This window comes from Micromonospora chokoriensis, from assembly GCF_000718555.1.
In the GTDB taxonomy this organism is placed as follows: Bacteria; Actinomycetota; Actinomycetes; order Mycobacteriales; family Micromonosporaceae; genus Micromonospora; species Micromonospora chokoriensis_B.
Window position 1 is genome coordinate 113,807 of record NZ_JOAN01000010.1, and the last position, 57,671, is coordinate 171,477.

Genomic DNA, 57,671 nt, shown 5'->3' on the forward strand with positions numbered 1-57,671 from the left:
TCGGGCCTCGGTGTCGAGGTCGACGGCGGTCAGTGCGGCCAGGGCGGCGTCGGTGAGTGTGACGATCCGCTGCTCGGTGCGGGCCAGCGCCCCGCTCCCCGAGATCACCTCGCGGAGCCGGGCCACCCCCTGCTCGTCCAGCTCGGGGTCGCCGAGCCGGCTGAGCAGCAGTTCGCGGCCTACGTCATCGGTGGCCTCCACGGCCGCCGCCACCAGATAGGTGCGCTTGCCCTCGCGCAGGTCGTCCCCGGCCGGCTTGCCGGTCAGCGCCGGGTCACCGAAGACCCCCAGCACGTCGTCGCGGAGCTGGAACGCCTCGCCCAGCGGCAGCCCATACGCCGAGTAGGCCGTCCGCACGTCCTCCGTCGCGTCGGCCAGCGCGGCGCCGAGCAGCATCGGACGCTCGACGGTGTACTTCGCGGACTTGTACCGGGCGACCTTGCTGGCCCGTTCCACCGAGGTGTCCCCGGTGGCCTGCGTCAGCACGTCGAGATACTGCCCGACGGTGACCTCGGTGCGCATCTCGTCGAAGACCGGCCGGGCCCGGGCCAACGACCACAGGTCCAGGCCCGAGGAGTGCAGCAACTCGTCGGACCAGACCAGGCAAAGATCGCCGAGCAGGATGGCCGCGGCGTCGCCGAAACTGTCCGGGTCGCCGCCCCAGCCGGCCTCCCGGTGCCGGGTGGCGAATCGCCGGTGCACCGCCGGCTCGCCACGACGGGTGTCGGAACGGTCCATCAGATCGTCGTGGATCAGGGCGCTGGCTTGCACGAACTCCAGCGAGGCCAGGGCGGTGAGCACCTGGTCGCCATCCACCCCGCCGGCGCCCCGGAACCCCCAGTACGCGAATGCTGGACGCAGCCGCTTGCCGCCGCCGAGCACGAACGCCTCGATCGCCTCGGCCACCGGACCCAGTGCGTCGTCCACGGCGGCGAGCCGGACCCGTTGGCCGGCCAGGAACTCGGTGAGAGCCTTGTCGACCCGCTGTCGCAGGCCGGCGCGGTCGACGGGGGACACGGGAGCAGCGTGGGTCACGCCCCGACGCTAGCGGGTCGCCCTGGTTCGTGCTCCACCGCCACGCGTAGTCCCGCCGGTGCGGCCGGGGCCCGTTCGCCCAGACGCTCGCGCGCCGGCCAGCGCGGCGCGGCCCGGCCCGGTGGCCCGTGTCGAGCCGGCCCGACGGGTGGCCGCGGCGGCCTCGGCGAGCGCCACCAGCGGCACGTCCAGGACGACGGCGAGCCAGCCGAGCCAGAACCCACCTGGCACGCGACGCTGTCGTTCCCACCGGGAAATCTCGTGCCGACTCAGCGTCGGCACCCCGGAGGCGGCACACAACTCGGCGGCGGCTCGCTGCTGGCTCCAGCCGTGGGCCAGCCGGCACCGGACCAACAGCGGCCCGAGCTGCGCAGGGCGCGGCGATGCGGACGAGATCATGGGTCCTCCTGGCGGGCGTCGGTGCGGTGACGACCCAGCCGCCCTACCGGACGGGACCGGCTCGTCATCGCTCGGTTGCTGACCCCCGCACGGGAACCGGGCCACCCCCGCCGCCCTCCCGCACTGCCCCTTTCTACCGTGGAGGTACGACGCCCGCCCGGTCGGAGCGCGCGGGGGCGGCATCGGCCGCTGGGTGGGAAGGGCCTGGGTCCTGGTGGCGTCGACCGCTAGAGTCGGGTCGTGGCGCTCGGTCTTCCCTCGATACTCCCCAATCCGCAGCCGGCGATCGGGGAGCTCATCCGTGAGCACCAGCCAACCTTCTCGTTCGAGTTCTTCCCGCCCAAGACCGAGACGGGAGAGCAGCTGCTCTGGCAGGCCATCCGCGAGTTGGAGTCGCTGCGTCCGTCGTTCGTGTCGATCACGTACGGAGCGGGCGGCTCGACCCGGGACACCACCGTCGCGGTGACCGAGCGGATCGCCACCGACACCACCTTGCTGCCGATGGCCCACCTGACCGCGGTCAACCACTCCGTCGCCGAGCTGCGGCACGTGGTCGGCCGGCTCGCCGGGGTGGGAGTGCGCAACGTGCTGGCCGTTCGTGGTGACCCCCCGGGCAACCCGGGCGGCGAGTGGGTCCGCCACCCCGAGGGCGTGGACTACGCCGAGGACCTGGTCCGCCTCGTGCGCGACGCCGGCGACTTCAGCGTCGGTGTGGCGGCCTTCCCGTACAAGCACCCCCGCTCGCCCGACGTGGCCAGCGACACCGCGCAGTTCGTCCGCAAGTGCCGTGCCGGCGCGGAGTTCGCGATCACGCAGATGTTCTTCGAGGCCGACGACTACCTGCGGCTTCGTGATCGGGTCGCCGCTGCCGGCTGTGACACCCCGATCCTGGCCGGCGTGATGCCGGTGACCCAGTTCGGCACCATCGAGCGGTCCGTGCAGCTGTCCGGTGCGCCGTTCCCACCGGCGCTGGCGGCCCGCTTCGAACGCGTCGCCGACGACCCGGAGGCGGTCCGCCGGCTCGGCATCGAGCAGGCCAGCGAGATGTGCCGCCGACTGCTGGACGAGGGCGTACCGGGAATTCACTTCATCACCCTCAACCGGTCCACCGCGACCCGCGAGGTCTGGCAGAACCTGAAGGCCGGCGCGCGGGTGTGAACGCGCCTGCGACACCTGATGCCCGATATGACGGTTGATCCGTGGTGGGCACACAGCTGAACTGGGATCAGTACGCCACGGCGTGGGCGCGGTTGCACGGCGGGTTCGACCCTCGGGTCGCGGCGCCGGTGGTACGCGCCTGGCTGCGGTTCGCCTACCACGTCGGGTATGTGCTGGGTCGGCTCCGGGTCAGCCCCACCGCGGTCACCGCGGCCGGGGTGCTGCTCTGCTTCTGCGTACCGTTGCTGGTGACCCGGCCGGGAGACGGGCCGTTCCTCGGCGCGCTGTTCGTGCTGCTCGCCGCCGTGGCGGACAGCGTGGACGGTGCGGTGGCGGTCGCCACCGGCCGCACCACCCGGCTCGGCTACGTCTACGACTCGGTCGCCGACCGGCTCGGTGAGGTGGCCTGGCTGCTGGCGTTCTGGCTGCTGGGCGCGCCGGGTGGGCTGGTCGTCGCGGGCGGCGCGCTGTCCTGGTTACACGAGTACGTTCGAGCGCGGGCGGTCGCCGCCGGTATGCGGGAGATCGGCGCGGTGACCGTGGGCGAACGTCCCACCCGGGTCTCGGTGGCGCTCGCCGGTTTGCTGGTCGCCGGGTTGGCCGGGCTGATCGAGCCGGATCTGGCCGCCGGCACCATCACCATGGCGACCGCGGTCTGGGTGCTGCTGGCCGGGTTCGGCCTGGGGCAGCTGCTCTCCAGCATCCGCCGTGCCCTACTCGACGCCGGCTGAGCAGGCGCCGCGGAAACAGGCTAGAGGCCCATCGGGTCTACCAGGCGGGGCCGATCTCGTCGGCGACGATCTGCGCGGAGAGGGTCACCATCGGCAACCCGCCGCCCGGGTGAGTAGAGCCGCCCACCAGCCACAGCCCGTTCGCCGGGCCCCGGTTGGCCGGGCGGAGCAGCCCGCCGGCGGTGCCGTAGATCGAGCCACCCGGCGCTCCGGTCGTCACGTCCAGGTCGGCGGGGGTGCGGATCTCGCGGAACAGCAGCCGGTCGCGCACGTCCACGCCGCGCCGCGCCAGCACGTCCAGGATCCGATCGGCGTACGCGTCGGCCAGCCCCGGGCGTCGCCAGTCGACCGCGCCTGCCGCGGTGCCGTGGCGAGGTGCGTTGACCAGCACGAACCACGCCTCGTGTCCGGCGGGGCGGACCATCGGGTCGTCGGCCACGGTGACGAACACGGCCGGGTCGGCTGCCGGCCGGGCCCGTACGCCGCGCCCGGGGTCGCCGAAGACCGCGTCGAACTCGGCGTCGTAGTCGTCCGGGAAGAAGACGTTGTGGTGGGCCAGCCCGGTGCTGCCGGAGACGCCGAGCAGCAGCACGAAGCCGGCGAGGCTGCGGTCGGTCAGCCCGGCCAGCCGACCCGGGTGTGGCAGCAGGTCACGGTAGACGGTCAGCGCGTCGGTGTTGGCCACCACCACGTCGGCGGGGACCGGCGCGGTGACACCGGCGAGGCGTACCCCGTGCACCCGGCCGCCGGTGGCGTCGATCCGGGTGACCGTGGTGTCGGTCTGCACGACCACGCCGAGGTCCAGGCAGCGGGTCAGCAGCGCGTCGGCGAGCGTGCCCAGCCCGCCCCGCAGGTACCAGCCGCCGAAGGCCAGTTCGGCGTAGGGGACCGCGACCAGCGCCGCCGGTGCCCGACGCGGGTCGGCGCCGGTGTAGGTGGCGTACCGGTCCAGCATCATCCGCAGCCGCGGGTCGGACAGGTGCCGGCGGCCCAGGCCGCGCAGACTGCGGCCCGGGGCGATGGCGGCCAGGTCGCCGACGCGCCAGGCCAGCGACGCGAGATCGCGGGGAGAATCGACGGTACGGCGCAGGATGTCCCGCGAGGAGGCCTGCCACACCCGCGCCGCCCGGCGCCACAGCCGCTGCCAGTCGGCTGCCGCCCGGTCACCGAAGGCGGCCCCGATCCGGGCGGCGAACTCCACCGGGTCGGCGCACGAGTCCAGGGTCGGGCCACCGTCTGGAAAGACGTGCCGGACGATCGGGTCCAGGGGCACCAGGTCCAGGTATTCGTCGAGCTTCGCCCCGGTCGCCTCGAACAGGTCGTGGAAGGCCTCGGGCAGGGTGAGCAGGCTCGGCCCGGTGTCGAAGTGGAACGACCCGGCCGGGGTGTCGTGCGCGTACCGGCCGAGCTTGCCGCCGACCATGTCGGCCCGCTCGAAGACGGTTACCTGGTGCCCGGTGGCGGCCAGCCGAGCGGCGGTGGCGAGACCACCCACCCCGGCGCCGACGACCACGATCCGCGCCATGCCGCGCCTCCCTAGCTGACCGGGCGACCCCGCCAGGTCAGACGGCGTCGCTTTCGCAGATGGTACGACCGCAGGGTCAGCCAACCGAGGACCACGACCGACACGGGGTGTGCGAGCGCGTCGGGCCACCACCGGCCTCCGGTCGCGCGGGCGGTGAGCACCCGCCCGGCCACCCCGAGCAGATAGCCGGCCAGCCCCACGGCGGCCACCTCCGGCGCACCGGTCGCCGCACCTGCCAGCGCGATCAGCGGTGGGGCGGTGTAGAGCAACAGCAGCGCCACCACCACGGCCGCCGCCGCGCCTGGGTGCCCGAAGGACGCCCAGAGCGACTTCGAGTACCCGTCGCGTAGTTGCGGCCAGTCGTCGTACATCCGGCAGGTGGCCAGCCGGGAGCCGTCGGCCAGGGCGATCCGCCCACCGGCCCGCTTGACCGCCCGGGCCAGCTCGACGTCCTCCAGGATCTTCTCGGCGACCGTGGCGTGCCCGCCGACGGCGGTGTAGCCGGCCCGGTCCACCACCAGGAACTGTCCGCCCGCCGCGGCCAGCGACGGCCGCGGCGAGCGTTCCATCGCGCGCAGCGGCAGGAAGGTCAGCCAGAGCCACTGCAGCAGCGGCTGCACCAACCGGTCGGCCGCCGTCGTCACCACGATCCGGGGGTACGGCGACAGCAGCGTCACACCGGCGGCGCGCAACTCGGTGACGGCAGCGGCCACGGCGTGCGGGGCGAGCACCACGTCGGCGTCGACGAAGACCAGCGCGGTGGCGCCCGGGTCAGCCTGGCTGGCTAGCTGCCAGCAGGCGTGCGGCTTGCCCAGCCAGCCCGGCGGTGGAGCGACCCCGGTGAGTAGCGTGACCCGGGGGTCGTCGCCGGCCACCGCGCGGACCACGTCGGCGGTGCCGTCGGTGGACCCGTCGTCGAGGACCACGATGCGCAGCCCGGGTACGCCGCGCTGGGCGAGCAGGGCGCGCAGGCAGGGCGTGACGCGGGTGGCCTCGTCGCGCAGCGGCAGCAGCACGGCGATCGGCTCATCGACGTCGTCGGGCCGGTCGGTGGGCCGACGCAGCCGGCGGGTGGCGTTGAGCCAGGTGTGCCCGGTCAACGCGGCGACAGCGACCAGCAGGGCGAGCAGGACGGTCATCGGGTCGCGTCGACGCCGGGGCGGTGTGGCTGATGGGCCTCCGGCCGGAGGTGGCGGCTGCGCTGGGCACGCAGCAGGGTCACCGCCAGGGGTACGGCGGTCACCGACATGCCGGCGGCGCCCCAGAGCGCCGAGGCGGGCAGGTCGAGGAAGACGGCGTGGGCCAGGATGCTGGAGAAGTACGTCCACAGGTAGAGCGCGATCATCGGGTGGTCCCGCCGGTCGGTGTGCTCGGCGGCAGGCCCGGCCAGCGGACGTAGCGCGCTCATCAGCAGCACCGCGAAGAGCAGCCAGCCCAGATAGTTGCTGACCGGGATGCCGGGCAGGCCGGGCAACGCGGGTGTGGCGTCGCGCCAGACCCAGTAGCCCTCGGCCACCATCTGCGGGTCGAGGAAGAGGTCCCAGGCGGCCAGCCCCACCGTGGCCAGCGCGATCCGCCCCACCCATCGGCCCACCGTCGGCCCGGTGCCGCCGGCTGTCGACCCGCTGCCGCCGGCCGTCGCGGTGCTGCCGCCGGTCAGTCGGACCGCGGCCAGCCAGGCCGGCCAGGCCATCCAGGTCCAGGCCAGCGGAATGATCAGCGGCACGCCGGCCAGCTTGGGGCCCAGCTCGCCGGAGTAGTCGTAGCTGCCGAACGGCACACCGGTGGCCACCCCGATCGCCTCGATCGCGAACCCGCCGCCGGTGGCCACCACGACCAGCGCCGCCGCCACCCGTAGGCCCCGGCTGAGCAGCGCGTGGCCGACTGAGAGCAGCCAACCGAGGACGACGGTGGCCACGGTGAGCCCGGCCCGGGTGGCGCCGGTGGTGAGCGGGTAGCAGATCTGGGCGAGCACCAGGACGGCGAGCAGCGTCCAGGAGATCCGCCGGGTCATGACGCCGGTGGCTCGAGTGGCAGATCCCGACCGAGTACGCCGAACGGTCGCTCGTCGCCGGGGAAGTGGAAGTCGCGCAGCACGTCGACGAAGCCGAACCGCCGGTACAACCGCCAGGCCCGCGAGGTCTGCTCGTCGGCCTCCGGGGTGGACAGCAGCACGGTGTCGCCCTCCGCCATGCCGAGCAGCGCGCGCAGCAGGCCGGCGCCCAGGCCGTGCCCCTGCGCCGGTGGCCGGACATGCAGCTCGACCACCTCGAAGCAGTGGGTGAGCCAGTGCTTGCTGGTCGGCGCGTCCAGCGCTCGGTGCACCTGGTCGTGCCACCACTGGCCGGAGGCGCCCAGGTAGCCGTAGCCGAAGCCGGCGAGGTGCCCCTCGCTGGTCAGGCTGGCGACGGCTCGGAAACCCGGCCGGCGGACGTGGGTGGCGATGTAGCCGCGCCGGGCCTCCAACAGGTCGGTGCGGTATCCCATCGCCTCGCCGTAGACGGCCACCACGTCGTCCAGCCGCCGGACGAGATCGTCCGGCGTCCAGCGCACCAACCTCATGCCCGTCCACCCTTCACCGTTTCCGGGCCGCCGTCGGCGACCCACCCGAGCACCGACCGGTCGCCGACCACGTCGCGCACCTCGAACCGGGCGAACAACTCCTCGGCGTACCAACCCGCAGTGGGGGTTCGCATGATCGCCGCCCGGTGCTCCGGGTGACGGTACGCGAACGCCACCAGGTCCGTCGGGTCGCGCCACACGCTCACCGTGCCCTGCCAGCCCAGCGGCGCCTCCCCGACCCCGAACCGGGCCAGCAGCCCGGGCGCGTCGCGCAGGGCGGCGGCCACCGGCGGGATCGCCCGCCAGAAGGTGGCAGCCCGGCGGGCCCGCAGCCGGGCTCGGGTCAGGGCCAGGACCGGGCCGGTGACCCGGCCGCCCGACGGGTCGCCGAACGGCCGCTGGCCGGACCACTCGCCCCGGCTGGTCAGCGGGCGCAGGTCGATCCGGGCCTGGGCGTGGGCGATGCGGGCCCAGGCGCGCCCAACCGACGAGTCGTCGAAGTCGGCCGCCGCGGCGGGGGAGTCCCAGACGGTCAGCGCCGCCCACCGGGTCAGGTCGGCGTCCCTCGGCCCGAAGTCGGTGCCGGTCCCGGTGCCCAGCAGCTTGCCGAACCGGGCGCCCGGGAGGGCCCGCAACCGGCGTGGGTCCACCGCCATCCGGGTCAGCGCCCGGGGCAGCGCGCCTCGGGAGGTCCGCCATACGTGCAGCGTGACCAGCTCCGGAGCCGTGCTGCTGTGCCCGCTGGGTTGCTTGCTCAGCTCGCTCACGCCACCTCGGCCGGGCTGCCGGCGGTGAGCGCGTCCGGCACCGCTCGTACGTTCGGGTGTGGCTGCATGTAGTCATTCTTCCCGGTTCGCCGGTGTGGGTTCACCCGGCCGGCACGCCCGGCGCGTCACACGTTGCATTTTCGTCGGAGGGGAGGTGTACTGTCAGCAGCAGTTAGAACGAGTGTTCGATTGCCTCGAACGCCCGTTCCAACCAGCCGGAGCGCGGCGTTTCGCGGCGCCACCTCCGGGCGGTGCGGCTCCGCGGGCCGCACCTGGGTTTCCGGGCAGTCGCGAGCCTGGTCCCAACAGGCAGGAGCGTTGCCCGCCGCCCACGACCCCCGGGCGGCGGGCGACGCACCCGCCGGTCCGCCGGCCGGGTGTGGTGTGGGGAAGCATCCACACCCGGCCGGCCACACCCGGTGCGTCTTCCTCCGCACCACCCGACCTCGGCGTCTCGTCGGCGGCATCAGCGCGCCGCAGCGACGCCTCGGCCACGTGGAGGAGAGACATCCATGCCGACCAACCCGGCTCAGGCACCGACGGTGCCGGCGCACGTGCTGCCGCACCGCACCCCCGCCCAACTCCTCACGTTGGCCCGCCGTGGGCTGGTCGAGGCCGCCCAGACCCGACCTGACGGCCTGCGCTACGCGGCTGCCCACCTGGCGGCCCTGCGCGCGGCGGCCGCCCTGCTCGCCGCCCGCGCCCGACCCGCGCCGAGTCGACGCAACCGGATCACCAGTGTCTGGGTCCTCCTCAGCGCCGTCGCTCCGGAGCTCGACGAATGGTCCCGGTTCTTCGCCGCCGGGGCCAGCAAGCGCGCCGCCGCCGAGGCCGGCATCCCCCGGGTGGTCAGCGCCCGGGAGGCCGACGATCTGCTCCGCGCTGCCGAACAGTTCGTCACGGTGGTGGAAACCGCGCTCGGCGTGGCTCACCAACCGGCCCTGGACGGCCTCGCCGCCTGATCCCGCCGTGCCACCGGCCGCCCCGTGGGGGGAGCCGGACGGCCGGCGGCACGGCGTGTCGGTCCTGATCTGATCCACAGCAACGACGGGGGAGTTGGTCCAATGGCGGGCCGCATGGTGGTCGGTTCCGCCGCGCTGGCCGATCTGGTGCGTCCGGCGAGCGCACCCGATCCGGTCGGTGGTCACCGGGTGTTGCCGGTGGTGCCCGAGCTGACCGGTCTGCTGCCCAACCGGGGCCTGCGCCGGGGCAGCACCATCGCGGTCGCCGCCGGCCAGCCCCGCCGCAGCGGTGGCACCTCGCTGATGCTGGCCCTGCTCGCCGAGGCGTCCCGGGCCGGCTCGTGGTGCGCCGTGGTCGGTGTGCCGACGTTCGGCGTGGGCGCGGCCGCTGAGCTGGGCATCGCCCTGGACCGGCTGGCCCTGGTGCCGAACCCCGGCCCCGAGTGGGCCACCGTGGTCGCCGCGCTGATCGACGGGGTGGACGTTGTGGTCACCACCGTGCCGGCGGCGGTCTCCGCCTCGGTCGCCACCCGGTTGGCCGCCCGTGCCCGGCAGCGCGGCAGCGTGCTCGTCCCGTACGGCCGGTGGGACGGCGCCGACGTGACACTGCAGGTGGTCCGTGGGGTCTGGGAGGGGCTTGGACGGGGTCGGGGGCGGCTGCGCCGTCGGGAGATCACCGTCTCGGCGCGTGGGCGCGGGGCGGCCGCCCGACCCAAGGAGATCAAGGTCTGGCTCCCGGGTGACGAGCTGACTCGGGTGATCCCCCGTACGCTGCCGTCGCCGGTGGGCCGACCGGCCACGCCGCTCGCCCTGGTCGGCCGGGGGTGACCGGCTCGCCGGCACGGACTCTGCTGCTGTGGTGCCCGGACTGGCCGGTGCTCGCCGCCGAGATCGTCGACGGGGTGCCGGCGACCGGCCCGGTTGCCGTGCTGCACGCCAACCGGGTGGTCGCCTGCTCTGAGCGGGCCCGCGCCGAGGGTGTGCGTCGAGGGCTGCGCAAGCGGGAGGCGCAGGGGCGCTGCCCGCAGCTCACCGTCGTGGAGTACGACCCAGGCCGGGACGCTCGGGCGTTCGAGCCGGTGGTCGCCGCAGTGGAGGAGTTGGTCGCCGGCGTCGAGGTGGTCCGTCCGGGCGCCTGCGCGGTGGCCGCCCGGGGGCCGGGCCGTTACCTCGGCGGCGAGGAGGCGGCCGCCGAGCGGATCATCGAGCAGGTGGCCCAGTCGTGCCTGGTGGAGAGCCAGGTCGGCATCGCCGACGGGGTGTTCGCGGCCGGGTTGGCCGCTCGTGCCGGCCGGGTGGTGGCACCCGGCGGGACACCGGAGTTCCTGGCCGGGTTGCCGGTCGAGGCGCTCGGCCGGTCGGCGCTGGCCGATCTGCTGCGCCGGCTGGGGGTGCGGACCCTCGGCGACTTCGCCGCGCTGCCGGCCGGCGACGTGCTGGCCCGGTTCGGGTTCGACGGTGCGCTGGCCCATCGGCTGGCCGCCGGGCGGGACCACCGCCCACTCGTGGTCCGGCAGCCGCCGGCCGACCTGACGGTGACCGCGGAGCACGACGAGCCGATCGACCGGGTCGACTCGGCGGCGTTCGTGGCCCGGGCGTTGGCTGAGCAGCTGCACGAGCGGCTCGCCGGGCACGGGCTGGCCTGCACCCGGCTCGGCATCGAGGCGGTCACCGAGCATGGGCAGGAGCTGCACCGGGTGTGGCGGCACGATGGCCTGCTCACCGCCGCGGCCATCGCCGACCGGGTGCGCTGGCAGCTCGACGGGTGGCTCTCCGGCAGCAACGGCCGCACCGGCGCCCGACCGGCCCGGCCGACGGCCGGCATCATCCGGTTGCGACTGATCCCGGACGGGGTGATCGCCCAGGCCGGTCTGCAGGCCGGCCTCTGGGGGGAGACCGGCGAGGAGCGGGAACGCGCGCACCGGGCGTTGAGCCGTGTGCAGGGCATCCTCGGCCCGGAGGCGGTGGTCACCGCGGTGCTCGGGGGTGGGCGCTCCCCGGCCGACCAGGTGCGACTGGTGCCGTGGGGCGACGAACGCCTTCCCGCCCGTCCCGATGCTCCGCCGTGGCCCGGTCGGCTGCCGGCGCCCGCGCCGGCGGTGGTGCTGCCCAGTCCGCTCGCGGCGACGGTGCACGACGCCGCCGGCGAGCCGGTGGTGATCAGCGCGCGATTGGCGGTCAGCGCCCCACCGGCCCGGCTGGTGGTCGGCACCGGCCAGCCGGCGGAGATCGTGGGCTGGGCCGGCCCGTGGCCGGTGGACGAGCGCTGGTGGGCACCGGCCGAGGCCCGCCGCCGGGCCCGGTTCCAGGTCAGCCTGGCCGACGGCGCCGCCCTGCTGCTGGCCGTCGAGGCCGGGCAGTGGTTGGTGGAGGCGATCTATGACTGAGTGCACGGCCCGTGGCCCGATCAGGTCAGGGGCCGGTCAGGGAGTGCGGGGATGAGCTTCCACAACCCGAAGATGCCCTGGTCGGAGCTTGAGCAGGTGCTCTCCGGTCGGGCCAACGGCGGCTCCGGTAGGTCGAGCGGTGGGCGGTCGCGCGAGAAGCGACACCTGCACGTGGTGGATCCGCTAGCCGTGGACGCCGACGGGGGCGACTCACCGGCCTGGAGCCGCCACCGCGAGCAGTACCAGCCGCCGGAGCTGACCCGTCCCGACGGCGTGGTGCCCTACGCGGAGCTGCACGCGCACACCAACTTCAGCTTCCTCGACGGTGCCAGCCACCCGGAGGAGCTGGCCGAGGAGGCGGCCCGGCTGGGGCTCACCGCGCTCGCCGTCACCGACCACGACGGCTTCTACGGGGTGGTCCGTTTCGCCGAGGCGGCTCGTACGCTGGGCCTGCCGACCATCTTCGGCGCGGAGCTGTCGCTGGGGCTGCCCGGCCCGCAGAACGGCGAGCCCGACCCGCACGGCGCGCACCTGCTGGTGCTCGCGCACGGCCACGAGGGGTACGCCCGGCTGGCCACCACCATCGCCCGCGCCCAGCTACGCGGCGGGGAGAAGGGCCGCCCGGTCTACGGGGAGTTGGAGGAGGTCGCCGCCGAGCTGCGTGACCACGTGCTGGTGCTGACCGGCTGCCGCAAGGGGCACGTGCCGGGGGCCTTGCTCACCGAGGGGGTGGACGCGGCGGCCCGTGAGTTGGACCGGCTGACCGCGCTCTTCGGCGCGGAGACGGTGGCGGTGGAGCTGACCGACCATGGCCATCCCGTCGACGCCGACCGCAACGACGCGCTCGCCGAGCTGGCCGCCGCGGCCGGGCTGCCGACGGTGGCCAGCAACAACGTGCACTACGCCAGCCCCGGTCGGCGTCGGCTGGCCACCACCGTCGCCGCGGTCCGGGCCCGCCGCAGCCTGGACGAGATCGACGGCTGGTTGCCGGCGGCGGCCACCGCCCACCTGCGCAGCGGCGCGGAGATGGCGGCCCGGTTCGCCGCGTACCCGGGTGCGGTGGCGCGGGCCGCCGAGTTCGGCGCCGAGTTGGCCTTCGACCTTCAGCTCGTCGCGCCGCAACTGCCGGCGTACCCGGTGCCGCCGGGGCACACCGAGATGAGCTGGCTGCGGAAGCTGACCGCTGACGGGGCGCACGAGCGCTATGGGCCACCGCAGGCGCACCCGACGGCGTACGCGCAACTCGACCACGAGTTGAACATGATCGAGGAGCTGGGGTTTCCCGGCTACTTCCTGGTGGTCTACGACATCGTCACGTTCTGCCGTGACCAGGACATCTACTGCCAGGGTCGGGGTTCGGCGGCGAACTCGGCGGTCTGCTACGCGTTGCGGATCACCAATGTGGACGCGGTCCGGCACCAACTGCTCTTCGAGCGGTTCCTCGCCCCGGAGCGGGACGGCCCACCGGACATCGACGTGGACATCGAGTCCGATCGCCGGGAGGAGGTGATCCAGCACGTCTACACCCGCTACGGCCGGGAGCACGCCGCCCAGGTCGCCAACGTCATCTCCTACCGGCCCCGGTCGGCGGTGCGGGACGTGGCCAAGGCGTTCGGCTACTCGCCGGGGCAGCAGGACGCCTGGAGCAAGCAGATCGACAGGTGGGGCTCGGTGGCCACGGTCGATGTCGAGAACATCCCCGAACAGGTGGTGGAGTACGCCAACGAGTTGCAGACGTTCCCTCGGCACCTGGGCATCCACTCCGGTGGCATGGTGATCTGCGACCGGCCGGTGATCGAGGTCTGCCCGGTGGAGTGGGGGCGGATGCCCGGGCGCAGCGTCCTGCAGTGGGACAAGGACGACTGCGCGGCGGTGGGCCTGGTCAAGTTCGACCTGCTCGGCCTGGGCATGCTCTCCGCCCTGCACTACGGCTACGACATGATCGGGTCCCGGCTCGACCTGGGCGACATGACCCTGGACGACCCGGAGGTCTACGACATGCTCTGCCGGGCCGACTCGGTCGGGGTGTTCCAGGTGGAGAGCCGTGCTCAGATGGCCACCCTGCCCCGGCTCAAGCCCCGCGAGTTCTACGACCTGGTGGTGGAGGTGGCGCTGATCCGACCCGGCCCGATCCAGGGCGGTTCGGTGCACCCGTTCATCCGGCGCAAGAACGGTCAGGAGCCGGTGACCTTCGCGCACCCGTTGATGCGCAATGCCCTGGAGAAGACCCTGGGTGTGCCGCTGTTCCAGGAGCAGCTGATGCAGCTCGCCATCGACCTGGCCGGCTTCGACGCGGCCGAGGCCGACCAGCTACGCCGGGCGATGGGCGCCAAACGGTCGGTCGAGCGGATGACCCGGATCGCCGACCGGCTCTACGCCGGCATGGCCGAGCGGGGCATCACCGGCGAACTGGCCGACGACGTCTACCGCAAACTCACCGCGTTTGCCAGCTACGGCTTCCCGGAGAGCCACGCGATGAGCTTCGCCTACCTGGTCTATGCCAGCTCCTGGCTCAAGCGCTACCACCCGGCGCCGTTTCTGGCCGCGCTGCTCAACGCCCAGCCGATGGGTTTCTACTCTCCACAGACCCTTGTCGACGACGCCCGCCGGCACGGGGTGGAGGTCCGTCGCCCGGACATCAACGCCAGCGGCGCGAAGGCGGTGTTGGAGTCCACCCCGGACACCCGGTGGGGTAGCGGGCCGGGGGAGCCGCCGCACGCCTGGGGGCTGGGCGGCCCCGGCGTCCGGCTCGGCCTGTCCAGCGTGCGGACCCTCGGCGTCGACGTGGCCGAACGGATCGAGGCCGAACGGGTCACCGGTGGGCCGTACCGGGACATGCCTGATCTGGCCCGGCGACTCGGTCTCACCGCCGCGCAGCTGGAGGCGTTGGCCACCGCGGACGCCTTCGCCTGTTTCGGGCTGACCCGGCGGCAGGCGCTGTGGGCCGCCGGCGCGGCAGCCCAGGACCGGCCGGGCCGGCTGCCCGGCACGGTGACCGGCGCGGCGGCGCCGACGTTGCCCGGGATGGAGGCGGTGGACCGGCTGGTCGCCGACGTGTGGGCCACCGGGCTGTCGCCGGAGAGCCACCCCGCCCGGTTCATCCGGGGCCAGCTCGACGTGCTCGGCGCGGTGCCGATCGCCCGACTCGGCCGGGTGGAGCCGGGGCAACGGATCCGGGTCGGCGGCATCGTCACCCACCGGCAACGTCCGGCGACCGCGGGCGGGGTCACCTTCCTCAATCTGGAGGACGAGACCGGGATGCTCAACGTCACCTGTTCGCCGGGGCTGTGGCAGCGCTACCGGCGGGTGGCGCGCAGCAGCGCCGCGCTTGTGGTCCGGGGGCGGTTGCAACGGCACGAGGGGGTGACCAACCTGGTCGCCGACCGGCTGGACGCCATCGAGCCACCGGTGAGTCCCGCCTCTCGTGACTTCCGGTGAAAGAGTGATCCACATTACGGTTTCCGGCACCGCCGAGCGGGAGACTCGTCCCGAGCGGGCAGAGCGGCCCGTGATCCATGAGGGGGAACGACAGTGACGGGTAATCACGCGTACACCGATGGAATCGCCAACGCCCGGCGGACCCGACTGGGCGCCGGTTGGGTGCCGTCGCACCTCGCCGACCCCCGCGAGTACGAGGTGACAAACGGTCCGGTGGCCAACGAGCGCCGGTCCCGGGCGGAGGACGAGGCCGAGGGCGCCGAGGCCTGACCGACCGTCGACCGCGCGCCGATCGGGCGTGTGGTGGGCGTGCCCGCCACACGCCCGCACCAAGACCGGGTCGGGTGACTAGGCTCGACCGGGTGGAGCAGACCCGAGGCCGGTTCGCTGGGCCGCCGCTGACACCCCGCACCGCCGTGATCTGGTCGGTGCTCCGCGCCGAGCTGGACCGGCGCGGCGACGCCGAGCTCACCGTGCTGGACGTGGGCGGTGGCACCGGCGGTTTCGCCGTTCCGCTGGCCCGCGCCGGGCATCGGGTCACCGTCGTCGACGCCAGCCCCGACGCGCTCGCCGCGCTCACCCGCCGCGCCGCCGAGGCCGGGGTGGCCGACCGGATCGCCGCCGTGCAGGGCGACGGTGACGCCCTCGCCGGGCTGGTCGAACCGGCCGGCGTCGACCTGGTGCTCTGCCACGCCGTACTGGAGGTGGTCGACGACCCGACGGCGGTGGTGGCCGCGCTGGCCACCGCGCTGCGTCCGGGCGGCGCGGCCAGTGTGCTGGTGGCCGGCCGGGCCGCCGCCGTGCTGGGCCGCGCGATGAACGGGCATCTGGACGTCGCGACCGCCCTGGCCGCCGATCCGGCCGGCACCGCCGGGCCGCGCGACACGCTGCGCCGACGCTACGACGCCCCCGGCGCCGCCGCGCTGCTCGGCACCGCCGGGCTGATGGTCGAGGAGATCCACGGGGTACGCGTGCTGGCCGACCTGCTGCCGGCCGCGGTCGCCGATGGACAGAGCGCCGCCCTCGTCGAGTTGGAACGGGCGCTGGCTGCCCAACCGCCGTACCGGGACTTGGCCGCCCAACTGCACCTGTTCGCCCGCCGGCCGGCATGAGCGACTCGCCACCGGTGGCACCGCTGGCGATCCTCGGGCCGAGCCACGGTGGCGGCCGACTCGCCGACGTGCTGCCCAGCGCGCTGGCCGTGCTGGGTGTGCCCGGCTCGGCCGACCCACTCGGGCTCGTCCCCGTGCTGACCGGGGTACGCCGGATCGCCGTGCTGTTGGTCGACGGGCTCGGCTGGTACCAACTGCCGACCGCGGCGCCGCACGCGCCGACCCTCGCCGGGCTCGCCGCGACGGTGGCCCGGCCACTCATCGCCGGTTTCCCGTCCACCACCCCGACCAGCCTGGTGTCGCTGGGCACCGGCGTCGCGCCGGGCGTGCACGGGGTGCTCGGCTTCACCGTGCGGGTGCCCGGCACCGACCGGGTGCTCACCCACACCGACTGGGCCGCCGATCCGTCGCCGCTGCGCTGGCAGCCGGTGCCCACCCAGTTGGAGCGGGCCCGCGCGGCCGGTGTGACGACGACAGTGGTGAGTCGGCCGGAGTTCGGCGGCAGTGGGTTGACCCTGGCCGCCAACCGGGGTGGCGACTTCCGGGGCGCTGCCGGCGGGGACGCGGTGGCCACCACCATGCTGGCCGCGCTGGGCGCCGGCACCGGGCCCACCCTGGTCTCCGGCTACCACGCCGACCTGGACCGGCACGGCCACGTCAGTGGCGTCGACTCGACGCCCTGGCGGGTCGCCGCCACCGAGGTGGACGCCCTGATCGCCCGGCTGGTCGACGGGCTGCCGTCGGACGCGGCGCTGCTGGTGACCGCCGACCACGGGCAGCTCGACATTCCCGCCGCGCACCGCTTCGACCTGGACACCGATCCGCGACTGCGGGCCGGTGTGCGGCTGGTGGCCGGGGAGGCCCGGGTGCGCTACCTGCACGTCGAGCCGGGCGCGGTCGACGACGTGCTGGCCGCCTGGTCGGAGGTGCTGGGCGCCACGGCCCGGGTACGCACCCGCGACCAGGTGGTGGCCTCGGGCTGGTTCGGGCCGGTGCCCGAGGAGCACCTGGGCCGGATCGGCGACGTGGTGGTGATCTGCAACGACACGTACGCGGTCATGGCCAGTCGCACCGAGCGGCCGATGGCGTCGAAGTTGGTGGCGTACCACGGGTCGGACACCGCCGCTGAGCTGACCGTGCCGCTGCTGGTCGTGCGCGGCTGAGCTGACCGTGCCGCTGCTGGTCGTGCGCGGCTGAGCGCCCGGCCCGGCCCGCCGGCGGGTGGTGGTGTCGTACCCCCGGGTTAACCTGCCGGGATGGGCCGCAGCCAATCGTTGCCCCGGGGCGACGATCCGCGCTTCGGGCCGGACGCCGACGACTCCGCCAGCCCGATCCTGCACGTCGACATGGACGCCTTCTTCGCCGCCGTTGAGGTGCGCCGCCGGCCCGAGCTGCGCGGCCGACCGGTGGTCGTCGGCGGCACCGGGCCGCGTGGGGTGGTCAGCTCGGCCAGCTACGAGGCCCGCCGGTACGGCGTACGCAGCGCGATGCCGACCAGTCAGGCTCGGGCCCGCTGCCCCCACGCGGTCTACCTGCCACCGGATTTCACCGCCTACACGCCCGCCTCCCGGGCCGTCATGCAGATCTTCCGGGACGTCACGCCGCTGGTCGAGCCGCTCTCCCTCGACGAGGCGTTCCTCGACGTGACCGGGGCCCGCCGGCTCTTCGGCTCCCCGGCCACCATCGCCCGGCTGATCCGTCGGCGGGTCGCCGACGAGCAGGCGTTGACCTGCTCGGTCGGGGTGGCGCCGAGCAAGTTCGTGGCCAAGCTGGGTTCCACCCGGGCCAAGCCGGACGGCCTGCTGGTCGTGCCCCCGGGGCAGGTGCTCGACTTTCTGCACCCGCTGCCGGTGGACGCGCTGTGGGGGGTTGGGGAGCGCGCCGCCGAGGCGCTGCGCCGGCTCGGCCTGTCCACCGTCGGCGACCTCGCCGAGGCACCGGTGGGCATGCTCCGCCGAGCGGTCGGTGCCGCCTCGGCGGCGCACCTGCACGAGTTGGCCTGGGGGCGTGACCCGCGCCGGGTCAGCCCCGAGCACGTCGACAAGTCGATCGGCGCCGAGGTGACCTTCGACGTCGACGTGGCCGACCCGCTGGAGATCCGCCGTGCGTTGCTCGCGCTCAGCGCGAAGGTCGGCGTCCGGTTGCGAGGCTCCGGGCAGGTCGGGCGCACCGTCTCACTCAAGGTCCGGCTGGCCGACTTCCGCACCGTCAGCCGATCTCGCACCCTCGACGTTCCCACCGACACCGCACGCGAGATGTTCGATACCGCCTGGGCGCTCTACACCGTGTTGGACCCGGGCGAGCGGATCCGACTCGTCGGCGTCCGGGTCGAGGGGCTCGCCCCGGCGCAGGGCGCCGCACGGCAACTCACCCTCGGCGCGCCCGAGCGCGGTTGGCGCGAGGCGGAAGCTGCCGCGGACGCCGCCGCTGCCCGTTTCGGGCGGTCCGTCATAGGTCCGGCCAGTCTGATGGGCGACCGTGATCCCCGTCGAAACGAAAATCCACCCCGCCCGTAGGTCGTCCCGCTTTCCGACGCGCGACCCCCCTCGTAGACTTGCGGGTAAGCAGCCGGTTGGCTGCCACGGTCTGTCGGCCCGAGTGGGCCCGACCAACGTGACCGGGGAGGAGTGCCGTGCCGCTCTCGGAGCACGAGCAGCGGCTGTTCGAGCAGATCGAGCGGTCGCTTGCCGAGGACCCCAAATTCGCCTCGGCCGTGCGCGCCAGCGATCCGCGCTTCCATGCGCGGCGTCGCCTGCTCGTCGCAGCCGGCGTCATCATCGCTGGCTTGGCTCTACTGGTCTATGGCGCGGTGATCAAGACTCCACCACTGGCGGTGGCGGGCTTCGTCGTCATGCTGGCGTCGGCCGCGTTCGCGGTGCAGTCGCACCGCCGGGCGCAGTCACCCGACCTGCACGTGGTGGGCGGCACGACGAGTCGTCGTCGTCCCCGCGGTGGCCGATCCGGTCGCCGGTCGTCAATCCTGGACCGCATGGAGGACAGGTGGCGGCAGCGCCCGGAGGGGCACCGCTGAGCCGGTCCCGCCGCTAAGGCGGGCCGTACGCCGCGACGAGCGGTCGCCGGGCAACAGCCCCCGGCGACCTCCGTCGATTCCGCGCGCCTTCTTTCCGCGCACCCTTCCCACATGATCGTGCTTGATCCTGGGGGGCAGCCCTGCGGGGTTGACGAACAGCCACTCCGTCTAGGGCAACGGTGTGAACTGCTGATCATCAAGTGGTCATGGGTGAGGTTTGGGGCGGGCCTGGAGCTGGTTGGTTAGCGGGCTGCTCGGTTGGCTAGCAGGCGTCGGGGGTTCCAGCGCAGCAGGTGGTGCCTTGCCTGCCCGGTGAGCGCCACCATTCGGCCGGAACTGTCCGCCAGGCCGGTGCGCCAGCGCAGCAGCACCGACGGCGGCAGCACGGCGGCGAGCAGGCGAGTCCGTCGGTCCGCCCGTGCGGCGAGCGCCCCACGGAGCGCGCGTAGTGCCGGCAGCAACTGCTCACCGGTCAGTGGATCCCGCGCGTAGCGGGCCCGCTCCTCCGCCCGGCCGAGCAACCGCGCCGAGCCGATCACGGCGGGGTCCTCGTCGAGGGCGTCCCGGACGAGCCGGTCCGCGGTCGCCCTGGGTGTCTCGGTCGGATCCACCGGGACCCGGAAGTCCACCAGAGTGTCGAGCAACTCCGCCCAGGCGGCGTGCGCGTCCGCGCGGGCCCGATTGGCGTCCACGCCGACCACCACCGGTCGCGTCCCCGGCTCGGTGCCGTCGTCGACGCTGGCGAGGGCCAGCGCCCCGCTCGCCGCCTGGCCACCACGTCGGCGGCGCAGCGCCGTGCGGCGCAGAGCGGGCACCGCGAGGAGCGCCAGCAGAGCCAACAGGCCCGCCGCCCACCAGGGCCACACCGGCGGCTGCTCAGTCGGCGTCGTCCCGCCGAGGGACAGCCCATCGTCGATGTCCTGGTCGGCGTTGTCCGGCCCGGACGGACCGGCTGACGCCTCGGGACCTGTCGGGGTGCCCGCGACGCCACCGCCCGGGGTCGTCGGCTCCGGCGCGTCATTGTCCGGTGCCCAGGTCGACCGGGTGGAGCCGGGCACCCCGTACGCCGGGGTGGCGTCGAACGGCACCCAACCGGCCCCGTCGAAGTAGACCTCGGTCCAGGCGTGCAGGTTGAGGTTGGTCAGCGTGAAGGTGTCACCGTCGCGATTGCTGCCGTTGGTGAACCCGAACGCCACCCGGGCCGGGATGCCGGCCGAGCGGACCAGCCAGGCCATCGCGGCGGCGTACTGCTGGCAGTAGCCGACCTTGTTGGTCAGGAAGTCGACGATGTCCTGACCACTGCTGCCGCTCTCGGTGCTCAACCGGTAGCTGAACCCGTTGTCCGCCGAGAAATGCTGGTAGATGGCCAGCACCCGGTCGTAGTCCGTGCGCTTGCCCTGGACCAGGGTCTTGACCAGCTCCTCCACCTCGGGCACCGCCCCCGGGGTGGCGGTCAGCTGTCGGCGTACGGGGTGGTCGGTCGGCAGTGCTGGCGCGGCCCGCAACGCGGCCGGCGTGAACGTCGAGCGGATGTAGTCGAAGGAGTACTTCCGGCCTCGGGAGTTCTCCCGGTTGGAGAAGATGACCTGCTGGCTGTCGTCGTAGAGCCAGTTGCCGTTGAGGTCCTCGGTGCGTACCGGCTCGGCATACACCGGCATCAGCGCCATGCTCAGGTTCTTGGTGACCTCGACGGTCGCCCGGTGGGAGGTCTGCTGCACGCCTCGGCCGGCTCGGTCGGCCGGGTTCGGCAGGTCCCGGTTGGCCGGTCGGCCACTCGGGTTGCGTGCCTGGAAGCCCGTGGAGCGCAGCTCGTCGGCGACCGCGTAGCGCAGGTAGAACGGGTTCGGCTCAGTGGTGGTCACCTTGACCAACTCGGTGACCTGGGACTGGTTGAGCTGGCCGGCGAGTGAGGCGAACAGGTCGATCCGGCCCGACGTGCCGCCCGAGCCCGACCCGTTGCCGGTGCCGTTGCCCGGCCCTCGGCTGAGGGAGTCGAGCAGCCCACCGGTCATGCCGGGCACCGCCAGCGGCAGCACCACCGCCAGGGCCACCCCGACGATCGCGAGCCGACGGCCGGCGGACGCCAACGGCGAGGCCTCCCACACGTCGACGTCGCGGCCGTCACCGGTGAACCGGCGTCCGAAGCGGCGTACCCGGTCGACGTTGTCGGTGACCAGCAGCCAGAGGTAACCGGCGGCGCCCACCACGAACGGCACCGCGGGGACGCTGTCCACGTAGACGGCGACCGGCACCGAGTAGATGGCGAGCATCGGCAGCCCCGCCAGTGCGGGCCGGCGCAGCCCCACGGCCAGGACGTCCACCAGTACGGCGACCCCGCCGACGCCGAGCACGGCGATGAACAGCAGCGGGTCAGTGTCCGGGACCTCGACCCCGTACGAGCGCATGTCCTGCATGGAGCCGGCGAGCAGATCGCCGAAGTAGGAGAAGGTGCCCGGCGTGGGCAGGATCGCGAACAGCTCCTTGCCGCTGGGGAACAGCCAGGTCAGCGCGAACATCAGGCCGGCCAGCATGCCCAGCACCTGACCCCACAGGGGTGCCCGGGCGAGTCGGGTCAATGCGGCCACCCCGGCCACCACGGCGACCGCGATGATGGACTCGATCAGCCACGTCCAGCCCTGGAAGATGGCCGACAGCGGCGCGGCGGCCAGCAGCGTGGCCAGGGCCGCCACCACGCCGATGTTCCGACTGCTGATCATGAGGGGAGCCTTCCGTTCATCGCACGCCGCCGGCGACGGTCTCGGCCAGCGCGGCGCGCAGGGCGAAACCCTGGGAGCCCCGGCCGGCCTGCGGCCACAGCGTCGGGAGTCGAGCGCCGTGGTCGACGCCGACCACGCGCCAGCCGCTCTGCAGCATGGCGAGGACAGCGGCGGCGTGCGCGTGCTCCGCCTCGGCCCGGGCCTTCTCCGGCAGGCTGAGCCAGGTGGAGCTGTTCAGCAGGAAACCGATGCAGGTGGCGCCGTTGCCCCGCAGCCCGGCCAGCAGCTCCGCCTCGGCCACGCTCACCGAGCCGAACAGGCCGATGATCAAACCGCCGTCGGCGCGCTGGCGGACCCGCTGCACGAGGCCGGTGACCTCGGCGCGCTGATCCAGTCGCACCTCCGCGAGGTGGTCGAGCAGCGCACCGTCGCCGCCGCCCTCGGAGGCGTCCACATCGGCCCCCGAGCCGGTGACCAGGCGCAACTTGTAGCCGGCCTGCCGCAGGTGGACGGCGATGCTCGCGGCGGCGGAGACGGACCACTCGAAACTGGCCGTCGGCCCCTCGCCGCGGTGGCCGTACGCCCGGGTGTCCAGGACGACGGTGGCCCGGCTCTCCCACGGTTGCTCCTCGCGGCGCACCATCAGCTCGCCGGTGCGGGCCGTGGACTTCCAGTGCACCCGGCGCAGGTCGTCGCCGCGCCGGTACTCCCGGGTCGCCGCGTCGTCCTCGCCGTGCACCGCCACCGAGCGGGCCCGGCTGTCGCCGCTGCCCGCGTACTCCCCGGGGAGCCGGACCGACGGCAGCGGGGTGACCTGCGGGATGACCGTCAGGTGGTCGGTGCTGGGGAAGGAGCGGGTCAGCTCACAGAGACCGAACGGGTCGGTCATCCGGACGACCAGCGGGCCCACGTCGTAGCGGCCCCGCACGTCGGCCCGCACGGTGTACGCCACGGAGCTGGCCTGGTGTGCGCCGAGCCGCTCCAACACCACCCGGGGGCGGCTGCCCAGCGCGTAGGGCAGCCGGTCCTCCAGCAGAAGGGTGCCGGTCGGCAGGCGGGAGAGGTTCTGCAGGCGCAGCACCACCCGGGAGTTGGCGCCGACCGGAACCCGGTGCGGGTCCAGTGAACGGTTGCAGGCCAGCTTGTAGCGGCTGCGCCCGACGTAGGCGGCGGCCAGCAACGGCAGGATGGCCAACAGCACAGCCACCCGGAGCAGGTCCTTCTCGCCGAGGATGCCGGCCGAGATCGCCGCCGCTGCCGCCGCGGCGAGGAAGGAGCGCCCGCGGGTGGTCAGCCCGCGTAGCCCGGCACGCACGTCATGGCCTCCGCGGCTCGTAGGGCGCGCGGCCGTTGCCGGTGGCGGGCCTGGTGTCGTACGGGTTGCGCTGCCGGTCGTGAGGCAGCGGCAGGCGGTGCACCAGCTCGGAGACGATCGCGTCGGTGGTGCGTCGGGCGAGCTGCGCGTCGGCGGTCGGGATGATCCGGTGGGCGAGCACCGGCACCGCCAGGGCCTGCAGGTCGTCGGGGAGGACGTAGTCGCGGCCCTCCAGAGCGGCGACCGCCCGGGCGGTGCGCAGCAGTTGCAGGGTCGCCCGGGGGGACGCGCCGAGCCGCAGGTCGGGGGTCTCGCGGGTGGCGGTGACCAGGTCGATCGCGTACTGCTTGACCGCGTCCGCGACGTGCACCTGCCGGACGGTGGCGATGAGCTGTCGGACGATGGCCGCGTCGGAGACCGCGCGCAGCTCGTTCAGCGGGTCGGTGGCGCCGTGCCCGTCGAGCATGGCCAGCTCGGCGTTGGCGTCCGGGTAACCCATCGCGATCCGGGCGGTGAACCGGTCGCGCTGCGCCTCCGGCAGCGGGTAGGTCCCCTCCATCTCGATCGGGTTCTGCGTGGCGATCACCATGAACGGGGTCTGGAGCTGGTACGTCACCCCGTCGACGGTGACCTGCCGCTCCTCCATGCACTCCAGCAACGCCGACTGGGTCTTCGGCGACGCCCGGTTGATCTCGTCGCCGACCACCAGGTTGGCGAAGACGGCGCCAGGACGGAATTCGAAGTCGTGCGTCTCCTGGTTGTAGACGCTGACCCCGGTGACGTCGCTGGGCAGCAGGTCGGGGGTGAACTGGATCCGGCGTACGGTGCAGTCGATGGACCGCGCGAGGGCCTTGGCAAGCTTGGTCTTGCCGACACCCGGGACGTCTTCGATCAGGAGGTGACCCTCGGCGAGCAGCACGGCCAGGGCGAGCCGCACGGTGGCGGTCTTACCCTCGATGACCTGCTCGATGTTGGCCACGATGGCCTCGCTGGCGGCGCGGAACTCGTCGTGCGGCAGTAGGCCGCCCACCTCGTCCCAGGTCTGTTGTGTCACGGGCCTCCTCCTCGTCGCCGTCACGGCAGCTCTGTCGAGAGCACCTGGACCCGCCGTTGGGTTCGCGACGTCGAGCCTCGTTTGCCGCAGGAATCTCACTGGTCTCTCAGGCTAACCATGTTTGTCGTTATCGCCGACCCCCGCAGGTAGTCCGTCGGTTACGCACCGATATTCGCCATCTCGGGGGAACGGGTGCGACAGGCCCGGGGGCGGGCGGGCCGAGCTGGAGGCGAGGTACACTGCGGGGCATGGCCGGAGTCTTCCTGCTTCTTACCGGGCCGTGCTGATGCGCTGAACGCAGCGACAGCACGGCGGCCCCTCCTGCGCGAGGGGCTTTTTTGTGCCCGCCGCCGGCCCGGCCCGGTGGTGCCGAGACGAAGCGAAGCGAAGCGAGGAGAGACGATGAGTGAGGCAGCCGCACCGGCGGGCGACATCCCCCCGTTCCGGTACACCGCGGCCCTGGCCGACGAGATCGAGATTCGTTGGCAGGACACCTGGGCGCGCGAGGGCACCTTCCACGCACCGAACCCGACCGGCCCGCTGGCCGATCCGACCCACCCCCGTGCCGGCGCGGAGAAGCTGTACGTGCTGGACATGTTTCCGTACCCCTCCGGCGCCGGCCTGCACGTCGGCCACCCGCTGGGCTACATCGGCACCGACTGCTACGCCCGCTACCAGCGGATGGCCGGCCGTAACGTGCTGCACGCGATGGGCTTCGACGCGTTCGGCCTGCCCGCCGAGCAGTACGCGGTGCAGACCGGCACCCACCCCCGGACCACCACCGTGGCGAACATCGAGCGGTACAAGGCGCAGCTGCGTCGGCTGGGGCTGGCGCACGACGAGCGGCGCTCGGTGGCCACCATCGACACCGACTTCTACCGCTGGACCCAGTGGATCTTCCTGCAGATCTTCAACTCCTGGTACGACCGCGACGCCCGCCGGGCCCGCCCGATCGCCGAGCTGATCGCCGAGTTCGAGGGCGGTAACCGGCCCACGCCGGACGGCCGCGCCTGGGCCGAGCTGAGCGTCGCCGAGCGCCGGCAGGTCGTCGACGACCACCGACTGGCGTACGTCTCGCAGGCGCCGGTGAACTGGTGCCCGGGGCTGGGCACCGTGCTGGCCAACGAGGAGGTCACCGCCGACGGGCGCTCCGAGCGGGGCAACTTCCCGGTCTTCAAGCGCAACCTGAAGCAGTGGATGATGCGCATCACCGCGTACGGTGACCGGCTGCTGGACGACCTGGACAGCCTGGACTGGCCCGAGCCGATCAAGCTGATGCAGCGCAACTGGATCGGTCGCTCCACCGGCGCCCACATCGACTTCCCGACCACGGCCGCGCCGGTGCGGGTGTTCACGACCCGACCGGACACCGTCTTCGGCGCCACCTACATGGTGCTGGCGCCCGAGCACGAGCTGGTCGACACGCTGGCGCCGGCTGCCTGGCCGGCCGGGGCGAGGGACGCCTGGACCGGCGGGCACGCCAACCCCCGGGAGGCTGTCGAGGCGTACCGCAAGGCGGCGGCCGCCAAGACCGACGTCGAGCGGCAGTCCGACAACAAGGAGAAGACCGGCGTCTTCATCGGCGCGTACGCCACCAACCCGGTCACCGGCGGGCAGATCCCGATCTTCATCGCCGACTACGTGCTGGCCGGCTACGGCACCGGCGCGATCATGGCGGTGCCGGCGCAGGACGAGCGGGACTGGGCGTTCGCCGAGGTCTTCGAGCTGCCCATCGTGCGTACCGTGCAGCCGGCGGAGGGCTTCGACGGCAAGGCGTACACCGGGGACGGCCCGGCGATCAACAGCGCCGCGCCCGAGCGCGGCCTGGAGCTGAACGGCCTGGGGGTCGTCGACGCCAAGGCGGCGATCATCGCCTGGCTGGAGGCGAACGGGCACGGCAGCGGCGCGGTGACCTACCGACTGCGCGACTGGCTGTTCTCCCGGCAGCGGTACTGGGGCGAGCCGTTCCCGATCGTCTACGACGAGACCGGCGCGGCCATCGCCCTGCCGGAGGAGATGCTGCCGGTCGAGCTGCCGGAGGTCGACGACTTCTCCCCGAAGACGTTCGAGGCCGACGACGCCAACAGCAACCCGGAGACCCCGCTGTCGCGCCGGCGGGACTGGGTCGAGGTCGAACTGGACCTGGGTGACGGGCCGAAGCGCTACACCCGGGAAACCAACGTGATGCCGCAGTGGGCCGGCTCCTGCTGGTACGAGCTGCGCTACCTGGACCCGACCAACAACGAGCGGTTCGTCGACGCGGAGAACGAGCGCTACTGGATGGGCCCGCGTGCCGACGGTGACTGCGGGGGCACCGACCTGTATGTCGGTGGCGCCGAGCACGCCGTGCTGCACCTGCTGTACGCGCGGTTCTGGCACAAGGTGCTGTTCGACCTGGGGCACGTGTCGTCGATCGAGCCGTTCCGCAAGCTGTTCAACCAGGGCATGATCCAGGCGTACGCGTACACCGACTCGCGCGGCAGCTACGTGCAGGCCGAGGAGGTCTTCGAGCGCGACGGCGCCTACTACCTGGGCGACCTGGCGGTCAACCGCGAGTACGGCAAGATGGGCAAGTCGCTGAAGAACGTGGTGACCCCCGACGACATGTGCGCCGCCTACGGCGCGGACACCTTCCGGGTGTACGAGATGTCGATGGGCCCGCTGGAGGTGTCCCGCCCCTGGGAGACCCGGGCGGTCGTCGGGTCGTACCGGTTCCTGCAGCGGGTCTGGCGGGCCGTCGTCGACGAGCAGACCGGCGCCCTGCGGATCACCGACGACCCGGCCGACGAGGCGACCCGCCGGCTGCTGCACAAGGTGATCGACGGGGTCCGTGGCGACATGGACGGAATCCGGTTCAACACCGCGATCGCCAAGCTGATCCAGCTGACCAACGGGCTGACCGGGCTGTCGGCCACGCCCCGCGAGGTGGCCGAGCCGCTGGTGCTGATGGTGGCGCCGTTCGCCCCGCACCTGGCCGAGGAGCTGTGGCGCAAGCTGGGCCACGACACATCGCTGACGTACGCGGACTTCCCAACTGCCGACGCGGCGCTGCTGGTGGCCGACACGGTGACCTACCCGGTGCAGGTGAACGGCAAGGTCCGTGGCCGCATCGAGGTCCCCGCCGACGCCTCCGAGGAGACCGTCCGCGCGGCGGCCCTGGACGCGGTGGCGGCCACCCTGGCCGGCAAGGAACCCCGCAAGGTCATCGTGGTCAAGGGCCGAATGGTCTCCGTGGTCGCCTGACGCTACGGAGTGTGACGACTCGTCGCGGCGAAGGCCGGGACGAGTGCGATGACTGTGAGGCATCATGATGCCTCACAGTCATCGCACTCTTTGGTGCGTTTCTCTCCAGGCGTGGCACGCGGGGTTTGCGCGGTCAGACCGGCATGGTGCGGCGGCGGCGTTCGGCGCGCCACCACTTGTGGACGAGCACCAGGCTGGCGATCAGCCCGAGGCTGGCCGGGGCGGCGGCGTACCAGTTGACGTGGCCGGGCGAGCTGACCGCCGCGCCGATCGCCGCGTAGCCGAAGGCGGTCGGCGCGGACGCGATCACGCTGCCGGCCAGGAACGGCAGCACCCGTGCGCCGGTCGTGCCGTAGCCGTAGCTGACCAGCCCGAAGCCGGCGATCGGCAGCAGTCGGACGGTGACCACCCCGAGCACGCTCTGTCGGGCGAACCAGCCGTCGAGGCGGGCCAGGCGACCACGGACCCGTTCAGCCACGAAGTCCCGCCCGAGCAACCGACCGACCGTGAACCCGATCGCCGCGGCCACCAGCGCGGCGCCCAGCGCGTACGCGGCACCCTCCAGGGGGCCGAAGATCGCGCCGGCGGCGAGCGTGATGAAGGTCCGGGGTACCAGTGCGACAAGCAGCAGCGCGCCCCCGAGGATCGCCGCCACCGGGGCGAGGTCACCCAGTCGGTCGGCCAGCAGCGGTAGCTGCGCTGGATTCGGCCGGGGCACCAGGAGCAGCAGTAACCCGCAACCGCCGATCAGCAGCACGAGCAGGGCGAACCGGGCGGCCGACGGCTGCCGGAGCAGCCGCCGGACGGCACGGATCATGCCCGGGCGGCGGCCACTGCGGAGCGGCGCTCGTTGCGGAGTCGGTCCGACCAGGTGTCGTCCAACGGCGGGAGCTGGTGTGCTCCGGTGGCCCAGCGCAGCAGCAGGTCGGCCAGGGCCGGGTTGCGGGCCAGCGCCGGCCCGTGCGAGTAGGTGCCGAGTAGCTTGCCGCGCCACGCGCCCTCGGTGGCGCCGTCGTTGCCGACCCCGGCGGTGACCCGGGCCAGCGGGGAGACCTCCGGACCGAGTTGGGTGCGGCCGCCGTGGTTCTCGAAGCCGGTCAGCGGGGGCAGGCCCAGCCGGGGGTCGATCTCACCGGCCAGCTCGCCGACGGCCCGGCTCTCGCCCCGGTCGGACTTCAGGTCGAGCAGCTCCAGGCCGCGGCACTGCACGCCCTTGGCGAAGAAGGAGGTGCCGAGCAGCTGGTAGCCGGCGCAGACACCGAACACCACCGAACCCTGGGCGACCGCCCGGTGCAGACCACCGTCGGCGAGCAGCCGCTGGGCGCCCAGCGCCTGGGGACCGTCCTCGCCGCCGCCGACCAGGTAGATGTCGGCGGTCGCGGGCAGTTGCTGGTCGGAGCGGACCTCCACCACCTCGACCGGCATACCGCGCTGGCGGGCGCGGCGGGCGAGGATCAGGGCGTTGCCCCGGTCTCCGTACGTGGAGAGCAGGTCGGGGTAGATCCAGACGATGCGCAGGCTCTCAGATGACACGGTCCAACTCCGCTCGGATGTCCTGGAACGCGGTGTAGTTCGCGATGACCTCCAACCGGCCGGGCGGGACCGACCGGATGGCGTCGTCGAACGTGCGGACGTGCTGGAACGGCACGTCGTTGACGTCCAGTCGAACCGCCAGGTCGTATGCCCGGTCCCCGGTGATCAACACCTGCCGGCCACGGAGCGGGGCGAAGTCGACGTCGAAGAGCCAGGAGGTGTCCAGGCCGTCGGGGTCGCGCGCGTTGATGGAGAGCAGGGTCGGCGCGTCGTCGGCCATGTCGAAGGCCTCCAGCCAGCTGGCCGGGTTCTTGGCCAGCAGCAGCCGGATGTTGCGCCCCTCCTTGTCGACCTGCGCGTAGCGGCCGGCCACCGAGGTGACGATGCCGAGGCGGGACACCGCGTCGACCGGGCGGACGCCGAACTCGGCGGCCACCGCCAGCGCGGTCGCGGCGTTGCCGAGATTGACCTTGCCGGGCAGTTGCAGGGAGACCTTGTGCCAGGCGCCGGTGGGGTCGAGCACCCCTTCGTCCTCGACGACCCACTGCGGCTCCGGTCGGCGCAGTGGGCAGCCGGTGCACCACCACTGCTCGCCGGAGCGCTGGATCGTGGAGCCGCACTCCGGGCAGACCCAGGAGTCGTCGTGCCAGCGCTGGCCGGCACTGAACCACGTCACGTGCGGCGGGTTGATGCCGCGGGCGGGGTCGCCCGGCGGGGTAGCGGCCCACACCACCATCGGGTCGTCGGCGTTGGCGACCACCCGTACGTCGGTGTGCCGGACCAGCGCCGCGCGCCAGAGCTGCGCCATCATGGCGACCTCCTTGGCGCGGTCGAGCTGGTCGCGGGAGAGGTTCAGCAGCGCGACCACGTGCGGCTCGGTCGCCTCCAGCACCTGGGCGAGGTAGTGCTCGTCGACCTCCAGCACCGCGTACGGGGTGCTGCCGGCCTTGGCCAGGGCCGAGGTGTGCCCGCTGGGCATGTTGGCACCGAAGGAGTTGGTGGCGACCCGGCCGAGCACGCCGACTGCGGCGGAGGTCAACCGGGTGGTGGTGGTCTTGCCGTTGGTGCCGGAGACGAGCGCGATCGCACGCCCGGCCGACAGGTGGGCCAGCAGGTCCGGGTCGATCTTCAGGCCGATCCACCCGCCGATCACCGAACCGTCGCCACGGCCGGCCGCTCGGGAGAGCGCCGCGGCGGTCCGTGACACGGAGCTGGCCACCTTGGCCCGTAGGGGCATTTTCGCGTCCGTCACGCGAGCGAGGTTACCGGACCGCCGGGCCCGCCAGATCGCCGCCGACGGTGAACCGTTCGGCCGTGGCGGCTGTGCGGGTGGCCGGGCCGGCGTCATCCGGACGGAATCGATCTATGTCGGAAAGCGGACCACGCCGAGGGGTGGCCCTGGCCCTCCACTCCGCTCCACCCCTCGTGACGTGCGGTTTTGCCCTCGGATAGGCCGCGCCACGCGGGCGAATCTGGTTGCGGGTGGAGGGAAGTGGAGTAGAGTGGGGACCAATGGTGAGGCCGGGAGGGCTCACCGGCCCGGGGGGTCAGCGGCGCCGCGAACGCCGCTCAAGGGCGAGGGGGTTGGGCCGGTGTTTCTCGGCACCCACACTCCACGCCTGGACGAAAAGGGCCGGTTGATCCTTCCGGCCAAGTTCCGAGATGAGCTGGCGGGGGGTGTCGTGGTTACCAAAGGGCAGGAGCGCTGCCTCTACGTCTTCCCGACCCCTGAGTTCCAGCGGATCGCGGAGCAGTTGCGCGCACAGCCGATGACACACAAGGCGGCCCGGGCCTACAGCCGGGTCTTCTTCGCCAGCGCGCACGACGAGGTTCCGGACAAGCAGGGTCGGGTGACCATTCCGGCTCACCTGCGGGCGTACGCCGCGCTGGACCGCGAGTTGGTGGTGATCGGCGCGAGCACGCGGGTGGAGATCTGGGACAAGGTCGCCTGGGAGACCTACCTCGCCGAGAGCGAAGACGACTTCGCCGACATCGAGGAGGGGGTGCTGCCCGGCGGTCTGTAGGGCGGTAACGGCGCCCGACGTACTGCGAGATCTCCAGCCGCTTTCGAGTTCCTGGCATCACTTCCCCGGTGCCAGGCGCACGATCCAGTCATCGGGCGACGGTTCGGTGTCAGGCGGGAGCGGATGGGGATCTGGCGGTACGACGGCAGCGCCGTCCGACGACAGGCGCACGAGAAGAACGGACGTTTCAACCAGTGGGGGTCATCATGGGGGAGTTGCGCGGCACGCACGTGCCGGTGCTGCTCGAGCGGTGTCTCGAGCTACTGGCCCCCGCGCTGGGTCGAGGCGGACGGACGGTCCACGTCGACGCGACGCTCGGCCTGGCCGGGCACGCGGAGGCGGTGCTGGAGGCGCATCCGGAGACGGTCCTGATCGGGCTCGACCGGGACACCGAGGCGCTCGCTCACGCGCGGGTCCGACTGGCCCGGTTCGCCGATCGGGTGCACCTGGAGCACGCCGTCTACGACGAGTTGCCGGACGTGCTGGACCGGCTGGGCTATCCGGGCATCGACGGGATCCTGTTCGATCTGGGCGTCTCGTCGTTGCAGTTGGACGCGCCCGACCGCGGGTTCGCGTACGCCCAGGACGCGCCGCTGGACATGCGGATGGACCAGACCCGGGGGGTGACCGCCGAAGAGGTGGTCAACACCTATGCGCATCCGGACCTGGCCCGGGTGCTGCGGGTCTACGGCGAGGAGAAGTTCGCCGGTCGGATCGCCTCGGCGATCATCCGGCAGCGGGAGCGGGCCCGGATCACCTCGTCCGCGCTCTTGGCGGAGTTGGTTCGGGATTCCATTCCTGCTCCAGCCCGACGAACGGGTGGGCACCCGGCAAAGAGAACGTTTCAGGCTTTACGGATCGAGGTAAACAGAGAGCTGGCAGCGCTGGAGTCGGCGCTGCCGTCCGCACTCGACGCACTGACCGTGGGCGGTCGCATGGTGGTTCTGTCCTACCACTCGCTGGAGGACAGGCTCACCAAGGTGGCCCTCGCGGACCGGGTCCGCAGTAAGGGCCCGATCGACCTCCCGGTCGAGCTTCCCGGGTCCGGTCCGACGTTCCGGCTGCTCAGCCGGGGCGCCGAACTGCCTGGGGAGGCGGAGGTCGCCGCGAACCCGCGCGCCGCTTCGGTGCGGTTGCGGGCAGCGGAACGACTCGACCCGAACGCGACAGAGCTTGGGCGGACCGACCGCGAACGGTCTCGCCGACGGGTGAAGGGGATGCACCAACCGGGCCCGGGGTCCGCCTGATCCGTGGGGGGTCAGGGGCACCGGGACGGCAGAGGGACGGATGTTGAGGGGGAGGGGACATGAGCATTGACAAGCGCGACCGCCGGGACGTCACCGGCGGCGGCCAGCGCGCACCGCGGTCGGGGGGCCGGATCGCGGCGGAGCGGGCTCCGCGCCTCGGAAACGGTACGCCACGCATCGATCGAGTGAAGCAGCAGGGGGAGACTCGCGCCCGGGGGGCGCGCGAGTTCCCCACTCAGGGCACCGCCGCGCTGCGGCCGGTCGAGAAGGCCGGCAACGCGGCCAGCGCCCGCCCGCCTCGGCTGCGGGTGGCACCGCCACCGCCGGTGTCGGTACCGCGTGCGCCGTTCGCGGCGCTGGTCGTGGTGCTGGTGGTCGGCGGGGTGCTGGGCATCCTGGCGGTCAACACCAAGATCAACGAGAACGCGTTCCGGTTGGAGCGGCTGCAGCAGCAGCAGGCTCGACTGGACCTGGAGAAGCAGCAGCTGGACAAGCAGATCGCCGATGCCGAGGCGCCGGGCAACCTGACCGCCAACGCGCGGCGGCTGGGGCTGGTGGACGCTGGCGAGCCGGGCTACATCCGGCTGCCGGACGGCAAGACCCTCGAGGTGCCGCAGCCGGCGACCGGCCAGCCGTCGGTGACCAGCCAGGGTGCGGGAGGCTGACCAGTGCCACCAAGGTCGGACGAGCCGCGCCGGGACCCCACGGGGTCCCGGCGCGGTTCTTCGCGTGACGGCGGCTCCACCGATGGGGAGCCGCGCACCGGCGATCCGGGTATCGGGGGCATCTCCGGCGCCCGGGCGTACACCCCGAGGGGTCGGACGGTCCGCGAGGAGCGCGGCACGCCGACGCGCGGCGGGGGTGCCGAGCAACGGCGTACGCCGCGCAGCAACCGGTCCGGTGACCCGTTCCGGCCGGCGTTGCAGGTGCTCGACGGCGGCCGGGCCGCCGCCCGGGCCGGCCGCCGCGACGCTCCGGCCGCCGGACGCGGTCAGGTGGTGCGCACCGTCGCGCCGCGTACCCCCCGTGGCCCGGGTGGGGACGAGCCGGCGCCGCGTCGCCGGACCACGCCCCGCCCGCCGCGTCGCGCCGATCGCCCGGCGGCGCGGCGGCCGTCCCGTAAGCCACGACGCCCGCCGAAGCTGGCCGACTCGCGGCTGCGCCTGAGGCTGGGCACCGTGCTCGCCCTGATGCTCTTCGCCGCCATCGGGATCCGGCTGATCTTCCTCCAGGCCGTCGACGCTCCGGCGTACGCCGGGGGTGGCATCGCCGACCGACTCCGCACGGTCGAGCTACCGGCGCCGCGTGGCGCGATCTACGACAGCACCGGCGCGCCGCTGGCCCGCAGCGTCGAGGCACGGTACGTGTACGCCGACCCGACCGAGGTGAAGGACCCGCCCGGCGTCGCCAAGGCGCTCTCCCCGCTGCTCGGCGTCCCGGTGTCGAAGCTCCTCGAGCTGATGAAGCCCCGCAAGCTGGAGAACGGCAAGGAGTCCACGTTCGCCTACCTGGCGCGGGGGGTGGAGATCCCGACCGCCAAGCGGGTCGAGGCGCTGGATCTGCACGGCATCGGGGTGCACCGCGACGAGCGCCGTGAGGTGCCCGGCGGCGACCTGGCGGCCAACCTGATCGGCTTCACCAGCCAGGACATGGACGGGTTGGAGGGGCTGGAGGCCCGCTACGACGACCTGCTGGCCGGGCAGGACGGCAAGCGGGTGTACGAGGCTGGCCGCCGCGACCTCGACGCGCCGATCCCGGGCGGCTACAACCGGACCACACGCGCCAAGCCGGGCAGCTCGCTGGCCCTCACCATCGTCCGCGACCTACAGTTCCGGACGCAGCAGATCCTCAGCGCGGGCATGGCCCAGGCGCCCGGCGGCACCGCCGCCGCCGTGATCATCGAGATCCCCTCCGGTGCGGTGCTGGCCCAGGCCAGCCACCCCACCTACGACGCGGCGAAGCCGACGCCCAGCGACCCGGTCGCCCGGGAGGACGCCGCGACCAGCTTCGTGGTCGACCCCGGCTCGGTGCACAAGGCGATCACCTACGGCGCGGCGTTGCAGGAGGGCGTGATCACGCCGGACACCACCCTGCCCATCGCCAACAGCATCAAGATGGGCGACACCTGGTTCTCCGACACGCATCCCGCCGGGGGTAAGCGGATGAGTGTGCCGGGGATGCTGGCCTACTCGTCGAACGTCGGCACCATCACCATCGCCGAGCAGCTCGGCCCGGACCGGTTGATCGACTATCAGAAGCGGTTCGGTCTGGGGAAGCCCACCGGCGAGGGGATGCCAGGGGAGGCCAGCGGGCGACTGTTGCCGGCTGACGAGTGGAGTGGATCGTCGCACGGGTCGGTGCCGATCGGGCACAGCGTGGACGCCACGCCGCTGCAGATGGCCGCCGCGTACGCCGCCATCGCCAACAACGGCACGTATGTGCAGCCGCACCTGGTCAAGGAGGTGATCGGCCCGGACGGCAAGCGCACGCCCGCGCCGGCCCCGGTGACCCGGTCGGTGCTCAGCCCGCAGAACGCGGCGGCCCTGCGCACCATGCTGGAGGCGGTCACCACTGTCGACCACGCCACCGGCCTGGCCGCCGCGGTCCCCGGCTACCGGGTCGCCGGCAAGACCGGCACCGGTTGGCGGTTGGTCAACGGCAAGAAGCAGCCCGGCGAGGTGTCCTCCTTCATCGGTATGGCCCCCGCGGAGAATCCCCGATACGTGATCGCGGTCTTCGCGTACGCGCCCGAAGGTGGCGGCGCGGCGATCGCCGGGCCAGCCTTCCGGGACATGATGCAGTTCACGCTGCGTCACTATCGTGTACCTCCGTCGACCGGCGGATCCGCGCCCAAGTTCGTGGTCTATCCGCGCTGAGCAGCGATGGCGGGACATCATCGGTGAGTGCCGACGAACCACCGGGGCGGCTGTGCGGCCGGAACCGGACGACCGGGTAGGGTCTGACGCCGTGCCCGGCAATCCACGTCCACGTACCGTGACCGGAGTCCGGCTCGGTGATCTCGCCGTCCGACTCGCCGTCGACCTTCCGGCCGACGCCGCCGCGGTGGTCGTCACCGGGGCAACCCACGCCAGCCAGGAGGTTCGCCCTGGCGACCTGTACGCGGCGCTGCCTGGTGCCCGTCGGCACGGCGCGGAGTTCGCCGCCGCCGCCGCCGAGGCGGGTGCCGTGGCGCTGCTGACCGACCCGGCGGGAGCGGAGCTGGCCGCGCAGAGCGGTCTGCCCGCCCTGGTGGTGCCCGACCCGCGCGCCGTGCTCGGCGAGCTGTCCTCGGCCGTCTACGGCGACCCCACCGCCGGTCTGACCATGATCGGGGTGACCGGCACCGCCGGAAAGACCTCCACCGCGTACCTGGTCGAGTCGGGGCTGCGGGCCGCCGGCCACACCACCGGGTTGATCGGCACGGTGGAGACCCGGCTCGGTGACCTGGTGATCGACAGCGTGCGCACCACCCCCGAGGCGACCGACCTGCACGCCATGCTGGCCACCGCCCGCGAGCGGGGGGTCACGGCCGTGGTCATGGAGGTCTCCAGCCACGCGCTGGCCATGGGCCGGGTGGGTGGTGTGCGGTTCGCGGTCGGTGGTTACACCAACTTCGGCTCCGACCACCTGGACTTCCACGCTGACAGCGACGACTACTTCGCCGCGAAGGCCCAGCTCTTCGACGGCCGCTGCGCGGTCGAGGTGCTCAACCACGACGACCCGGCGTTGAAGCCGCTGCTCAAGCCGGCCACGGTCACCTACTCGGCGGCCGGTGACCAGGGCGCGACCTGGTGGGCCGACGAGGTGGGTGGCGAGGGGTACGCCCAGCGGTTCACCGCGCACGGCCCGAACGGCGTGGCCCTGGCCGCCGGGGTGGCGCTGCCCGGCCGGCACAACGTGGCCAACGCGCTGCTCGCCATCGCCGCGCTGGTCGGCGCCGGGGTGGACCCGGCGACGGCAGCGGCCGGCGTGGCCGCCTGCGGCGGCGTACCGGGCCGGCTGGAGTTGGTCGACGTGGCCGCGCCGGTGCGCGGGGTGGTCGACTACGCGCACAAGTCGGACGCGATCGTGGCCGCGCTGGCCGCGCTGCGCGAGCTGAGCGCCGGGCGGTTGATCTGTGTGATCGGCGCCGGTGGAGACCGGGATCGGGGCAAGCGGCCGGTGATGGGCGCCGCTGCGGCGGAGGGAGCCGACGTGGTGCTGGTGACCGACGACAACCCGCGTACCGAGGACCCGGGGGAGATCCGCGCCGAGGTGCTCGCCGGGGCGTACCGGGCCGGCACGGCCGCCCGGATCGTCGAGGTGGCGGGTCGCCGCGCCGCGATCGACGAGGCGGTTCGGCTGGCCGAGCCGGGCGACGTCATCGCGCTGCTCGGTAAGGGGCACGAGCGGGGCCAGGAGGTGGCGGGCGAGGTGTTTCCGTTCGACGACAAGGTCGAGCTGGCCGACGCGCTGCGGGCCCGCTTCGGAGACCTGGCGGGTCAGCGGTGATCGCGTTGAGCCTGGCCGAGGTGGCCGCGGCGGTCGACGGGCGGCTGGTGAACGCCGACCCGGCCGCCACCGTCACCGGTTCGGTGGAGTTCGACTCGCGCAAGGTGGGGCCCGGTTCGCTCTTCGTGGCCTTCCCCGGTGAGAAGGTCGACGGGCACGACTACGCGGCGACGGCGATCCAGGCCGGCGCGGTGGCGGTGCTCGGCAGCCGTGCGGTGCCCGGGGTGCCGATGGTGCTTGTCGACGACGCCCTGACCGCGATGGGCCGGCTGGCCCGCGCCGCGGTGGACCGGCTGCCCGGGCTGACCGTGATCGGCGTGACCGGCTCGTCGGGCAAGACCAGCACGAAGGACATGATCGGTCAGCTCACCGCCCGGCTGGGGGCCACGGTGGCGCCACCCGGCTCGTTCAACAACGAGTTGGGGCACCCGTACACCGCCTTGCTGGCTGATCCGGACACCCGTTACCTGGTGATGGAGAAGGGCTCGCGTGGGGTCGGGCACGTTCGCTACCTGTGCGAGCTGGTGCCGCCCCGGATCTCGGTGGTGCTCAACGTCGGCACCTCGCACATCGGCGAGTTCGGCTCGCAGGACACCATCGCCCTGGCCAAGGGTGAGCTGGTCGAGGCGCTGCCGGCGGACGGGCTGGCCGTGCTGAACGCCGACGACCCCCGGGTGGACGCGATGGCGAGTCGTACCGGGGCCCGGGTGGTCCGCTACGGCGAGGCGCCCGATGCCGACGTGCGCGCCGAGGACGTGACGCTCGACGAGCGGGGGCACGCGTCGTACACCCTGGTCACCCCGGAGGGGCGCGCGCCGGTGCGGCTCGGGCTCGCCGGCCGGCACCAGGTCTGGAACACGCTCGCCGCGGCGGCGGTCGCCCGGGAGTTGGGCATGCCGCTGGCCGAGCTGGCCACGGCCCTCGGCGAGCTGGGTCTGGTCTCGACTCGACGGATGGACGTCTTCGACCGCCCCGACGGGGTGACCGTCATCGACGACTCGTACAACGCCAACCCGGCCTCGATGGCGGTCGCGGTGCGGGCGCTGGCCAGCATGGGCCAGGGGCGGCGTACCGTCGCGGTGCTTGGTTACATGGCCGAGCTGGGCCCGTTCGAGTACGACGGCCATGCCGAGGTCGGCCGACTCGCGGCCGAGCTGGGTGTCGACCGGCTGCTCGTGGTGGGTGAGCCGGCCGCGCCGATCCACGAAGGCGCGACAGCTGTAGCAAACTGGGGAGGAGAGTCGGTGCTGCTCACCGATCAGGCGGCGGCCGTCGAGGTGCTGCGGAGCGAGCTAAGACCGGGTGACGTCGTCCTGGTCAAGGGTTCCCGGTACCGGACCTGGGAGGTGGCCGACGCCCTGCGCGCCGACGCCGCCGGGGAGCCCATCCGATGAGGGCGGTCATCGTCGCCATCGGGGTGGCCTTCCTCGTCTCGCTCTTCTGCACCCCGATTGCGATCAAGGTGTTCACCCGGCTCAAGGCCGGTCAGCCGATCCGATCCGACGGCCCCGCCATGCACCAGGGCAAGAAGGGCACGCCCACGATGGGCGGCGTGGTCTTCATCCTGGCCACGGTGATCGCCTACGTGGCCGGGCACCTGGCCCTGACCACCCTGCCGGACCAGCAGATCGCGCAGGTGGAGCCGACCATCACGGCGCTGGTGCTGCTGGGACTGATGGTCTTCTCCGGCGCGGTGGGTTTCCTCGACGACTTCCTCAAGGTGCGTAAGCGCAACAGCGCCGGGCTGAACAAGCGCGGCAAGTTGCTGGGCCAGATCCTGGTCGGTGCGGTCTTCGGGGTGATCGCCCTGTGGTTCCCGAGCACGATGACCGACTCGACGGGTAAGGCGACCAACACCGAGACGGTGGGCAGCACCACGCTGAGCTTCATCCGGGACATCGACTTCCTGGAGGTCAGCAAGGTCGGCGCGGTGATCATCTTCATCTTCGTGGTGATGGCCGCGACGAACGGCGTCAACCTCACCGACGGCCTGGACGGCCTGGCCACCGGCGCGTCGGTGATGGTGCTCGCCGCGTACGCGCTCATCGCGTTCTGGCAGTACCGGCACTGGTGCGCCGACCCGAGCTACACCCAGCCGTACTGCTACGAGGTCCGTGACCCGTTGGAGATCGCGCTGATAGCCGGGGCCGCGGCCGGGGCCTGTGTGGGCTTCCTCTGGTGGAACACGTCCCCGGCACGGATCTTCATGGGCGACACCGGGGCGTTGGGGCTGGGCGGCCTGATCGCCGGCATGGCGATGTCCACCCGCACCATCCTGCTGCTGCCGATCATCGGTGGGCTCTTCGTGATCATCACGATGTCCGTGGTGATCCAGATCATCTCCTTCAAGACCACCGGTAAACGGGTGTTCCGGATGTCTCCGCTACAGCACCACTTCGAGTTGGCCGGCTGGAGTGAGGTCAACATCGTGGTGCGCTTCTGGATCATCGCCGGCATCGGCGTGGCCATCGCCCTGGGTCTGTTCTACAGCGAGTTCCTCGCCAACATGACCTGATCCGCGGCAGCGACACGCCCGAGGTCTCGTTCTGGGGGTCTCGGGCGTGTGTAGCGGTGATGATGTCGGGGTGGGGGAGGACATCGGCACTGAGGGCAGGGCGGGCGGGCGAGCGCGACGGTCGCCGGGCGCGGCGGCGCGTACCGCGGAGGCGGTTGCGCCAGCTGACGACGCGCGGGGGCCGGAACCGGGTGCGGCGCCGCGTGAGGCGGAACCGGCACCGCCCGTGCCGCTGCGCGGGTTCGACGCGGCCGGCGGGCTCGCCGCGCTGCGCGGCCTGCTGGACCGGCCGCTGGCCAGCTACTACCTGTTGCTGTCCTGCGCCGGCCTGCTGCTGCTGATCGGGCTGACCATGGTCTTCTCGGCGACCAGCGTGAAGGACTACGCCGAGGACGGCAACGCCTCGGCCTCGGTGACCAAGCAGGCCATCTTCGCGGTGATCGGCATCGTCGCGTTCTGGGCCTGTCAACGCCTGCCCGCCAGCACCTACCGGTCGCTGGGCCGGCCGCTGCTGTTCACCTCGATCGCGCTGCTGCTGCTGCTCAACCTGCTGCTCGCGTACGCCCGGCTGACCGATCAGGACTCCGCCCGGATCGGCCCGATCGAGGCGCGGCTGCTCTGGCTGTTCATCGGCGGGATCCAGGTGCAGCCCTCCGAGCTGGCCAAGTTCGCACTGGTGCTGTGGGGCGCGCACCTGATCGCCCGCAAGGGCGCCGCGCTGGGCTGGTGGCGGGAGCTGGCCACGCCGCTCTTCCCGGTGATGGGCCTGCTCTTCGTCCTGGTCGGCTACAACGACGTGGGCACGATGCTCTGCCTGCTGGCCCTGGTGGTCGGCCTGCTCTGGGCCGCCGGCGTCCGGATGCGGGTCTTCGGCGCGCTGACGGTGCTCGGCCTGCTCGGCGTCGGTCTGCTCATCGCGGTGGCGTCGCTGGGCGCCGGCTCGGGCGAGCGCGGCGCGGACAACTACCGCCTGGCCCGCCTGACGCTGTTTCTCAACCCACCGCCGCCAGACGAGTGCGGCGACCCCTGCTACCAGTTCTACCAGGGGCGACTGGCCATCGAGCACGGCGGCTGGTTCGGTGTCGGGCTCGGCAAGGGCAGCCTGAAATGGGACTGGCTGCCCGAGGCGCACAACGACTTCATCTTCGCGGTCATCGCCGAGGAGCTGGGCGTGATCGGGTGCGTCGTGGTGCTCACCCTGTTCGCGGTCCTCGCGTACACCGGGTTCCGGATCGCCCGGCGGGTCGACGACCCGTTCCGTCGGCTCGCCGCCACCGCCGTGACCACCTGGCTGGTCAGCCAGGCCGTGATCAACATCGGTGGGGTGGTGGGGCTGCTGCCGATCACCGGCCTGCCGCTGCCGTTCATCTCCGACGGCGGAAGTGCCCTGGTGGTGACGTTGGCCGGCATCGGCATGCTGGCGTCCTTCGCCCGCGCTGAACCCGATGCGGCCAGAGCACTGCATGCCCGTCCGCCGGCCCGGTGGGTCCGACTACTCTGGGCCCCGTTGCCGCCGCTTCCCGGCCGGCGTCGCCGACCGGCGACGCCGCCCGCTGGCCGAGGGTCCGTGCCCCGGTCCCGCGAGCGGCGCCATGACGATCAGGCCGCGCCGCGCGGGGTCCGACAGGACCACAGCCGCAGGGGTACGGCGAGCGAGAGGAGACGCTGATGGGTCCGCTGCGTTCGGTGGTGCTCGCGGGAGGTGGCACCGGGGGGCACGTCTACCCGCTGCTCGCCTTCGCCGACTGCCTGCGCCGACACGACCCGGGCGTCCGGATCACCTGCCTCGGCACACCACGGGGCATGGAGAACGACCTGATCCCGCCGAAGGGCTACGACCTGCGGCAGATCCCGGCGTACCAGCTGCCCCGGTCGGTCAACATGAACCTGGTCCGTACCCCGGGCCGGATGTGGACCGCGGCACGCGCCGCGGGCAAGGTGATCGACGAGGTGCGCGCCGACGTGGTCGTCGGCTTCGGCGGGTACGTCTCGGTGCCGGCCTACCTGGCCGCGTGGCGACGCGAGCTGCCCATGGTGATCCACGAGGTGAACGTGCCACCGGGCGTGGCCAACAAGCTGGGCATGAAGTTCACCAAGAACGTGGCCGTCGGCTTCCCGAACCAGCCGAGCCAGGCCGAGTCGCTGCGGGACGCCACGGTCGTCGGCGTACCGCTGCGCCGCAGCATCACCGCTCTGGACCGGCACGCGCAGCGCAACGCCGCCCGCGCCCACTTCGGTCTCCGCCCGGATCTGCCGGTGCTCTTCGTCTCCGGCGGCTCGTCCGGCGCTCGCTCGATCAACCTGGCGGTCTCCGGGGCGGCCAAGGAGCTGGCCCGCAACGGCGTGCAGGTGCTGCACGTGATGGGCGCCCGCAACGAGCCGGTGCCGATCCCCACCGACCTGCCGGTGCCGTACGTGACGTTGCCGTACCTGTCCGAGATGGAGCTGGGCTACGCCGCCGCCGACCTGATGCTGGCCCGGGGCGGGGCGATGACCGTCGCCGAGGTGGCCGCGATCGGGCTGCCCACGATCTACGTGCCGTACCCGCACAGCAACCAGGAGCAGCGGCGCAACGCGCTGCCCGTGGTGGAGGCCGGCGGCGGGCTGCTCGTCGACGACGCGGAGCTCACCCCGGACTGGTTGGAGCGCACCGTCATCCCCCTCATCCGCGATCCACAGCGGCTGTACACGATGGGCGCCGCCGCCGGGGCGTACGGCCGGCGCGACGGCGACGAGGCGCTGCGCTCCTTCGTGCTGGCGGCGGTGGCCCGATGACCGCGCAGTTCACCCCGGCCGGCACGCTCACCGCCGAGGACCTGGGCGCCGTCCACCTGATCGGCGTGGGCGGGGTGGGCATGCTCGGCGTGGCCCGGCTGCTGCTCACCCGCGGCATCCGGGTCTCCGGCAGCGACCTGCGGGAGTGGCCCTCGCTGGCGGGCCTGCGGGCGCTCGGCGGCACCATCCACCTCAGCCACGAGGCGAGCAATCTCGACGGGGTGGACACCGTCGTCTACTCGTCGGCCATCCCACAGGACCACCTGGAGCTGGTCGAGGCGCGTCGGCGTGGCCTGCGGGTGCTGCACCGCTCGGAGGCTCTCGCGGCGGCGATGACCGGCCGCCGGGCGGTGGCCGTCGCCGGCACGCACGGCAAGACCACCACCACCTCGATGGTGACGATGGTGCTCCAGCAGGCCGGTGTGGACCCGTCCTTCGTGATCGGCGGGGAGATCTCCGAGGTCGGCTCGGGCGCCCACCACGGCACCGGCGAGCACTTCGTGGTCGAGGCGGACGAGAGCGACCGCTCGTTCCTCATCTACCGCCCGTACGTCTCGATCATCACGAACGTCGAGGCGGACCACCTGAACACCTACGGCGACTACGCGACGCTGGAGGCGGCGTTCGTGGAGTTCGCCCGCCTCACCGACCCGGACGGGTTCATCATCACCTGCGCCGACGACCCGGGCGGTCGGCGGCTGGCCGAGAGCCTGCGGTCCGAGGGTCGGCGGGTGTTCACCTACGGCGAGGCCGCCGACGCCGACCTGCGGTTGACCGACATGGTCTCCTCGGCGCGCGGCGTGCGCTACCTGGCCGCGATCGACGGCCGGTCGCTGGGCGAGTTCCGGCTGCCGGTGCCGGGACGGCACATGGGGCTCAACAGCGCCGCCGCGGTGCTGGCCACGTACCTGCTGCAACTGCCGCTGGAGGCGGCGGAGGCCGCGCTGGCGGTCTTCCCCGGTGTGCGACGGCGCTTCGAGCGCAAGGGCGTCGCGGACGGCGTGCTGGTCTACGACGAGTACGCCTACCACCCGACCTCGATGACGTTGGCGATGCAGACGCTGCGGGAGGTGGCCGGGGATGGCCGCCTGATCGTCGTCTTCCAGCCGTACCGGCTGTACCGCACCCGCGACAACCAGGCGGAGATCGCCGAGGCGCTGGCCATCGCCGACGAGGTGGTGCTGTTGGAGGTCTTCGGCCCGGGTGAGTTGCGTCAGCCCGGCGAGGGCTCGGCGGCGCTGATCGCGGCGGTGGAGCTGCCCGCCGAGCGCAAGGTCTTCGTGGAGTCGTGGGAGGAGGCCCCGGTCGAGGTGGCCCGACGGGCCCGCTCGGGGGACGTGGTCGTCACCATGGGCGCCCCGCCGATCTCGCTGATGGGTGACGAGCTGCTTGCCGCTCTGGGTGAGCGTACGGCCGGCTCCGCTGCGACCGCGACCGTCGACCCGGTGGCCAGCACCCCGGCGATCGGTGGTCCGGTGCCGGGCGGGGCCACCTCCGGCGGCGACGGCGCGGCGCTCGGTGGCACCGCCGTGCCCGGCGGCTCGGCGCCCACGGCCGGATGAGTCCCGGCCCGGCCCGAGGGCGGACCAGCGCCGCCGACGGTGGCGCCCCGCGTCGGGGCCCGGCCCGGCGGTGGCAGCTGGTCCGGGCCAGCCGCGACGCGGTGCCGCCCTCGACCCGCCGGTTCATGGCCCGTGCCCGGCAGCGTCGCATGCGTGCGGCGCTGCCGTGGGCGGTGGCCGCCGGGGTGCTCGCCCTGGCCGGGCTGGTCGCCTGGACGGTGCTCGGCACCGGGCTGTTCGGCGTGCGGGAGGTCCGCGTGGAGGGCACCGACCTGGTCACTCCGGTGCAGGTGCACGACGCCGTCGGAGTGCCGGACGGGGTGCCGCTGGCCCGGGTGGACCTGGCTGCCGCCGCCCGTCGGGTCGGCGCGCTGCCGGCGGTGGAGCGGGCCACGGTCTCCCGGGACTGGCCCGGCGCGCTTGTGGTGCGGGTGACCGAACGGACCCCGGTGGCAGTGGTGCCGCAGGGGGAGGCGTTCGCCCTGATCGACAAGAGCGGGGTGGCGTTCCAGACGGTGCAGCGACGCCCCGCCGAGCTTCCGCAGGTGACGGTGGCCCGGCCGGCCGCCGACGACCCTGGCACCCGGGCCGCGCTGGAGGTGCTCGTCGCACTGACGCCGCAGCTGCGCGCGGAGCTGGTGGACGTGAGCGTGCAGGGATTGGCCCGGATCAGTCTGCGGTTGCGCGGCGACCGGACAGTGGTGTGGGGCGACGCGACCCGGGGTACGGACAAGGCTCGGGTGGCCACCGCGCTGCTCGACGAGAAGACCGACCGGATCGACGTGAGCGCGCCGGACGTGGTGACCTTTCGTTGACCGGTGAGCGTGCGCGGACGTGACCAGTCGCGCTCCGCTCGGCGACACGCCGTCCGGGTCCTTGGCTCATTGGGCAGTGGCGCTTACGTTGCCCCGAAGAGGTTCAGTGGTTGACATAACTGTAAGCCTCTAGTAGAGGGTTAGGGTTCACCCCTGATTCTCGCTGGTGACAGCTGTCGTCGGCCGCTGGTCTGGCCACGCCGTACCCGGTCGGCCGAAGCCAATCTCGAAGGAAAGGACCGGAGATGACACCTCCGCACAACTATCTGGCGGTCATCAAGGTCGTCGGCATCGGGGGTGGCGGCGTCAACGCCGTCAACCGGATGATCGAGGTTGGGCTCAAGGGCGTCGAGTTCATCGCGATCAACACCGATGCGCAGGCGCTGCTGATGAGCGACGCCGACGTCAAGCTCGACGTCGGCCGGGAGCTGACCCGTGGCCTGGGGGCCGGGGCCAACCCGGACGTCGGCAAGAACGCCGCCGAGGACCACCGCGACGAGATCGAGGAGGTGCTCAAGGGCGCCGACATGGTCTTCGTGACCTGTGGCGAGGGCGGCGGCACCGGCACCGGTGGCGCGCCGGTGGTGGCCAACATCGCCCGCAAGCTCGGCGCGTTGACCATCGGCGTGGTGACCCGGCCGTTCTCGTTCGAGGGCAAGCGCCGCCAGGTGCAGGCCGAGTCGGGAATAGACGAACTTCGCAACCAGTGCGACACGCTGATCGTGATTCCGAACGACCGGCTGCTGGCCCTGGGTGACCGCAACATCAGCATGATGGACGCGTTCCGCACGGCCGACCAGGTGCTGCTCTCGGGTGTGCAGGGCATCACCGACCTGATCACCACCCCGGGTCTGATCAACCTGGACTTCGCCGACGTCAAGAGCGTGATGAGTGGCGCCGGCAGCGCGTTGATGGGCATCGGCAGCGCCCGTGGCGAGAACCGCGCGGTCGAGGCGGCCGAGGCGGCCATCTCCAGCCCGCTGCTTGAGCAGAGCATGGACGGCGCGCGCGGCGTGCTGCTCTCCATCGCCGGCGGCTCCGACCTGGGCCTGTTCGAGATCAACGATGCCGCCCAGCTGGTCACCGACGCGGCCCACCCGGACGCCAACATCATCTTCGGTGCGGTCATCGATGACGCGCTCGGCGACGAGGTGCGGGTGACTGTCATCGCGGCGGGCTTCGACGGCGGCACACCCGCGTACAAGGCGGCCGAGCCGTCCCGCAAGACCAACACCAACCAGCCGGCGCCGCAGAGCACTCCGGTGCCGGCTCCGATCACCAACCCGGCTCCGGCCCAGTCGCCGCGTCGCGTGCTCTTCGACGACGTGGACGTGCCCGACTTCCTCAAGAACGGGTCCTGAGCACCGCCGATGACCGACAGCTCAGCCACGGTACGACCGGATCGGCGCGCCGAACTCGCGGCCGGTCTGGCCCAGGTTCGGTCCCGGATCGATGACGCCTGCGCGCAGGCCGGCCGGGACCGTGCCGAGGTCACGATGATCGCGGTGACGAAGACCTACCCGGCCAGCGACGTGCTGGCGCTGGCCGGGCTCGGGGTGACCGACATGGGGGAGAACCGCGACCAGGAGGCAGCCGGCAAGGCCGCCGAGGTGGCTGCGGCCGGGGTGAGTCCCCGCTGGCACTTCATCGGCCAGTTGCAGCGCAACAAGGCCCGCTCGGTGGTCCGTTACGCCGACGTGGTGCACTCCGTCGACAGTGTCCGGCTGGCGCGGGCGTTGGCGACCGCGACGGTCGACCGGCCGACGCCGCTCGACGTCCTGATCCAGGTGAGCATCGACGGCGACGCGGCCCGGGGTGGAGCGCTGCCCGATTCGGCGGATCCGGGCGCCGGGCTGGAGCCGGTGGCCGAGTCGGTGGCCGACGCGCCAGGGCTGCGCCTGGTCGGTCTCATGGCGGTTGCTCCGCTGGGGTGGGAGCCGGAGCGGGCGTTCACCCGACTCGCGGAGGTCGCCGAGACGTTTCGGGCGGTCCATCCGGGAGCGACAGCGTTGTCCGCTGGAATGAGCGGAGATTTCGACATCGCGATCCGTTACGGCGCGACACATGTCCGCGTCGGTAGCGCGTTGCTCGGAATGCGTCCCACGCTGCGGTAGCCTGACCGCGAGACAAGCAAATTACATCAGTGTTGTTTTAGGAGCGGGCGTCTCCTGGTCGGGGGTCGTGGCGCGCGACGCGAATCGCGCGCCGGGGGATTGCCGTTCCGGTCCGGTGGGCATGGTTGTCCACTCGCGACGGGCGACATGGCACGGGGGCGCGTGCCGCACGGCGGACGGAAGGGCGCGGGATGGGTGCACTGCGCAAGGCGGGGGTCTGGCTCGGTCTGGTCGAAGAAGACGACGAGCGGGCCTACGACGACGGTGGCTACGACAAGGGTGGCTACCGCGACTCGCGTTACCGGCAGAGCCGGTACGCCGAGGAGTTCGCCGACGAGGATGAGGACGACACCGAGGAGCCGCCGGCTCCCCGGCCGCGCGAGACTGGGCGGGGTCGACTCTCCGAGCGGGCGAGCGGGCGGTTGAGCGAGTCCGAGCGCGGTGACAATGAGCGTCCGGAGCGGGTCGAGCGGTCCAGCGTACGGTCGATCACCCGGTCGTCGGCGGGCGAGACCTCCGGCGCGCTGACCTACCACACGCGGGACAATCTGGCCCTCGCGCCGCAGGTCACGTCGCGTGAGCGGGCCCTGCCCGAGGAGGAGCAGCGCTACCAGATCACGACGTTGCACCCCACCACCTACCGGGAGGCGCGCACCATCGGTGAGCACTTCCGCGACGGGGTTCCGGTGATCATCAATCTCACCGAGATGGATGAGGCCGATGCTCGTCGTCTGGTGGACTTCGCCGCCGGGCTCGCGTTCGGTCTGCGCGGTACGATCGAGCGCGTGACCAATCGGGTGTTCCTGCTCTCACCGGCTAATGTCCAGGTCACCGCTGAGGACAAGGCCAAGATCGCTGAGGGCGGTTTTTTCAGTCTGAGTTGACCCCGCCCGACCCGAGGGACGTCGCTGACCGTGTTGTCGATCTTACTGCAAGTGTTGTACCTGATCCTTTATGTCTTCCTGCTCCTTCTTCTGTCCCGGTTCGTGTTGAGCGCCGTCCTGCAGTACGGCCGGCGCTGGCAACCGGGGCGTGGAGCAGCGGCAGGATTAGAATCCGTGTGGAGCGTCACTGATCCCCCTCTCAACGCGTTGAGGCGTGTGATCCCTCCGCTGCGAATTGGTACCGTGAGCATCGACCTGGCCTCCCTTGTGCTCCTGGTTATCCTGTTCGTGCTGATGGAGTTCGTGTTAGGGCCGTCGATCAGGGCATCTGCCTGATGACCGACGCGCTTTCGCGGCCGCAACTGACCCGAGGAGTTTCGATGCCGCTGACCCCGGCCGACGTCCACAACGTCGCCTTCAAAAAGCCGCCGATCGGCAAGCGGGGGTATGACGAGGAGGAGGTCGACGCCTTCCTTGATGAGGTCGAGCGCGAGCTCGCCCGTCTCATCGAGGAGAACAACGAGCTGCGCGCCCAGGTGGAGCGCGGCGGCCGTGGCGGTGCCCCCGCGGGCCCCGGCGGCGACGCCCGCCTGGCGGCGGAGCTCAACGACGTCAAGGCCCAACTGGACCGGGTGCAGCGCGACAAGTCGGCCGCCGAGCAGGCTGCCCGCGCGATGCAGGCCGAGCTGGAGCAGGTCCGCGCGACCGGCGGCCCGGCCGGCGGCGTCACCGGCGACGGTGAGCAGCAGGCCCTGCGCGTGCTGATGATGGCCCAGCGCACCGCCGACGACCACGTGTCGGACGCGCGCCGCGAGGCCGACCAGCTGCTCTCCGAGGCCCGCAGCAAGGCCGAGGAGGTGACCCGGGAGGCGCGCGCGAAGGCCGACGCCCTCGAGCGGGACGCCCGCCAGCGGCACCAGGAGGCCATGGGCGGCCTGGACGCCAAGCGCACGGCGCTGCAGAAGCACATCGAGGAGCTCAAGCAGTTCGAGCGCGAGTACCGCACCCGGCTCAAGGCATACCTGGAGAGCCAGCTGCGTGACCTCGACGGTCGTGGCCAGGGCCTCGAAGCCGAGATGACTCGCTCCGAAGCCAGCCGGGTCGCCGGCGGCAACGGGCTGGCCGCGGCGGGTCTCGCCGGGTCGTACGGCGGCGGGCGCTCCGGCGCTCTCGAAGCCGGACGCTGAGCACCGGCCGGCGATCGCTGTCCGCCAATGGTGACGGTCGCCGGCCCTGCCTGGACGGTACGAAGCGGCGGGGGTGAGCCGTGATAGTCGCAAGCCTGCTGCTCATCCTCGTCGCGGTGGTGCTGCTGGTGCTCGGCCTGGCCGGTGGCTCCAGCTTCCTCTTGGTCATCTCCATCGCAGCCAGTTTGCTAGCCGCCGTGGCGTTGGTGGTGGGTGCCCGTCAGGCAGCCGCCAACCGCGCCACGGCGGATCCCGGCCGGACCGACCGCCGGCACCCCGACGCGCCCCGCACGGCCAGCCAGGCCACGCCGGGAGCCGCGTACGGGCCGCCGCTGGTCGAGCCGGAGGTGCCGGTCCAGCACGTGCCCACGACGGTTGGCAGCGGCGGCACTGGGTGGCGGCAACCACCCGAGCCGCCGGTCGACCATGGGCTGTCGGTCGACAATTCTCCGCCGAGCGACCGTGCGCCGGTCGACGATGCGCCGCCGTTCGTGGTCCCGGCCGACGTGGCGTCCTCGCGGGCCCGGCCCGTCAGCCCGGCGTCGTCGTTCCAGGGCTCGACCGACGACGTGTTCGACCCTGCGGCCCCGGCCGTCGACGAGCCGGCCGAGCAGCAGGTCACGGCCGCCGAGGCGGCCCGGGTGGCGCGACTGCTCGACGCCGTTGAGGTCGTGGACGGCCGCCCCCGCTACCACCTCGACAGTTGCCCGCACCTCATCGGCTGGCAGCCCGAGACGTTGCCGGTCGCCGAGGCCGTGGAACTCGGCTTCACTCCGTGCGCGCACTGCGCGCCAGCGACCGTTCTCCTCGCCGACGCCCGGCCGATCTGAAGCGGCGCCGGTGCCCGCTCAGGACACGCTCATCGTGGCGGTACGGGTGAAGCCCGGCGCCTCCCGGGATCGGGTGGGTGGCCGCTTCGACGGTCCGCACGGGTCCGCTCTCGTGATCGCGGTCCACGACCCGGCCGTCGATGGTCGGGCCACCGAGGCGGCCCGACGGGCGCTCGCCGGCGCGTTGGGCGTCCGACCGGCAGCGGTGTCACTGCGTACCGGCGCGGCCAGCCGGGACAAGCTCTTCCTCGTCGATCGGCCCGGCCCGGAGTTGCCCGAGGTGCTGCGCCAGCTGCGCGACGGAGCCGCCGAGTGAGGACAGCCCAGGCCAGGCAGCCGTGACCCCCGGGTTGGACATCGCGCTGCTGCTCGGTGCGGCGGTGCTGCTGGTCGCGGTCGGCGCGGTGCGGCTCTCCACCCGGCTCGGCGTGCCCAGCCTCCTGGTCTACCTGGCGTTGGGTGTGGCGATCGGCGAGGGCGGGTTGGGCATCCAATTCGACGACGTCGAGCTGACCCGGACCCTCGGCTTCTGCGCGTTGATCGTGATCATCGCGGAGGGTGGCCTCACCGCCCGGTGGACCACGCTGCGCCCGGTGCTCGGGCTGGCCTCGGTGCTCTCCACGATCGGGGTGATCGTCAGCATCGTGGTGGTCGGCGTCGCCGTACATCTGCTGCTGGGGTTGGACTGGCGCTTGGCGCTGCTCTACGGCGCGGTGCTCTCCTCCACCGACGCGGCGGCCGTCTTCGCCACCCTGCGCCGGCTGCGGTTGCCGCCCCGGCTGGTGGCGACGTTGGAGGCCGAGTCGGGGATGAACGACGCCCCGGTGGTGCTGCTGGTGGTGCTGCTGTCGCACCAGGGCTTGTCGCACCCGTGGTGGTACGAGGTCGCGCTGGTCTGCTACGAGTTGGGCATCGGTGCGGCGGTGGGCGTGGCGGCGGGCGTCGGCGGCACCTGGGCGTTGCGTCGGGCCGCGCTGCCCTCGGCCGGGCTCTACCCGATCGCCGCGGTGGGCATCACCGTGCTGGCGTACGCCGCGGGGGCGGTTCTGCACGCCTCGGGGTTCCTCGCCGTCTACGTGGCCGGGGTGCTGCTGGGCAATGCCCGCCTGTCGCACCGGCAGGCGATTCTCGGCTTTGCGGACGGGCTGGCCTGGCTCGCCCAGATCGGGTTGTTCGTGCTGCTCGGGTTGCTGGCCTCGCCGGGCCGGCTGGACGCGGCGGTGCTGCCCGCGGTGGTCGCGGGGCTGGCTCTGGTGCTGCTGGCCCGGCCGCTGTCGGTGGCCGTCTCGGCGTTGCCGTTCGGGGTCGGCCTTCGAGAACAGGCGTTCCTGTCCTGGGCCGGGTTGCGCGGGGCGGTGCCGATCGTGCTGGCCACCATTCCGCTCTCCGAGCGGGTGCCCGGCGCGGAGCGGCTCTTCGACGTGGTCTTCGTGCTGGTGGTGATCTTCACGCTGGTGCAGACCGGGACGCTGGGGCCGTTCGCCCGGCGGTTGCGGGTGACCGCGCCGGCCGAGGCCGCCGAGATCCACGTGGAGATCGCGCCGCTGGAGCGGATGCGGGCGGACCTGCTCCAGGTGGAGGTGCCGCCGGGATCCCGGCTGGCGGGGGTGCACGTCGACGAGTTGCGGCTTCCGCTGGGTGCGTCGGTGACCCTGGTGCTGCGCGACGGGGTGGGCTTCGTGCCCGCGCCGGACACCCGGTTGAAGACCGGCGACAGTCTGCTGATCGTGGCGACCGCCGGGGTTCGGGACGCCGCGGAACGGCGGTTGCGGGCGGTCAGTCGGCGGGGTCGTCTGGCCCGATGGTTTGGTGAGTACGGGGATGAGGCGGTCGGTTGATCTGCTAGCGTTCCCTTTGCCCCAGCTTGGCATAGCTAGGGGCTGTTAAACGGTGCGACGGTGCGGCACGTTGTCGGACGCCTGTACGTTCCGTATTCTTGCCAATCTCCGGAGTGCGCGGCGATCATCGCCGTGCGCCCCTTTTCGTACATAGGGGACGCCCTGGTCGGCGCCCCCTGACCAGGCGCCGCGGACCGCGCGGTTCCCCGGCCGAGGGAGCGACCCATGGCGAAGCCAGCCGACACCAGGACCGCCGGGCGAAAGCCGGTGGCCAAGGCCACCCGCAGCACGGCGGAGACCGAGAAGATCCGGGCGGCGCTGGCGGCGCGGCGGGACGAGCTGCGCGCCGAGTACGATCAGACGCTGAGTGAGATCACCGAGCTGCAGCGCGAGCGGCTGACCGACTCGGCCGGGGACGACCAGGCCGACACGGGCACCAAGACGCTCGAACGGGAGCAGGAGATCTCTCTCGCCAACAGCATTCTGGAACGGATCACGCAGGTCGAGCGCGCTCTGGAGCGCCTCGACGAGGGTGGTTACGGCTGGTGCGAGCGGTGCGGCAACCCGATCCCGGTCGAGCGCCTCGCCGCCTTCCCGTCGGCCACCCTGTGTGTGACGTGCAAGCAGCTGGAGGAGCGGCGCTGAGGTCCGTTCCCCGGCGGCGATGAGACGGTGAGCGATCACCGCCAAGACTGTCGATGGGGAGCGAATGACCGCAGCACCGTCCGCCGAACCCGGCCGCAACGACCCGGGCGGCGGCACACGCCGCCGACCCCGGGCCGTCGCGATTCTCGCCGGAGTCGCCCTGGTGGCCCTGCTGGCCGACCTGGTCACCAAGCACCTCGCGTTGGCCGCGCTGACCGATCGGGGGCCGGTGCGGCTGCTCGGCGGGTTCGTCTACCTGAGCCTGACCCGCAACAGCGGCGCGGCCTGGAGCATCGGCGCCGACCACACCTGGATCTTTCCGCTGATCACCATCGGTGTGGTCGGCTGGATCGTCTGGATGGCGCTGCGCCTGCGCTCGCTGCCCTGGGCGATCTCCCTCGGGCTGGTGCTGGGTGGCGCGTTGGGCAACCTCGTCGACCGGATCTTCCGGGCACCGGCACCCTTCCACGGGCACGTGGTCGACATGATCAGCCTCTTCGACCCGTACGGTCAGGTCTGGCCGGTGTTCAACCTGGCCGACAGCTCACTGGTCTGCGGCGTGCTGCTGGCCGTCCTGCTGGAGTTGACCGGCCGTCAGCGTGACGGCCGGCGGGCGGGGCGTGCCGGCGACCAGGCCACGACGGACACCGCGCAGGGCACCGAGCAACGGGAGCGGGCATGACCTCCACCTTCGCCGCTGGCGGCGACCACCGTTCCCTCCCAGTGCCGGACGGCCTCGACGGCATGCGCCTGGACCAGGCGGTGTCCCGCCTGTTCGGGCTCTCCCGCACCGCCGCCGCAGCCCTGGTCGACGCCGGCGACGCGCTTGTCGACGGCTCCGCCCGGCCCAACTCGCACAAGGTCAAGGCCGGCTCCTGGCTTGACGTCACGCTGCCCGCCCCGGTCGCACCGCCGACCGTGGTGCCGCAGGCGGTGCCCGGCCTACGGGTGGTCTACGCCGACGACGACATCGTCGTGGTCGACAAGCCGGTGGGCGTGGCCGCGCACCCCAGCCCCGGGTGGACCGGCCCGACGGTGATCGGCGCCCTCGCCGCGATCGGGCACCGCATCTCCACAAGTGGCGCCGCCGAGCGGCAGGGCGTGGTGCACCGGCTCGACGTGGGCACCACCGGGATCATGGTGGTGGCCAAGAGCGAGCAGGCGTACACGGCGTTGAAGCGGGCCTTCAAGTACCGCGAGGTGGACAAGGGCTACCACGCGGTGGTGCAGGGTCACCTGGACCCGCTGCGCGGCACCGTCGACGCGCCGATCGACCGGCACCCCACCCACGACTACCGGTGGGCGGTGGTCTCCGGCGGCAAGCCGAGCATCACCCACTACGACACCCTGGAGGCGTTCCCGGCGGCCAGCCTGGTCGACGTCCGACTGGAGACCGGCCGGACCCACCAGATCCGGGTGCACTTCTCCACCCTGCGGCACCCCTGTGTGGGTGACCTCACCTACGGCGCCGATCCCACCCTCTCGGCCCGTCTCGGCCTGGCCCGACAGTGGCTGCACGCCCGCGAACTGAGCTTTTTGCACCCCCGTTCGGGGGACGAGGTCCGGTTCGTCAGCGACTACCCTGACGACCTGGACCGTGCGCTCCAGATCCTGCGTGACTGAGCGGCGACCGCCCGACACCGATCCACAGAGGGGATCCCGCCCGTGCGCGCCGGCAATCTGCTGCGGCAGTTGGACCAACGGCTGCTGCCGCCGCTGACCCGCGCCGTGGCCCGGCTGGGTGACTCCTCGGCGCGCCCCGGCGTGCTCAGCTGGGCCGCCGTGCTCTCCGCGGCGGCGGTGCTGGGCACCGCGGTCTGGGCGGTCGACGACACTGCGGTGGGCGACCGGACGGTCGGCGAGGTGACCCGGGTCGGCGTCTCCGACGGCGACTCCGTCCCTGGCTACCTCCGGTCCGCCGCAGCCGACCTGGCCGCGCTGTCCGCGTCCGCCCCGGCCGCCGAGGGCGGGACGTACGCGCTTGTCACGCTCGACGCGTACCTGCCGCCGCAGCGGCTGGCGACGGTGCTCGGCGACGTCGGGGTCTCGACCGTCTTCGGGCGGGTTCCGCTGCCCGGTCGGCAGACCGAGATCGTCAAGATCCCCGCGCTGCGGGTGCCGGACGACGTGGTCGCCGGGATGACAGAGGTGGCGGCCCGCAAGGACACCGAGGCCGCCGACTACCGGGCCAGGGCCGCCGCGGTGGGCGGCGGCGGGGTGGGCGAGCGGGAATTGCGGGAGCGGTACGCCAGCGGCGCCGAGGTGGCCGCCGCCGAGGCCGCCGCGTACCGCACCGGCTGCGCCTGCGTCTACGCGGCGGTGGTGCGTGCGACGCCGGTGGCGTTGCGCGGCGTCGCCACCCTGCCGGAGGTGCGGGCCGTCGACCCCGCCCCCGAGGTGTACCGGCTGGACCGCACGGTCTTCACGCCGCCCCTGCCCGAGCAGCGCGACGTGGTGCGCCCGCCGGCCGACACCGAGCCGAGCCCCGCACCGACCCGGGCCGAGCGGCCAGAGCCGGAGACCACCGCGGCGGTGCCCGCGACCCCGATGGTCGAATCGTCGGAACCCGCACCAGTCGTGACGATTCCGTCACCTGAACCGTCGAAGTCGGAGCCGACCGAGCCGGCGCCGCCGAGCGTCACCACCTCGCCGGACGCCCTCGACGTCGAGCCGTCGACGCCGACGTCGTCGTCGTGATCTGCGTCGGCTGGTGTGCGCTCTGCGGTGTGGTCCGAATAGGGTTGCGTTCGTAGCCTGTCAGACGGAGATTGATGGCGCTGGGAGGGCGGGCCGTGGAGGGCAGTGAGACCGGCTGGGGCCGGCCGGCCGAACCAGCGCCGCGGTGGCGCGCGTTGTTGGACCGCGCCCGGCTGGGCGGTCGCGGCACGGAGCACACCGAGCCGGACCGGCGCGCCGAGGAGACACCACCGGACCCGCTGCCACGGCGTGCGGCCCCCAACGGCTACGCCGGGCGGGCACCCGCCATCGGGCATCCGGCCGACCTGTCGTACGGCGCGGAGCCCGGTTACCGGGCCGAGGCGACGTACCGTGTCGACCCCGCCTACCGGGCCGAGCCGGGTTATCGCGCTGAGCCGGACTACCGGGCCGAGCCGGCTTATCGGGCCGAGCCGGCGTACCGGGCCGAGCCGGCGTACCGGGCCGAGCCGGGTTATCGGGCCGAGCCGGACTACCGGGCTGAGCCGGGTTACCGGGCCGAGCCGGGCTACCGCGCGGAGCCGGGTTACCGGGCCGAGCCGGACTACCGCGCCGAGCCAACGTACCGGGCCGAGCCCGAGCCGCCGCCACGCGGCCCCGACCCGGTCCCGTCGCGCTACTCGTTGCTGGACAACGGCTACCGGCCGGGCGACCCACAAGCGCAGTCGCGGTACGCCCTGCTGGAGACCGGCTACCAGCCGGAGACCGGCTATCCGGCCGCCCCGCCACCGGCCCCGCCGGTCGCCCCGCCGGTCACACCTCCCGTCACGCCGCCATCCGCCCCGCCGGTCGGCTCGGCGGTCGCCGAGCGCGCCTACCCGGCCCGGGTCGAGTGGCGGCCACAGGTCGTCGACCCGGAGCAGGAGCGCGCCAACGGGGTGCTCCAGCGTGACCTGGGCACACCCCGCGTGTTCGCCTTCGCCAACCCCAAGGGTGGGGTGCACAAGACGACTGCCACGGTGCTCGCCGCGGCCACGGTCGGCAGCGTGCGCGGCAAGGGCGTGCTGGCCTGGGACGACAACGAGCTGCGCGGCACCCTCGGCCTGCGCGCAGGCAGCGCCCGGCATGCCCGGACGATCCGGCACCTGATCAGCGATCTGGCCCAGATCGAGATCCTGGAGGGCGCGACTCTGCTGGATCGCCTGGACGACTACCTGCGGCACGCCTCCGACGGCTCGTACGACGTGCTGGCTGGCGAGGAGAGCCCGCGCTTCGCCCAGCGACTGGACCAGTTCACCGTCCGACGGGTGCTGGAGTTGCTACGGCGTACCCATGACGTCGTCTGCGTGGACACCGGCAACAACGTGGAGAGCCCCAACTGGCGCACGGTGATGCAGGCCGCCGACCAACTGGTGGTGACCACCGTGCCCCGTGAGGACGCGGCGTTCAGCGCGGACTGGATGCTCGACCTGCTGCACGAGGAGGGGATGGGCGAGCTGGCGGACAACGCGATCACCCTCATCTCCTGCCCGACCCCGGGTCGCTCGACGTTGCAGGACGACCTGGAGCGGCACTTCGCCACCCGTACCCGTGGCGTGGCCGTGGTGCCGTACGACCCGGCTCTGGAGACCGGGTCGTCGATCGAGTACCACCAACTCCAGCCGGAGACCAGGCAGGCGTGGCTGCGGGCGGCGGCGATGATGGTGGAGCCGTTCGCCCGGTGAGCTGGTCTGTCGCCACCGGAGCCCCGGCCTCGCGGCGGGCCTGAGAGGATCATCGGGTGAGCGCGGAAAACCCCGATCCTGAGCGGCCCGTCGACGAGCCCGACCGGCCGGCACCACCCCGTACGCCGGGTGCGCCACCGCCGGAGGCGGACCCGGCGGCCGGGTTCGGCCCCGACCAGGTCCCCGCCTCGATGGCGTACCAGAGCTCGTTGGAGCTTCGGTACGACGAGCCGCGTCGTCCGCTGCGTGCCGTGGCGACGGTGCTGGGCACTGTGCTCGCGCTGGCCGTGCTGGGTGTCCCGCTCGGGCTGCTCTGGGCGGCGCTCGCGCCCGACACTCCGGTGCTCAAGACCGCCGAGGGGGCGATCTACGCCGACCCGCAACCGGAGCAGCCGATCGCCGCCGACGGCTGGTTCAGCCTGCTCGGGCTCGCCTTCGGGCTGCTCGTGGCGCTCGTCCTGTGGTTCGTGCTGCGTCGGCGGCGTGGCCCGGTCGGGTTGCTCGCCGCGGTGCTCGGCACCCTGGTCGCCGCGCCGGTGGCCTGGCAGGTGGGGCGGCGGATCGGCCTGGCCGCCTTCGACCGGTTGCTGGCGACCGCCCCGGCCGGGCAGGCCTTCAGCAAACCCGCCGACCTGCGGGCCGGTGGGGTCGAATGGCTGCTCGGCGTGCTGCCGGTGCCGCACGGCAACCTGCTGCTGCCGGCGTTCGGCGCCGCGGTCATGTACACCCTGCTGGCCGGCTGGTCGCGGTGGCCGGGGCTGCGCCCGGAGCCCGACCCGGCGGAGTTCAGTTGGGTGTCGGCGGGGACGCCAGCTCCGCCAGCGGCACCGGAACCGCCCGCACCTGACGCAGCAGAGCCGCCTCGCGGTTGAGCAGCCGCAGCTCGGCACGGAGCCGGGAGGCCGTGTCGTCGATGGCCAGCAGCCTTTGCCGGTCGTCGACGGTGAGCGCCGCGGTCGCCGCCACCAGGTGCGAGAGCACAGTCGGGTCCTCCGGCAGTTGCTCGGAGATCTCCTCCGGGTCGGAGCGGATCAGGCCCAGGTACTGCCGGAACACCGCGATCACCCGGGCGGCCAGCAGATCGGCCACCTCGTCCGGGCCGCCCGGATCGGGCAGCCATTCCACGTCGGCGGTCAGGTAGGGCGTGGTGCTGTCGGCGACCTCGGCGATGCGGAAACGTCGCCGGCCGACCGTGACGATGTCGAAACCGCCGTCGGCCAGCTCGGTCACCTGGCGCAGCTCGGCGGTGCAGCCCACCTCGTGCAGGGTGACCTCGCCGACGCCCGCCGACGTCCGGGCGCCGGGACCGGCGGGCGCGACCTCCCAGCCGGATTGGATGGCCACCACGCCGAACTCACGCGGGGCGCCCTCGGGCAGGTCGACCAGATGTCGGACC

Annotated in this window: 50 protein-coding genes and 1 pseudogene (2 of these 51 running past the window's edge); 37 read left to right on the forward strand and 14 right to left on the reverse strand. The window is 72.8% G+C overall.

Annotation, left to right across the window (positions count from 1 at the left end; all coding sequences use genetic code 11):
• On the reverse strand, positions 1-1,035 hold the 5' portion of the coding sequence (locus tag IF46_RS0114905; RefSeq protein ID WP_030488935.1) for a polyprenyl synthetase family protein. The gene continues 48 nt to the left of window position 1, outside the view; only the first 1,035 of its 1,083 coding nucleotides appear in the window; the start codon lies at positions 1,033-1,035; the stop codon falls past the left edge of the window.
• Positions 1,036-1,044: 9 nt separating this feature from the next.
• Positions 1,045-1,434 (reverse strand): helix-turn-helix domain-containing protein, encoded by a 390-nt coding sequence (locus IF46_RS32545; RefSeq protein WP_051723920.1) that lies wholly within the window; start codon positions 1,432-1,434, stop codon positions 1,045-1,047.
• 240 nt (positions 1,435-1,674) lie between these two features.
• Here IF46_RS32545 and metF point away from each other — a divergent pair, with 240 nt between their 5' ends.
• Both metF and IF46_RS0114920 read left to right on the forward strand, forming a co-directional pair.
• The gene (gene metF, locus IF46_RS0114915; RefSeq protein ID WP_030488937.1) at positions 1,675-2,592 is read left to right on the forward strand and encodes a methylenetetrahydrofolate reductase [NAD(P)H]; all 918 of its coding nucleotides are present in this window, start codon (positions 1,675-1,677) and stop codon (positions 2,590-2,592) included.
• 41 nt (positions 2,593-2,633) lie between these two features.
• Positions 2,634-3,323, forward strand: a complete 690-nt coding sequence (locus IF46_RS0114920; protein WP_030488938.1) for a CDP-alcohol phosphatidyltransferase family protein — start codon at positions 2,634-2,636, stop codon at positions 3,321-3,323.
• Between the two features lie 37 nt (positions 3,324-3,360).
• Here IF46_RS0114920 and IF46_RS0114925 read toward each other — a convergent pair whose 3' ends face one another.
• From IF46_RS0114925 to IF46_RS0114945, 5 genes are read right to left on the reverse strand one after another with little or no spacing between them, the layout of a single operon-like run.
• Positions 3,361-4,848: a phytoene desaturase family protein gene (locus IF46_RS0114925; RefSeq protein WP_030488939.1), complete on the reverse strand. Its 1,488-nt coding sequence runs from the start codon at positions 4,846-4,848 to the stop codon at positions 3,361-3,363.
• Positions 4,849-4,859: 11 nt separating this feature from the next.
• Positions 4,860-5,987: a glycosyltransferase gene (locus IF46_RS0114930; RefSeq protein WP_030488940.1), complete on the reverse strand. Its 1,128-nt coding sequence runs from the start codon at positions 5,985-5,987 to the stop codon at positions 4,860-4,862.
• Positions 5,984-6,862: a carotenoid biosynthesis protein gene (locus tag IF46_RS0114935; RefSeq protein ID WP_030488941.1), complete on the reverse strand. Its 879-nt coding sequence runs from the start codon at positions 6,860-6,862 to the stop codon at positions 5,984-5,986. Before IF46_RS0114935 ends, IF46_RS0114930 begins: the two co-directional genes overlap by 4 nt.
• Positions 6,859-7,410, reverse strand: coding sequence for a GNAT family N-acetyltransferase (locus tag IF46_RS0114940; protein WP_030488942.1), 552 nt, complete (start codon positions 7,408-7,410; stop codon positions 6,859-6,861). The genes IF46_RS0114935 and IF46_RS0114940 overlap by 4 nt, the downstream gene beginning before the upstream one ends.
• The gene (locus tag IF46_RS0114945) at positions 7,407-8,168 is read right to left on the reverse strand and encodes a monooxygenase (protein WP_030488943.1); all 762 of its coding nucleotides are present in this window, start codon (positions 8,166-8,168) and stop codon (positions 7,407-7,409) included. Before IF46_RS0114945 ends, IF46_RS0114940 begins: the two co-directional genes overlap by 4 nt.
• Before the next feature lie 521 nt (positions 8,169-8,689).
• Between IF46_RS0114945 and IF46_RS0114955 the strand changes: the two genes are divergently transcribed.
• From IF46_RS0114955 to IF46_RS0114995, 9 genes are all read left to right on the forward strand, one after another.
• The gene (locus IF46_RS0114955) at positions 8,690-9,139 is read left to right on the forward strand and encodes an SAV_6107 family HEPN domain-containing protein (protein ID WP_030488944.1); all 450 of its coding nucleotides are present in this window, start codon (positions 8,690-8,692) and stop codon (positions 9,137-9,139) included.
• A gap of 102 nt (positions 9,140-9,241) precedes the next feature.
• On the forward strand, positions 9,242-9,967 hold the full coding sequence (locus IF46_RS0114960) for a hypothetical protein (protein WP_036392198.1): 726 nt from the start codon (positions 9,242-9,244) through the stop codon (positions 9,965-9,967).
• On the forward strand, positions 9,964-11,526 hold the full coding sequence (locus IF46_RS0114965; RefSeq protein ID WP_030488946.1) for a DNA polymerase Y family protein: 1,563 nt from the start codon (positions 9,964-9,966) through the stop codon (positions 11,524-11,526). Before IF46_RS0114960 ends, IF46_RS0114965 begins: the two co-directional genes overlap by 4 nt.
• Positions 11,527-11,577: 51 nt before the next feature.
• Positions 11,578-14,964 (forward strand): error-prone DNA polymerase, encoded by a 3,387-nt coding sequence (locus tag IF46_RS0114970; RefSeq protein WP_030488947.1) that lies wholly within the window; start codon positions 11,578-11,580, stop codon positions 14,962-14,964.
• Between the two features lie 93 nt (positions 14,965-15,057).
• Positions 15,058-15,234, forward strand: coding sequence for a hypothetical protein (locus tag IF46_RS34780; RefSeq protein WP_198041443.1), 177 nt, complete (start codon positions 15,058-15,060; stop codon positions 15,232-15,234).
• Positions 15,235-15,308: 74 nt separating this feature from the next.
• Positions 15,309-16,076 (forward strand): methyltransferase domain-containing protein, encoded by a 768-nt coding sequence (locus IF46_RS0114980; protein WP_030488948.1) that lies wholly within the window; start codon positions 15,309-15,311, stop codon positions 16,074-16,076.
• The gene (locus tag IF46_RS0114985) at positions 16,073-17,239 is read left to right on the forward strand and encodes an alkaline phosphatase family protein (protein WP_030488949.1); all 1,167 of its coding nucleotides are present in this window, start codon (positions 16,073-16,075) and stop codon (positions 17,237-17,239) included. The genes IF46_RS0114980 and IF46_RS0114985 overlap by 4 nt, the downstream gene beginning before the upstream one ends.
• A 93-nt stretch (positions 17,240-17,332) precedes the next feature.
• Entirely contained in the window at positions 17,333-18,592 is a 1,260-nt protein-coding gene (locus tag IF46_RS0114990; RefSeq protein WP_030488950.1) for a DNA polymerase IV, read from the forward strand.
• A 116-nt stretch (positions 18,593-18,708) separates the two neighbouring features.
• Positions 18,709-19,107: a DUF3040 domain-containing protein gene (locus IF46_RS0114995; protein WP_030334542.1), complete on the forward strand. Its 399-nt coding sequence runs from the start codon at positions 18,709-18,711 to the stop codon at positions 19,105-19,107.
• Between the two features lie 242 nt (positions 19,108-19,349).
• Here the strand turns inward: IF46_RS0114995 and IF46_RS0115000 are convergent, their stop codons facing one another.
• The 3 genes from IF46_RS0115000 to IF46_RS0115010 are packed head-to-tail and all read right to left on the reverse strand — an operon-like array spanning position 19,350 to position 24,193.
• A complete protein-coding gene (locus tag IF46_RS0115000; protein WP_030488951.1) occupies positions 19,350-21,824 on the reverse strand; it encodes a transglutaminase TgpA family protein in 2,475 nt (824 codons plus the stop codon).
• Positions 21,825-21,840: 16 nt separating this feature from the next.
• Complete coding sequence (locus IF46_RS0115005) at positions 21,841-23,139, reverse strand: DUF58 domain-containing protein (protein ID WP_030488952.1); 1,299 nt, start codon at positions 23,137-23,139, stop codon at positions 21,841-21,843.
• Between the two features lies 1 nt (position 23,140).
• Positions 23,141-24,193: an AAA family ATPase gene (locus tag IF46_RS0115010; RefSeq protein ID WP_030488953.1), complete on the reverse strand. Its 1,053-nt coding sequence runs from the start codon at positions 24,191-24,193 to the stop codon at positions 23,141-23,143.
• Positions 24,194-24,595: 402 nt separating this feature from the next.
• On the opposite strand from IF46_RS0115010, the gene leuS reads away from it, so the two are divergent.
• Entirely contained in the window at positions 24,596-27,436 is a 2,841-nt protein-coding gene (gene leuS / locus IF46_RS0115015; protein WP_030488954.1) for a leucine--tRNA ligase, read from the forward strand.
• 133 nt (positions 27,437-27,569) lie between these two features.
• On the opposite strand, the gene IF46_RS0115020 is transcribed toward leuS, so the two are convergent.
• From IF46_RS0115020 to IF46_RS0115030, 3 genes are read right to left on the reverse strand one after another with little or no spacing between them, the layout of a single operon-like run.
• The gene (locus IF46_RS0115020; protein WP_030488955.1) at positions 27,570-28,253 is read right to left on the reverse strand and encodes a TVP38/TMEM64 family protein; all 684 of its coding nucleotides are present in this window, start codon (positions 28,251-28,253) and stop codon (positions 27,570-27,572) included.
• The gene (locus IF46_RS0115025; protein ID WP_030488956.1) at positions 28,250-28,969 is read right to left on the reverse strand and encodes a type 1 glutamine amidotransferase; all 720 of its coding nucleotides are present in this window, start codon (positions 28,967-28,969) and stop codon (positions 28,250-28,252) included. The genes IF46_RS0115020 and IF46_RS0115025 overlap by 4 nt, the downstream gene beginning before the upstream one ends.
• Positions 28,959-30,206, reverse strand: coding sequence for a MurT ligase domain-containing protein (locus IF46_RS0115030; RefSeq protein WP_030488957.1), 1,248 nt, complete (start codon positions 30,204-30,206; stop codon positions 28,959-28,961). The genes IF46_RS0115025 and IF46_RS0115030 overlap by 11 nt, the downstream gene beginning before the upstream one ends.
• Before the next feature lie 355 nt (positions 30,207-30,561).
• On the opposite strand from IF46_RS0115030, the gene mraZ reads away from it, so the two are divergent.
• From mraZ to IF46_RS0115155, 25 genes and pseudogenes are all read left to right on the forward strand, one after another.
• Positions 30,562-30,993 carry a division/cell wall cluster transcriptional repressor MraZ gene (gene mraZ, locus IF46_RS0115035; RefSeq protein ID WP_030488958.1) on the forward strand — a complete coding sequence of 144 codons (432 nt, stop codon included), beginning with the start codon at positions 30,562-30,564 and terminating at the stop codon, positions 30,991-30,993.
• Between the two features lie 206 nt (positions 30,994-31,199).
• A pseudogene (rsmH, locus tag IF46_RS32550) lies at positions 31,200-32,237 on the forward strand (16S rRNA (cytosine(1402)-N(4))-methyltransferase RsmH); the annotation flags it as partial.
• Positions 32,238-32,299: 62 nt separating this feature from the next.
• On the forward strand, positions 32,300-32,905 hold the full coding sequence (locus tag IF46_RS0115045; RefSeq protein ID WP_030488959.1) for a hypothetical protein: 606 nt from the start codon (positions 32,300-32,302) through the stop codon (positions 32,903-32,905).
• Positions 32,906-32,908: 3 nt separating this feature from the next.
• Positions 32,909-35,116: a peptidoglycan D,D-transpeptidase FtsI family protein gene (locus IF46_RS0115050; protein WP_030488960.1), complete on the forward strand. Its 2,208-nt coding sequence runs from the start codon at positions 32,909-32,911 to the stop codon at positions 35,114-35,116.
• A 52-nt stretch (positions 35,117-35,168) separates the two neighbouring features.
• Complete coding sequence (locus IF46_RS0115055; protein WP_030488961.1) at positions 35,169-36,731, forward strand: UDP-N-acetylmuramoyl-L-alanyl-D-glutamate--2,6-diaminopimelate ligase; 1,563 nt, start codon at positions 35,169-35,171, stop codon at positions 36,729-36,731.
• Positions 36,728-38,125 carry a UDP-N-acetylmuramoyl-tripeptide--D-alanyl-D-alanine ligase gene (locus IF46_RS0115060; RefSeq protein ID WP_030488962.1) on the forward strand — a complete coding sequence of 466 codons (1,398 nt, stop codon included), beginning with the start codon at positions 36,728-36,730 and terminating at the stop codon, positions 38,123-38,125. The genes IF46_RS0115055 and IF46_RS0115060 overlap by 4 nt, the downstream gene beginning before the upstream one ends.
• On the forward strand, positions 38,122-39,246 hold the full coding sequence (mraY, locus tag IF46_RS0115065; RefSeq protein ID WP_030488963.1) for a phospho-N-acetylmuramoyl-pentapeptide-transferase: 1,125 nt from the start codon (positions 38,122-38,124) through the stop codon (positions 39,244-39,246). The genes IF46_RS0115060 and mraY overlap by 4 nt, the downstream gene beginning before the upstream one ends.
• A gap of 226 nt (positions 39,247-39,472) precedes the next feature.
• On the forward strand, positions 39,473-40,915 hold the full coding sequence (locus IF46_RS0115070; RefSeq protein ID WP_030488964.1) for an FtsW/RodA/SpoVE family cell cycle protein: 1,443 nt from the start codon (positions 39,473-39,475) through the stop codon (positions 40,913-40,915).
• Positions 40,915-42,021: an undecaprenyldiphospho-muramoylpentapeptide beta-N-acetylglucosaminyltransferase gene (murG, locus tag IF46_RS0115075; protein WP_030488965.1), complete on the forward strand. Its 1,107-nt coding sequence runs from the start codon at positions 40,915-40,917 to the stop codon at positions 42,019-42,021. Before IF46_RS0115070 ends, murG begins: the two co-directional genes overlap by 1 nt.
• A complete protein-coding gene (murC, locus tag IF46_RS0115080; RefSeq protein WP_030488966.1) occupies positions 42,018-43,583 on the forward strand; it encodes a UDP-N-acetylmuramate--L-alanine ligase in 1,566 nt (521 codons plus the stop codon). The genes murG and murC overlap by 4 nt, the downstream gene beginning before the upstream one ends.
• Entirely contained in the window at positions 43,580-44,398 is an 819-nt protein-coding gene (locus tag IF46_RS0115085) for a cell division protein FtsQ/DivIB (protein WP_030488967.1), read from the forward strand. Before murC ends, IF46_RS0115085 begins: the two co-directional genes overlap by 4 nt.
• A gap of 245 nt (positions 44,399-44,643) precedes the next feature.
• Positions 44,644-45,759: a cell division protein FtsZ gene (gene ftsZ / locus IF46_RS0115090; RefSeq protein ID WP_030488968.1), complete on the forward strand. Its 1,116-nt coding sequence runs from the start codon at positions 44,644-44,646 to the stop codon at positions 45,757-45,759.
• Positions 45,760-45,768: 9 nt separating this feature from the next.
• The gene (locus tag IF46_RS0115095) at positions 45,769-46,512 is read left to right on the forward strand and encodes a YggS family pyridoxal phosphate-dependent enzyme (RefSeq protein WP_030488969.1); all 744 of its coding nucleotides are present in this window, start codon (positions 45,769-45,771) and stop codon (positions 46,510-46,512) included.
• Between the two features lie 191 nt (positions 46,513-46,703).
• Positions 46,704-47,396, forward strand: coding sequence for a cell division protein SepF (locus IF46_RS0115100; RefSeq protein WP_030488970.1), 693 nt, complete (start codon positions 46,704-46,706; stop codon positions 47,394-47,396).
• A gap of 30 nt (positions 47,397-47,426) precedes the next feature.
• Positions 47,427-47,732, forward strand: a complete 306-nt coding sequence (locus tag IF46_RS0115105) for a YggT family protein (protein WP_030488971.1) — start codon at positions 47,427-47,429, stop codon at positions 47,730-47,732.
• A 44-nt stretch (positions 47,733-47,776) separates the two neighbouring features.
• Positions 47,777-48,583, forward strand: a complete 807-nt coding sequence (locus IF46_RS0115110) for a DivIVA domain-containing protein (protein WP_036392245.1) — start codon at positions 47,777-47,779, stop codon at positions 48,581-48,583.
• A gap of 80 nt (positions 48,584-48,663) precedes the next feature.
• Positions 48,664-49,413 (forward strand): hypothetical protein, encoded by a 750-nt coding sequence (locus IF46_RS0115115; protein ID WP_030488973.1) that lies wholly within the window; start codon positions 48,664-48,666, stop codon positions 49,411-49,413.
• A gap of 10 nt (positions 49,414-49,423) precedes the next feature.
• On the forward strand, positions 49,424-49,729 hold the full coding sequence (locus IF46_RS0115120) for a DUF167 domain-containing protein (RefSeq protein WP_030488974.1): 306 nt from the start codon (positions 49,424-49,426) through the stop codon (positions 49,727-49,729).
• A 22-nt stretch (positions 49,730-49,751) separates the two neighbouring features.
• Positions 49,752-51,251, forward strand: a complete 1,500-nt coding sequence (locus tag IF46_RS0115125) for a potassium/proton antiporter (protein ID WP_030488975.1) — start codon at positions 49,752-49,754, stop codon at positions 51,249-51,251.
• A gap of 225 nt (positions 51,252-51,476) precedes the next feature.
• Positions 51,477-51,896: a TraR/DksA family transcriptional regulator gene (locus IF46_RS0115130; protein WP_030488976.1), complete on the forward strand. Its 420-nt coding sequence runs from the start codon at positions 51,477-51,479 to the stop codon at positions 51,894-51,896.
• Between the two features lie 64 nt (positions 51,897-51,960).
• A complete protein-coding gene (gene lspA / locus IF46_RS0115135; protein ID WP_030488977.1) occupies positions 51,961-52,578 on the forward strand; it encodes a signal peptidase II in 618 nt (205 codons plus the stop codon).
• Entirely contained in the window at positions 52,575-53,519 is a 945-nt protein-coding gene (locus tag IF46_RS0115140; protein WP_030488978.1) for an RluA family pseudouridine synthase, read from the forward strand. The genes lspA and IF46_RS0115140 overlap by 4 nt, the downstream gene beginning before the upstream one ends.
• Positions 53,520-53,561: 42 nt before the next feature.
• Entirely contained in the window at positions 53,562-54,593 is a 1,032-nt protein-coding gene (locus tag IF46_RS0115145; RefSeq protein WP_030488979.1) for a hypothetical protein, read from the forward strand.
• A 74-nt stretch (positions 54,594-54,667) separates the two neighbouring features.
• The gene (locus tag IF46_RS0115150) at positions 54,668-56,275 is read left to right on the forward strand and encodes a MinD/ParA family ATP-binding protein (protein WP_030488980.1); all 1,608 of its coding nucleotides are present in this window, start codon (positions 54,668-54,670) and stop codon (positions 56,273-56,275) included.
• A 56-nt stretch (positions 56,276-56,331) separates the two neighbouring features.
• On the forward strand, positions 56,332-57,147 hold the full coding sequence (locus tag IF46_RS0115155) for a DUF2567 domain-containing protein (RefSeq protein ID WP_030488981.1): 816 nt from the start codon (positions 56,332-56,334) through the stop codon (positions 57,145-57,147).
• Here IF46_RS0115155 and IF46_RS0115160 read toward each other — a convergent pair.
• Positions 57,062-57,671: the 3' portion of an LON peptidase substrate-binding domain-containing protein gene (locus IF46_RS0115160; protein WP_030488982.1), read on the reverse strand. 95 nt of this gene lie beyond the right edge of the window; only the last 610 of its 705 coding nucleotides appear in the window; the start codon falls outside the window, past its right edge — the gene reads right to left on this strand; its stop codon occupies positions 57,062-57,064. The genes IF46_RS0115155 and IF46_RS0115160 overlap by 86 nt on opposite strands.

Excerpts from the sequence above, each read along its gene's own strand:
- IF46_RS32545 (WP_051723920.1), bottom strand. The coding sequence starts at position 1,434 with ATGATCTCGTCCGCATCGCCGCGCCCTGCGCAGCTCGGGCCGCTGTTG.
- IF46_RS0114925 (WP_030488939.1), bottom strand. The coding sequence starts at position 4,848 with ATGGCGCGGATCGTGGTCGTCGGCGCCGGGGTGGGTGGTCTCGCCACC.
- IF46_RS0114930 (WP_030488940.1), bottom strand. The coding sequence starts at position 5,987 with ATGACCGTCCTGCTCGCCCTGCTGGTCGCTGTCGCCGCGTTGACCGGG.
- IF46_RS0114935 (WP_030488941.1), bottom strand. The coding sequence starts at position 6,862 with ATGACCCGGCGGATCTCCTGGACGCTGCTCGCCGTCCTGGTGCTCGCC.
- IF46_RS0114940 (WP_030488942.1), bottom strand. The coding sequence starts at position 7,410 with ATGAGGTTGGTGCGCTGGACGCCGGACGATCTCGTCCGGCGGCTGGAC.
- IF46_RS0114955 (WP_030488944.1), top strand. The coding sequence starts at position 8,690 with ATGCCGACCAACCCGGCTCAGGCACCGACGGTGCCGGCGCACGTGCTG.
- IF46_RS0114960 (WP_036392198.1), top strand. The coding sequence starts at position 9,242 with ATGGCGGGCCGCATGGTGGTCGGTTCCGCCGCGCTGGCCGATCTGGTG.
- IF46_RS0114970 (WP_030488947.1), top strand. The coding sequence starts at position 11,578 with ATGAGCTTCCACAACCCGAAGATGCCCTGGTCGGAGCTTGAGCAGGTG.
- IF46_RS0114985 (WP_030488949.1), top strand. The coding sequence starts at position 16,073 with ATGAGCGACTCGCCACCGGTGGCACCGCTGGCGATCCTCGGGCCGAGC.
- IF46_RS0114990 (WP_030488950.1), top strand. The coding sequence starts at position 17,333 with ATGGGCCGCAGCCAATCGTTGCCCCGGGGCGACGATCCGCGCTTCGGG.
- IF46_RS0115000 (WP_030488951.1), bottom strand. The coding sequence starts at position 21,824 with ATGATCAGCAGTCGGAACATCGGCGTGGTGGCGGCCCTGGCCACGCTG.
- leuS (WP_030488954.1), top strand. The coding sequence starts at position 24,596 with ATGAGTGAGGCAGCCGCACCGGCGGGCGACATCCCCCCGTTCCGGTAC.
- IF46_RS0115020 (WP_030488955.1), bottom strand. The coding sequence starts at position 28,253 with ATGATCCGTGCCGTCCGGCGGCTGCTCCGGCAGCCGTCGGCCGCCCGG.
- IF46_RS0115030 (WP_030488957.1), bottom strand. The coding sequence starts at position 30,206 with ATGCCCCTACGGGCCAAGGTGGCCAGCTCCGTGTCACGGACCGCCGCG.
- IF46_RS0115045 (WP_030488959.1), top strand. The coding sequence starts at position 32,300 with ATGAGCATTGACAAGCGCGACCGCCGGGACGTCACCGGCGGCGGCCAG.
- mraY (WP_030488963.1), top strand. The coding sequence starts at position 38,122 with ATGAGGGCGGTCATCGTCGCCATCGGGGTGGCCTTCCTCGTCTCGCTC.
- murG (WP_030488965.1), top strand. The coding sequence starts at position 40,915 with ATGGGTCCGCTGCGTTCGGTGGTGCTCGCGGGAGGTGGCACCGGGGGG.
- murC (WP_030488966.1), top strand. The coding sequence starts at position 42,018 with ATGACCGCGCAGTTCACCCCGGCCGGCACGCTCACCGCCGAGGACCTG.
- IF46_RS0115085 (WP_030488967.1), top strand. The coding sequence starts at position 43,580 with ATGAGTCCCGGCCCGGCCCGAGGGCGGACCAGCGCCGCCGACGGTGGC.
- ftsZ (WP_030488968.1), top strand. The coding sequence starts at position 44,644 with ATGACACCTCCGCACAACTATCTGGCGGTCATCAAGGTCGTCGGCATC.
- IF46_RS0115095 (WP_030488969.1), top strand. The coding sequence starts at position 45,769 with ATGACCGACAGCTCAGCCACGGTACGACCGGATCGGCGCGCCGAACTC.
- IF46_RS0115100 (WP_030488970.1), top strand. The coding sequence starts at position 46,704 with ATGGGTGCACTGCGCAAGGCGGGGGTCTGGCTCGGTCTGGTCGAAGAA.
- IF46_RS0115110 (WP_036392245.1), top strand. The coding sequence starts at position 47,777 with ATGCCGCTGACCCCGGCCGACGTCCACAACGTCGCCTTCAAAAAGCCG.
- IF46_RS0115130 (WP_030488976.1), top strand. The coding sequence starts at position 51,477 with ATGGCGAAGCCAGCCGACACCAGGACCGCCGGGCGAAAGCCGGTGGCC.
- lspA (WP_030488977.1), top strand. The coding sequence starts at position 51,961 with ATGACCGCAGCACCGTCCGCCGAACCCGGCCGCAACGACCCGGGCGGC.
- IF46_RS0115140 (WP_030488978.1), top strand. The coding sequence starts at position 52,575 with ATGACCTCCACCTTCGCCGCTGGCGGCGACCACCGTTCCCTCCCAGTG.
- IF46_RS0115150 (WP_030488980.1), top strand. The coding sequence starts at position 54,668 with ATGGCGCTGGGAGGGCGGGCCGTGGAGGGCAGTGAGACCGGCTGGGGC.